The sequence below is a fragment of the Bacillus sp. FSL W7-1360 genome, from assembly GCF_038592975.1.
Classification (GTDB): Bacteria; Bacillota; Bacilli; order Bacillales; family Bacillaceae_D; genus Shouchella; species Shouchella lonarensis.
This window is the reverse complement of the sequence record NZ_CP151950.1, coordinates 1,553,516-1,611,186: the sequence shown is the minus strand read 5'-3', so window position 1 is coordinate 1,611,186 and position 57,671 is coordinate 1,553,516. Positions and strand designations below refer to the sequence as shown.

Annotated in this window: 56 protein-coding genes and 5 pseudogenes (2 of these 61 running past the window's edge); 48 read left to right on the top strand and 13 right to left on the bottom strand. The window is 42.0% G+C overall.

Annotation, left to right across the window (positions count from 1 at the left end; all coding sequences use genetic code 11):
- The 3 genes from citZ to mdh all read left to right on the top strand — a co-directional run.
- Positions 1–424, top strand: partial view of a citrate synthase gene (gene citZ, locus NSQ26_RS08230; protein ID WP_090774511.1) — the end only. 683 nt of this gene lie to the left of the window's left edge; the window shows 424 of its 1,107 coding nt (coding positions 684–1,107); its start codon lies beyond the left edge, outside the window; the stop codon is at positions 422–424.
- Positions 425–447: 23 nt separating this feature from the next.
- The gene (icd, locus tag NSQ26_RS08225) at positions 448–1,746 is read left to right on the top strand and encodes an NADP-dependent isocitrate dehydrogenase (protein ID WP_499720019.1); all 1,299 of its coding nucleotides are present in this window, start codon (positions 448–450) and stop codon (positions 1,744–1,746) included.
- An 87-nt stretch (positions 1,747–1,833) separates the two neighbouring features.
- Positions 1,834–2,778: a malate dehydrogenase gene (mdh, locus tag NSQ26_RS08220; RefSeq protein WP_499717813.1), complete on the top strand. Its 945-nt coding sequence runs from the start codon at positions 1,834–1,836 to the stop codon at positions 2,776–2,778.
- 237 nt (positions 2,779–3,015) lie between these two features.
- Here the strand turns inward: mdh and NSQ26_RS08215 are convergent, their stop codons facing one another.
- On the bottom strand, positions 3,016–3,636 hold the full coding sequence (locus NSQ26_RS08215; RefSeq protein WP_499717812.1) for a YitT family protein: 621 nt from the start codon (positions 3,634–3,636) through the stop codon (positions 3,016–3,018).
- Positions 3,637–3,786: 150 nt separating this feature from the next.
- On the opposite strand from NSQ26_RS08215, the gene NSQ26_RS08210 reads away from it, so the two are divergent.
- From NSQ26_RS08210 to pnpS, 3 genes are all read left to right on the top strand, one after another.
- Positions 3,787–4,224, top strand: coding sequence for an Lrp/AsnC family transcriptional regulator (locus NSQ26_RS08210; protein WP_499717811.1), 438 nt, complete (start codon positions 3,787–3,789; stop codon positions 4,222–4,224).
- 406 nt (positions 4,225–4,630) lie between these two features.
- On the top strand, positions 4,631–5,353 hold the full coding sequence (locus NSQ26_RS08205) for a response regulator transcription factor (RefSeq protein WP_499717810.1): 723 nt from the start codon (positions 4,631–4,633) through the stop codon (positions 5,351–5,353).
- Positions 5,346–7,034 carry a two-component system histidine kinase PnpS gene (gene pnpS / locus NSQ26_RS08200; RefSeq protein ID WP_499717809.1) on the top strand — a complete coding sequence of 563 codons (1,689 nt, stop codon included), beginning with the start codon at positions 5,346–5,348 and terminating at the stop codon, positions 7,032–7,034. The genes NSQ26_RS08205 and pnpS overlap by 8 nt, the downstream gene beginning before the upstream one ends.
- A 166-nt stretch (positions 7,035–7,200) precedes the next feature.
- On the opposite strand, the gene NSQ26_RS08195 is transcribed toward pnpS, so the two are convergent.
- Both NSQ26_RS08195 and NSQ26_RS08190 read right to left on the bottom strand, forming a co-directional pair.
- Positions 7,201–7,293, bottom strand: coding sequence for a putative holin-like toxin (locus tag NSQ26_RS08195; RefSeq protein WP_245700978.1), 93 nt, complete (start codon positions 7,291–7,293; stop codon positions 7,201–7,203).
- Between the two features lie 69 nt (positions 7,294–7,362).
- Positions 7,363–8,724, bottom strand: coding sequence for an IS4 family transposase (locus NSQ26_RS08190; protein ID WP_499717808.1), 1,362 nt, complete (start codon positions 8,722–8,724; stop codon positions 7,363–7,365).
- A 282-nt stretch (positions 8,725–9,006) separates the two neighbouring features.
- Between NSQ26_RS08190 and polA the strand changes: the two genes are divergently transcribed.
- The 13 genes from polA (at position 9,007) to ltrA (ending at position 25,329) form a co-directional block, all read left to right on the top strand.
- The gene (gene polA, locus NSQ26_RS08185; RefSeq protein ID WP_499717807.1) at positions 9,007–11,637 is read left to right on the top strand and encodes a DNA polymerase I; all 2,631 of its coding nucleotides are present in this window, start codon (positions 9,007–9,009) and stop codon (positions 11,635–11,637) included.
- A 36-nt stretch (positions 11,638–11,673) separates the two neighbouring features.
- Positions 11,674–12,498: a DNA-formamidopyrimidine glycosylase gene (gene mutM / locus NSQ26_RS08180; protein WP_499717806.1), complete on the top strand. Its 825-nt coding sequence runs from the start codon at positions 11,674–11,676 to the stop codon at positions 12,496–12,498.
- A 60-nt stretch (positions 12,499–12,558) separates the two neighbouring features.
- Positions 12,559–13,140 carry a sporulation membrane protein YtaF gene (gene ytaF / locus NSQ26_RS08175; protein ID WP_245700981.1) on the top strand — a complete coding sequence of 194 codons (582 nt, stop codon included), beginning with the start codon at positions 12,559–12,561 and terminating at the stop codon, positions 13,138–13,140.
- Positions 13,141–13,168: 28 nt separating this feature from the next.
- Positions 13,169–13,768: a dephospho-CoA kinase gene (gene coaE / locus NSQ26_RS08170; RefSeq protein WP_499717805.1), complete on the top strand. Its 600-nt coding sequence runs from the start codon at positions 13,169–13,171 to the stop codon at positions 13,766–13,768.
- 120 nt (positions 13,769–13,888) lie between these two features.
- Positions 13,889–14,923 (top strand): glyceraldehyde-3-phosphate dehydrogenase, encoded by a 1,035-nt coding sequence (locus tag NSQ26_RS08165; protein ID WP_090774523.1) that lies wholly within the window; start codon positions 13,889–13,891, stop codon positions 14,921–14,923.
- Between the two features lie 312 nt (positions 14,924–15,235).
- A complete protein-coding gene (gene speD / locus NSQ26_RS08160; protein WP_367576273.1) occupies positions 15,236–15,622 on the top strand; it encodes an adenosylmethionine decarboxylase in 387 nt (128 codons plus the stop codon).
- A 204-nt stretch (positions 15,623–15,826) separates the two neighbouring features.
- Positions 15,827–16,291, top strand: a complete 465-nt coding sequence (gene nrdR / locus NSQ26_RS08155) for a transcriptional regulator NrdR (protein ID WP_090774524.1) — start codon at positions 15,827–15,829, stop codon at positions 16,289–16,291.
- 54 nt (positions 16,292–16,345) lie between these two features.
- A complete protein-coding gene (locus tag NSQ26_RS08150) occupies positions 16,346–17,764 on the top strand; it encodes a replication initiation and membrane attachment family protein (RefSeq protein ID WP_499717804.1) in 1,419 nt (472 codons plus the stop codon).
- The gene (gene dnaI / locus NSQ26_RS08145) at positions 17,751–18,683 is read left to right on the top strand and encodes a primosomal protein DnaI (RefSeq protein WP_090774526.1); all 933 of its coding nucleotides are present in this window, start codon (positions 17,751–17,753) and stop codon (positions 18,681–18,683) included. The genes NSQ26_RS08150 and dnaI overlap by 14 nt, the downstream gene beginning before the upstream one ends.
- A gap of 66 nt (positions 18,684–18,749) precedes the next feature.
- Positions 18,750–19,862, top strand: a complete 1,113-nt coding sequence (mqnC, locus tag NSQ26_RS08140; protein ID WP_499717803.1) for a cyclic dehypoxanthinyl futalosine synthase — start codon at positions 18,750–18,752, stop codon at positions 19,860–19,862.
- Between the two features lie 170 nt (positions 19,863–20,032).
- Positions 20,033–20,899 (top strand): putative sporulation protein YtxC, encoded by an 867-nt coding sequence (ytxC, locus tag NSQ26_RS08135; RefSeq protein WP_499717802.1) that lies wholly within the window; start codon positions 20,033–20,035, stop codon positions 20,897–20,899.
- A 301-nt stretch (positions 20,900–21,200) separates the two neighbouring features.
- On the top strand, positions 21,201–23,132 hold the full coding sequence (gene thrS / locus NSQ26_RS08130) for a threonine--tRNA ligase (protein WP_499717801.1): 1,932 nt from the start codon (positions 21,201–21,203) through the stop codon (positions 23,130–23,132).
- 892 nt (positions 23,133–24,024) lie between these two features.
- Positions 24,025–25,329, top strand: coding sequence for a group II intron reverse transcriptase/maturase (gene ltrA, locus NSQ26_RS08125; protein ID WP_499717800.1), 1,305 nt, complete (start codon positions 24,025–24,027; stop codon positions 25,327–25,329).
- 88 nt (positions 25,330–25,417) lie between these two features.
- Here ltrA and chrA read toward each other — a convergent pair whose 3' ends face one another.
- Positions 25,418–26,593, bottom strand: a complete 1,176-nt coding sequence (chrA, locus tag NSQ26_RS08120; RefSeq protein ID WP_499717799.1) for a chromate efflux transporter — start codon at positions 26,591–26,593, stop codon at positions 25,418–25,420.
- A 152-nt stretch (positions 26,594–26,745) separates the two neighbouring features.
- On the opposite strand from chrA, the gene NSQ26_RS08115 reads away from it, so the two are divergent.
- Positions 26,746–27,042 (top strand): hypothetical protein, encoded by a 297-nt coding sequence (locus tag NSQ26_RS08115; RefSeq protein WP_499717798.1) that lies wholly within the window; start codon positions 26,746–26,748, stop codon positions 27,040–27,042.
- Positions 27,043–27,299: 257 nt separating this feature from the next.
- The gene (locus tag NSQ26_RS08110) at positions 27,300–27,479 is read left to right on the top strand and encodes a hypothetical protein (RefSeq protein ID WP_499717797.1); all 180 of its coding nucleotides are present in this window, start codon (positions 27,300–27,302) and stop codon (positions 27,477–27,479) included.
- Positions 27,480–27,989: 510 nt separating this feature from the next.
- On the opposite strand, the gene NSQ26_RS08105 is transcribed toward NSQ26_RS08110, so the two are convergent.
- Positions 27,990–29,645: an IS1634 family transposase gene (locus tag NSQ26_RS08105; RefSeq protein ID WP_499717796.1), complete on the bottom strand. Its 1,656-nt coding sequence runs from the start codon at positions 29,643–29,645 to the stop codon at positions 27,990–27,992.
- Positions 29,646–30,242: 597 nt separating this feature from the next.
- Here NSQ26_RS08105 and NSQ26_RS08100 point away from each other — a divergent pair.
- Complete coding sequence (locus NSQ26_RS08100) at positions 30,243–30,623, top strand: ArpU family phage packaging/lysis transcriptional regulator (protein WP_499717795.1); 381 nt, start codon at positions 30,243–30,245, stop codon at positions 30,621–30,623.
- 412 nt (positions 30,624–31,035) lie between these two features.
- A pseudogene (locus NSQ26_RS08095) lies at positions 31,036–31,397 on the top strand (transposase); the annotation flags it as partial.
- On the opposite strand, the gene NSQ26_RS08090 reads toward NSQ26_RS08095, so the two are convergent.
- On the bottom strand, positions 31,321–31,569 hold the full coding sequence (locus NSQ26_RS08090) for a transposase (RefSeq protein ID WP_499717794.1): 249 nt from the start codon (positions 31,567–31,569) through the stop codon (positions 31,321–31,323). The pseudogene NSQ26_RS08095 and the gene NSQ26_RS08090 overlap by 77 nt on opposite strands.
- A gap of 67 nt (positions 31,570–31,636) precedes the next feature.
- Entirely contained in the window at positions 31,637–31,966 is a 330-nt protein-coding gene (locus tag NSQ26_RS08085) for a transposase (RefSeq protein ID WP_499717793.1), read from the bottom strand.
- Between the two features lie 390 nt (positions 31,967–32,356).
- On the opposite strand from NSQ26_RS08085, the gene NSQ26_RS08080 reads away from it, so the two are divergent.
- The 10 genes from NSQ26_RS08080 (at position 32,357) to NSQ26_RS08035 (ending at position 42,375) form a co-directional block, all read left to right on the top strand.
- Entirely contained in the window at positions 32,357–32,527 is a 171-nt protein-coding gene (locus NSQ26_RS08080) for a hypothetical protein (protein ID WP_499717792.1), read from the top strand.
- A gap of 213 nt (positions 32,528–32,740) precedes the next feature.
- On the top strand, positions 32,741–33,697 hold the full coding sequence (locus NSQ26_RS08075; RefSeq protein WP_499717791.1) for a hypothetical protein: 957 nt from the start codon (positions 32,741–32,743) through the stop codon (positions 33,695–33,697).
- On the top strand, positions 33,675–34,124 hold the full coding sequence (locus NSQ26_RS08070) for a hypothetical protein (protein ID WP_499717790.1): 450 nt from the start codon (positions 33,675–33,677) through the stop codon (positions 34,122–34,124). The genes NSQ26_RS08075 and NSQ26_RS08070 overlap by 23 nt, the downstream gene beginning before the upstream one ends.
- Complete coding sequence (locus NSQ26_RS08065; RefSeq protein WP_499717789.1) at positions 34,109–34,549, top strand: MauE/DoxX family redox-associated membrane protein; 441 nt, start codon at positions 34,109–34,111, stop codon at positions 34,547–34,549. Before NSQ26_RS08070 ends, NSQ26_RS08065 begins: the two co-directional genes overlap by 16 nt.
- A 19-nt stretch (positions 34,550–34,568) precedes the next feature.
- Positions 34,569–36,350: an ABC transporter ATP-binding protein gene (locus NSQ26_RS08060; protein ID WP_499720018.1), complete on the top strand. Its 1,782-nt coding sequence runs from the start codon at positions 34,569–34,571 to the stop codon at positions 36,348–36,350.
- The gene (locus NSQ26_RS08055) at positions 36,343–36,624 is read left to right on the top strand and encodes a PqqD family protein (protein WP_499717788.1); all 282 of its coding nucleotides are present in this window, start codon (positions 36,343–36,345) and stop codon (positions 36,622–36,624) included. Before NSQ26_RS08060 ends, NSQ26_RS08055 begins: the two co-directional genes overlap by 8 nt.
- Positions 36,621–37,013 (top strand): lasso peptide biosynthesis B2 protein, encoded by a 393-nt coding sequence (locus NSQ26_RS08050; protein WP_499717787.1) that lies wholly within the window; start codon positions 36,621–36,623, stop codon positions 37,011–37,013. The genes NSQ26_RS08055 and NSQ26_RS08050 overlap by 4 nt, the downstream gene beginning before the upstream one ends.
- 3 nt (positions 37,014–37,016) lie before the next feature.
- Positions 37,017–38,825 carry an asparagine synthetase B family protein gene (locus NSQ26_RS08045; protein ID WP_499717786.1) on the top strand — a complete coding sequence of 603 codons (1,809 nt, stop codon included), beginning with the start codon at positions 37,017–37,019 and terminating at the stop codon, positions 38,823–38,825.
- Between the two features lie 207 nt (positions 38,826–39,032).
- Positions 39,033–39,821, top strand: a complete 789-nt coding sequence (locus NSQ26_RS08040) for an ABC transporter ATP-binding protein (protein ID WP_499717785.1) — start codon at positions 39,033–39,035, stop codon at positions 39,819–39,821.
- A complete protein-coding gene (locus NSQ26_RS08035) occupies positions 39,805–42,375 on the top strand; it encodes an ABC transporter permease (RefSeq protein ID WP_499717784.1) in 2,571 nt (856 codons plus the stop codon). Before NSQ26_RS08040 ends, NSQ26_RS08035 begins: the two co-directional genes overlap by 17 nt.
- A gap of 55 nt (positions 42,376–42,430) precedes the next feature.
- Here NSQ26_RS08035 and NSQ26_RS08030 read toward each other — a convergent pair.
- Positions 42,431–42,579: pseudogene (locus NSQ26_RS08030) on the bottom strand (IS3 family transposase); the annotation flags it as partial.
- Between the two features lie 75 nt (positions 42,580–42,654).
- Here NSQ26_RS08030 and NSQ26_RS08025 point away from each other — a divergent pair.
- A complete protein-coding gene (locus NSQ26_RS08025) occupies positions 42,655–43,068 on the top strand; it encodes a transposase (protein WP_499717783.1) in 414 nt (137 codons plus the stop codon).
- Between the two features lie 705 nt (positions 43,069–43,773).
- Here NSQ26_RS08025 and NSQ26_RS08020 read toward each other — a convergent pair.
- Positions 43,774–44,921: pseudogene (locus NSQ26_RS08020) on the bottom strand (IS4 family transposase).
- Positions 44,922–45,013: 92 nt separating this feature from the next.
- On the opposite strand from NSQ26_RS08020, the pseudogene NSQ26_RS08015 reads away from it, so the two are divergent.
- The 6 genes and pseudogenes from NSQ26_RS08015 to NSQ26_RS07990 all read left to right on the top strand — a co-directional run.
- Positions 45,014–45,460, top strand: a pseudogene (locus tag NSQ26_RS08015) (IS1634 family transposase); the annotation flags it as partial.
- Between the two features lie 428 nt (positions 45,461–45,888).
- Positions 45,889–46,314 (top strand): transposase, encoded by a 426-nt coding sequence (locus NSQ26_RS08010; RefSeq protein WP_499717782.1) that lies wholly within the window; start codon positions 45,889–45,891, stop codon positions 46,312–46,314.
- A gap of 30 nt (positions 46,315–46,344) precedes the next feature.
- Positions 46,345–47,879, top strand: a pseudogene (istA, locus tag NSQ26_RS08005) (IS21 family transposase).
- Positions 47,876–48,634, top strand: coding sequence for an IS21-like element helper ATPase IstB (gene istB / locus NSQ26_RS08000; RefSeq protein ID WP_499717781.1), 759 nt, complete (start codon positions 47,876–47,878; stop codon positions 48,632–48,634). The pseudogene istA and the gene istB overlap by 4 nt, the downstream one beginning before the upstream one ends.
- Positions 48,635–49,079: 445 nt before the next feature.
- The gene (locus tag NSQ26_RS07995; protein ID WP_499717780.1) at positions 49,080–50,066 is read left to right on the top strand and encodes an IS1380 family transposase; all 987 of its coding nucleotides are present in this window, start codon (positions 49,080–49,082) and stop codon (positions 50,064–50,066) included.
- Between the two features lie 453 nt (positions 50,067–50,519).
- Positions 50,520–50,951 carry a transposase gene (locus NSQ26_RS07990; RefSeq protein WP_499717779.1) on the top strand — a complete coding sequence of 144 codons (432 nt, stop codon included), beginning with the start codon at positions 50,520–50,522 and terminating at the stop codon, positions 50,949–50,951.
- 59 nt (positions 50,952–51,010) lie between these two features.
- On the opposite strand, the gene NSQ26_RS07985 is transcribed toward NSQ26_RS07990, so the two are convergent.
- Positions 51,011–51,568 (bottom strand): phospholipase A2 family protein, encoded by a 558-nt coding sequence (locus tag NSQ26_RS07985; RefSeq protein WP_499717778.1) that lies wholly within the window; start codon positions 51,566–51,568, stop codon positions 51,011–51,013.
- 448 nt (positions 51,569–52,016) lie between these two features.
- Between NSQ26_RS07985 and NSQ26_RS07980 the strand changes: the two genes are divergently transcribed.
- The 8 genes from NSQ26_RS07980 (at position 52,017) to NSQ26_RS07945 (ending at position 56,924) form a co-directional block, all read left to right on the top strand.
- Positions 52,017–52,313 (top strand): hypothetical protein, encoded by a 297-nt coding sequence (locus tag NSQ26_RS07980; RefSeq protein WP_499717777.1) that lies wholly within the window; start codon positions 52,017–52,019, stop codon positions 52,311–52,313.
- A 148-nt stretch (positions 52,314–52,461) separates the two neighbouring features.
- Positions 52,462–52,632, top strand: coding sequence for a hypothetical protein (locus tag NSQ26_RS07975; RefSeq protein ID WP_499717776.1), 171 nt, complete (start codon positions 52,462–52,464; stop codon positions 52,630–52,632).
- Between the two features lie 284 nt (positions 52,633–52,916).
- Complete coding sequence (locus NSQ26_RS07970) at positions 52,917–53,348, top strand: DUF5391 family protein (protein WP_499717775.1); 432 nt, start codon at positions 52,917–52,919, stop codon at positions 53,346–53,348.
- Between the two features lie 37 nt (positions 53,349–53,385).
- Positions 53,386–53,805 (top strand): DUF5391 family protein, encoded by a 420-nt coding sequence (locus tag NSQ26_RS07965; protein ID WP_499717774.1) that lies wholly within the window; start codon positions 53,386–53,388, stop codon positions 53,803–53,805.
- Between the two features lie 329 nt (positions 53,806–54,134).
- Complete coding sequence (locus NSQ26_RS07960; protein WP_499717773.1) at positions 54,135–54,830, top strand: 4'-phosphopantetheinyl transferase family protein; 696 nt, start codon at positions 54,135–54,137, stop codon at positions 54,828–54,830.
- A 204-nt stretch (positions 54,831–55,034) separates the two neighbouring features.
- Positions 55,035–55,481 (top strand): hypothetical protein, encoded by a 447-nt coding sequence (locus NSQ26_RS07955; RefSeq protein WP_499717772.1) that lies wholly within the window; start codon positions 55,035–55,037, stop codon positions 55,479–55,481.
- A 298-nt stretch (positions 55,482–55,779) separates the two neighbouring features.
- Positions 55,780–56,601 carry a recombination regulator RecX gene (recX, locus tag NSQ26_RS07950; protein ID WP_499717771.1) on the top strand — a complete coding sequence of 274 codons (822 nt, stop codon included), beginning with the start codon at positions 55,780–55,782 and terminating at the stop codon, positions 56,599–56,601.
- Positions 56,601–56,924, top strand: coding sequence for a YfhH family protein (locus NSQ26_RS07945; protein ID WP_499717770.1), 324 nt, complete (start codon positions 56,601–56,603; stop codon positions 56,922–56,924). The genes recX and NSQ26_RS07945 overlap by 1 nt, the downstream gene beginning before the upstream one ends.
- A 44-nt stretch (positions 56,925–56,968) precedes the next feature.
- On the opposite strand, the gene NSQ26_RS07940 is transcribed toward NSQ26_RS07945, so the two are convergent.
- The 3 genes from NSQ26_RS07940 to NSQ26_RS07930 form a co-directional block, all read right to left on the bottom strand.
- Positions 56,969–57,127, bottom strand: coding sequence for a YpzG family protein (locus tag NSQ26_RS07940; RefSeq protein ID WP_499717769.1), 159 nt, complete (start codon positions 57,125–57,127; stop codon positions 56,969–56,971).
- A gap of 18 nt (positions 57,128–57,145) precedes the next feature.
- The gene (gene sspK, locus NSQ26_RS07935; protein ID WP_499717768.1) at positions 57,146–57,301 is read right to left on the bottom strand and encodes a small acid-soluble spore protein K; all 156 of its coding nucleotides are present in this window, start codon (positions 57,299–57,301) and stop codon (positions 57,146–57,148) included.
- A 71-nt stretch (positions 57,302–57,372) separates the two neighbouring features.
- A protein-coding gene (locus NSQ26_RS07930; RefSeq protein ID WP_499717767.1) for a metal-dependent hydrolase crosses the window boundary here: on the bottom strand, positions 57,373–57,671 show its 3' end. It continues 691 nt past the right edge of the window; 299 of the gene's 990 nt are visible here — the last part of the coding sequence; its start codon lies off the right edge, out of view; its stop codon occupies positions 57,373–57,375.

The window sequence follows — 57,671 nt, the reverse complement described above, 5'->3', positions numbered from 1 at the left end:
GCTCGTTGAAATTGATGAGCTAGAAAATGTAGAACCATATATTCGCGCAGCGCTCGATCGTAAAGAAAAAATTATGGGCTTTGGACACCGTGTATATAAAAATGGTGATCCACGTGCGAAGCATCTGCGTCAAATGTCAAAGGAACTCACAGATGTCATAAAAGAATCAAAATGGTACGAGATGTCATTAAAGATCGAGGAAATGGTTACGAAAGAAAAAGGACTATTGCCAAATGTTGATTTTTACTCGGCAACAGTCTACCATAGTTTAGGGATCAAACATGATTTGTTCACACCAATTTTTGCAATTAGCCGAACGTCTGGTTGGCTCGCACATATTTTAGAGCAGTATGAAAACAACCGTTTGATTCGTCCACGTGCAGAGTATATCGGTCCTGACAAGCGGTCTTTCCCGAAAAAGTAATTATTGGTATGAACGAATGTTAAATCGTATTTGTAACGGAGGAGGTTTTTTTCATGACAGCAGGAGAAAAGATTCAGACAAAAAATGGTGTTTTACAAGTGCCAAATGAGCCGATTGTTCCCTTTATCGAGGGAGATGGGACAGGTCCAGACATTTGGGCAGCAGCTTCACGTGTATTAGATGCAGCGGTAGAAAAAGCGTATAATGGTGAGCGTCAAATTCATTGGAAAGAAATTTTAGCGGGTGAAAAAGCGTATAATGCAACCGGAGAATGGTTGCCAGCGGAGACGCTTGAAGCAGTACGCGAATATTTGATCGCGATTAAAGGCCCTCTTACAACACCAATTGGTGGGGGAATTCGGTCGCTAAACGTTGCGCTCCGTCAAGAACTCGATTTATACACATGCTTGCGTCCAGTGCGTTATTTTACGGGCGTGCCATCGCCAGTAAAACGTCCAGAAGATACAAATATGGTCATTTTCCGCGAAAATACAGAGGACATTTACGCTGGGATTGAGTTTCAAGAAGGGTCCGCAGAAGTTCAGAAAGTGATTGACTTCTTAAAAACGGAGATGGGTATTCAAAAAATCCGTTTCCCAGAAACATCAGGAATCGGTATTAAACCTGTATCAAAAGAAGGAACAGAACGTATCGTCCGTTCAGCGATCCAATATGCGCTAGATGAAGGCCGTAAGAGTGTAACGCTTGTTCATAAAGGGAACATCATGAAATTTACAGAAGGTGCCTTTAAAAACTGGGGTTATGAGCTAGCTGAACGTGAATTTGGCGCGAAAGTATTCACGTGGGCACAATATGACAAGATTGCTGAGGAGCAAGGAAGAGAAGCTGCCGACCAAGCACAAAAAGAAGCAGAAGCAGCGGGCAAGATCATCGTAAAAGATGCAATTGCAGACATCTTCCTCCAGCAAATTTTGACGCGTCCAAAAGAGTTTGATGTTGTGGTGACGATGAACTTAAACGGCGACTATATTTCTGATGCACTTGCTGCGCAAGTAGGCGGTATCGGGATTGCACCAGGAGCAAATATTAACTACGATACAGGGCACGCAATTTTTGAAGCGACGCACGGCACAGCGCCGAAATATGCGGGCTTAGATAAAGTGAATCCTTCTTCTGTGTTGCTTTCTGGAGAGCTGCTCCTTCGCCATCTTGGTTGGACAGAAGCAGCAGAACTGATTATGGCTGCAATGGATAAAACGATTGAAAGCAAAGTTGTCACATATGATTTCGCTCGTTTAATGGATGGTGCAACCGAAGTATCATGTTCTGGGTTTGCAGACGAACTCATTAAAAATTTGTAGTCAAATTTTGATATAGAGAGTGGGCTTGGACTAGTCAGGCTCTCTCTTCTCTTATAAAAAATAGAAAACGTTATGGGAGTGTGTGAAATGGCCATTAAACGGAGAAAAGTGTCAGTAATTGGTGGCGGATTTACTGGAGCAACAACGGCGCTAATGATTGCCCAAAAGGAATTAGGCGATGTTGTTCTTGTAGATATCCCGCAGATGGAAGGCCCTACAAAAGGGAAAGCACTTGATATGCTTGAAGCAACACCTGTACATGGCGCGGATGCAAATGTGATTGGTACATCTGATTATGCAGATACGAAAGACTCTGATGTTGTCGTCATTACAGCTGGTATCGCCCGTAAACCAGGCATGAGCCGCGATGATTTAGTGGCAACAAATGCCGGGATTATGAAAGCCGTTACAAAAGAAGTTGTAAAGTATTCGCCAAATGCGTACATTATCGTGTTAACAAATCCAGCAGATGCAATGACATATACTGTGTATAAAGAATCAGGATTTCCGAAGAACCGTGTCATCGGTCAATCGGGTGTCCTTGATACCGCCCGTTTCCGCACATTTGTGGCTCAAGAATTAAACGTATCTGTAGAAGATATTACCGGCTTCGTACTTGGTGGTCACGGTGATGATATGGTGCCACTCATTCGTTATTCTGCTGCAGGTGGGGTACCGCTTACTTCTCTTGTCTCACCAAAGCGCTTAGATGCTATCGTAGACCGCACGCGTAAAGGTGGCGGCGAGGTCGTCGCTTACCTTGGAAATGGTAGTGCATACTACGCACCGGCTGCATCATTAACGCAAATGGTCGAAGCGATTTTAAAAGATAAAAAGCGGATCATCCCAACAATTGCTTACTTAGAAGGTGAATATGGATTTGATGATATTTATCTTGGTGTCCCTACAATCCTTGGTGGCGACGGGATTGAAAAAGTGATTGAACTAGATTTAACAGAAGAAGAGCAAGCACAGTTAAACCAATCAGCAGAATCAGTCCGGAATGTAATGGCGGCATTGCCAAAAGAATAGTAGAAAGCACACCGATTTGTTAAGGAGTCGATCCGAGTGCGAATCGGTGTTGTTATTTTTTAGCTATTTTGATGGTTGCTTTTACAACTGGGATAAACGTAGATGAAAAGACCGCAAGTGATCATAATCACTCACGGTGCTAGCTAGAGGACAGCCTCATAAGGAAAAGAAGTAACTCCTCGAAAAGAGGGGGTTACTTCTTTTTTGTTGCTTAAAGAAAGAGAGATTGTCACATCATTATGAATGGCTTTCTCTTACCCGTAACAGAGGGGAATGGGTATCGGTTATCACCTCTTTCTTAATAAAGTAGCTGCGGAAGTAACTAATCACTTTCGATGTAATGACAATCGACAAAATGGAACCGAGCACCGGGATCAACCCAATGGTAAAAAGGCTTAATAAAGCAACGGCCAAATCAAAAAGAAAGTTCGTTTTGCCTGGATCAATCCCGTATCGTTTTTGCAAAAACAATGCGACAATATTTGCGCCACCGAGAGAAGCTTGTTGCGAAAATAAAAGCGACAGTCCGCAACCGATGAGCGCACCGCCAACAATCGCTCCTGTCAGTAACGGAACAGAGAAAGCAGGTAGCCATAGATCAATGGCGATAATGCCGCTCAATACCGATACAGACAACATGGTGACTACGGTAAAAGAAACGCCCATTTTTACAAACGAAAAAATGTAGAAAGGGATATTAATAAGGAAAAATAATAAAGCGAGTGGTAGCGGTGTAATATGGGTTAAATTTAAAGAAAGTCCAGCGATGCCACCAGTAACTAGTCCGGCATGGCGCAATAACAAAAGTCCACTCGCAGCTAATAAACAGCCAATAAAAATAAAGATACTTTTTTTCAATGTAATCGTCTCACCTATTCTTTTAATCATATTTTCATTATATAAGAATCACCCGGGTTTTTATATATCAACTAGCAGGATGATCGAATATATGATTTAATAAATGAAGGTATTTCTAATAAGGTATCTTCATTTTGAAGGAGTGATACAATGGATAAAATGGATCGTGAAATTTTGCGTTTGCTACAAGAAGATGGAAGAATGACAGTGAGTGATTTATCAAAAGCCTTGTCACTTAGCCGACCGAGCATGTCGGAGCGATTGCATCGGTTACGAGAGAGGGGTGTGATCGAAAAATTCTCTGCTCGAGTGTCATTAGACAAGATCGGAAAAGCGATGCTTGTGGTCATTCAAGTAGGCGGCTTGAAAGTGTCTCTACAGGCGTTCGAAGAGGTGATTCAGACTGAGGAAGCAGTAATTGAATGTCATCGGGTAACGGGAGAGGTAAGCTATTTCTTGAAAGCAGCTGTAGCGAATGTGCATGAGTTAAGAGAACTAATTGATCGACTTGTTCCTTTTGGGACGATTAACACGTCAACCGTGCTTCATTCTCCAGTGCATGAGCGAATGCTTTTGCCGGAAGTGTAAAAGAGAGGAAAGGAAAATGGGCAGGGCAATCGCATTAGAACTTTCTAAATGTCGCCCCTATGGGGCGATAAACAAAAAAATAGAGAGAGGAAGTTTACTCCCAGCTTAAAAAGAATTTTTCTCCAACACACAACTAGAAGAAAAGAAGCGATGGAAGCGACTATCAAAGCATAGCAAACGTTCGGGGAAGAGATGGGCGGTGTTTTTATCTAGATTTTACGATAGGCAATAAATGTGCAAAGAGGAGAGGATCATTTGAAGCATAGCTCAAAGGGTCCTCTCTTTATATTACGATAAAAAAATAGTTTTCAAAATGCGTTCATGATCATAGTGAAAACGATAAACAAACGTGTATAATAGAGAGAGCTACGCATGACATAAAACGGATCGGGAGTGTGAGACAAGCATGGCAAAGCGCATTTTGGTCGTTGATGATGAACCGTCGATTGTCACACTATTAACATATAACCTAGAACAAGCTGGTTATAAAGTTGTCTCAGAGAATGATGGTCTCGCAGGATTTGAGCGAGCGAAAAGTGAGACGTTTGATATGATGGTGCTTGACTTAATGCTGCCGAATATGGATGGGATTGATGTTTGCAAGCAATTGCGGCAGGAAAAAGTCTTTACACCCATTTTAATGTTGACGGCGAAGGATGAGGATTTTGATAAAGTGCTAGGGTTAGAGCTTGGCGCAGATGATTATATGACAAAACCTTTTTCTCCGCGTGAGGTCGTTGCCAGGGTGCGCGCGATTTTACGGCGCGTAGATCATGAGCAAGCAGGAGAACGTAGCGAAGAGGAAGATGAGAAGAAGCACTTTGCAATCGGTCAATTAATGATTTATCCAGACCATTATGAGGTGTATCAAAGAGATAAAAGGCTCACGTTCACACCGAAAGAGTTTGAATTGCTCACCTTTTTAGCTTCAAATAAAGGACGGGTACTCACACGCGATCAATTGTTAAATGCGGTGTGGGATTATGAATTTGTTGGCGATACGCGTATCGTTGATGTACATATTAGTCATTTGCGGGAAAAGATTGAGCGTGATTCGAAAAAACCGGTGTACATTAAAACGATCCGCGGGTTAGGTTATAAATTAGAGGAACCACGCACGGATGAATAAACTGCGTAATCGTTTAATTTGGGCATTGATGCCAGTCATTGTTGTCGTGTTGCTCGCACTTGGATTATTGCTCGGTTATTGGCTGAATGACCGCTATACGGAGTTGCTATCAGAGCGAATTGAACAGGAAGCGACGCTTGCAGCCCATATGATTACGGAGGTGGGATTCCCAACCGCAGCGGATGCAGGTGAAGTGGCACGTGAACTGGGTGAGGTGTTAAGTGCGCGTGTGCGATTGTTCACCGCTGATGACGATGTAATAGCAGACTCATGGGAAGGAGAGCAACCTCCACTTGAAGCAGAAATGCGGTACGGGGTCTCATCCATTTATGAAGGGGAGCAACGCGTAGGTTATGTGCAAGTTGGGGTATTGTCATCATCGTTGTCAGCGCTGAACCAGGCTGGCTGGTGGGCCATTGGGGGGAGCTTCTTTTTTGCGATTGTCATTATGACGATGTTAATTATTAAAATTACCCGGCAGATGGTTCAGCCGATTGAAGACGCAACGAAGGCGGCCATTCGCTTAGCAGAAGGTGATTACAAAATTCGTACGTACGAAGTCGGTAATCACGAGCTTGGACTGCTAGGTCGTTCAATTAATGTGCTTGCCTACAATTTGCAACAACTATCACGGCGGCACCAAGCACAACAAGAACAAATGGCGACACTCATTGATCACATGGGGAGCGCCCTGTTATTTATGGATGTCCGTGGTGATATCGTCATGCTAAATCAAACGGCAGAACACGTTTTTGATGTGCGCAGTAGTGACTGGCTCGGACAACCTTATCATAAAGTGGTAGATAGCGAGTCGCTTGTGCAATTTATTCAATCGATTTATTCAAGTGAGGAAAAAAGCAGGGAACAAATTGAATGGACAAAACATTTTTACACACGCACATACGACGTATATGGTGCACCGGTGTTGACGAAATCTGCGCGTTTGCGAGGAGTAACAATTGTCCTTCATGATGTGACAGAACAAAAGAAATTAGAACAAGTGCGCAAAGACTTTGTGGCAAATGTGTCGCATGAATTAAAAACACCAGTAACGTCTATTAAGGGATTTGCGGAGACGTTGCTAGATGGTGCGCTACAAGAGGCTCAGTTGGCGGAACAATTTACCGAGATTATTTGGAAGGAAAGTGACCGTTTACAAACACTAATTGCAGATTTACTTGAGTTATCGCATATCGAGCATGCGCATTTTGCGTTAAAACTTACGCCAGTTGTGTTAGCAGACATTGTTGATGAGGTGAAGACGCTACTTTTAGCAAAAGCAGAAGAAAAAGACATTCACCTATCCGTCGTAACGGACGGGGATACGACGATCGAAGCGGACCCGCAACGCGTGAAACAAATTTTGCTAAACTTAACAAGCAATGCGATTGCGTATACACAACCAGGTGGACAAGTGACCATGACGATACAAGAAAAAGAGGATCATGTATTGTTGCAAGTAGCAGATACCGGGATTGGCATTGCAGCAGAAAATCTCGCACGCGTATTCGAGCGCTTTTATCGTGTTGATCGCGATCGGAGTCGTCATTCTGGTGGAACGGGTCTTGGCTTAGCGATTGTGAAACATTTGGCTGAAGCGCATCAGGCGAAGATTGCCGTTGAAAGTATGTTAGGGAAAGGTTCGACATTTACGGTGACATTTTTGAAAAAGCACCGGTAGCACAGCTTGTTTTCACTTGTCAGTCAGTGTATAATGAGTGTGTAAGGGCATATACTAAAAAGACCAGTCGACGTTTGCCGTCAACTGGCATGTGTTGCATATCCGTAGAGCTGGCGCCAAAGGTTGTATGAATAAGCCTCAAGAGCCGTGAACTCATGTAGAGGGCTTATTCGTCTTTTTCTTTATCGACGAACGACAACATCCGGATGACTAGCATCGCAAACAAAATCATTAGCGACAGCGTCTCGTATGCTGACATGCGCATCACCTCCTTTCAAAGGAGATGGCGCCAGCCCTCATGTGGGTATGCAACTTGTTATATTATAACTCAACTTTCGCACCTCAAATCCGGCATGTAAGCCTTGATATAAGTGGGTAACCCAGCAATCCAATGTGAGAGTTGACTTTTGATCAATCGCTGCGCGCGCTTACCGATCTTATCAAGAGCGTCATGAAAAAGCTCGAGTAACTGTTGCAACGCAACAGCCCAATCAAGCGCCTGCATCTCATCACAGAGATCATAAAATACACCACCCAGTGTCCGATTGTCATTGTGGCAACGATTCTGCCAAGATAACACGATATATCTAGTAAAAACAATGGTTGTGTGGCTAATAAGAGAGTCGTACGAACGCCCTTGAAACTCCTTTTGCAAACGTAGGAGCGACTTCGTCGTCTTGAAGAATACTTCTATATCCCAACGGATCCCGTAAGTCTGGATAATTTCCTGTTCAGAAAGGCTGTGGTCTGTACTCAAAATAGCCAGCCATTCGCGCTTGTTATTTCGATTGCGCACAAAAACAACTTTAACAGCGACACCGTTTGCCATCGTTGTTGTAATGACGCGTAAAACGCCCTTCTTCTCTGGAAGTGGCGTTGCACGGTGATAAAGCTCCTTCAAGGATAGCATTTTACCGTTTACTTGATAACGCTGTTGTGAATTCTTCACCATACCGATGACATCAATTCCTTGATCTACAATTGCTTTGATCAATGGCTGTTGAGTAAACCACGAGTCCATTAAAACATAGGAAGCCTGAATTCCTTTCGATAATGACCGTGCAATCATGCCAGGGAGTTGTTCAGGGGCAGATTGAAGAGCTTCTTTCCGTCGATTATAACCAGCACTACGTTTATCAATATCTTTGTTGATGCCATTGATGATAGATTTTTTTGAACTCAGTAGTGAAAAATCAATAGGTATAAAAGTGTTCCCATCGGACCAACCGAGTGTAAGCATACGAAATCCTTTATAAAAGCGATTTTTAGTGGAAGAATGATCAAAACAACGGGCAAGCAGTTCGACCCTTTTACTGCGATTGCGGTCATATGAAGAATCGTCCACAATCAAGACCTTGGGACGATCATTTGATGTCAATGCGCTGACTTTTTGAATGACAGCTGTACTGAGCGATAAAAGAAACTTTCTCCAAGCAAACTTTGGATAGTTTAAAAAGCGATATATAGCGTCTTTTCCAGGAAAATCTTCACGCTTCTTTGAAGTGAAAAGCGCAAACCAATTTTTTTGGTGGAAAATGAGCGCGAATACAAGGCGAAATAAAACATTACAGCTAAACCCAAAGTTCTTCCGAATACCTGATTGACGCAAATGCTTTGTCATTTCTAGCTCCGATAATACAACATTAATTTCATTTGGGAGTTGCTCATTTACATGCCTTTCAGTTATCATAGAGAAAGCACCTCTTCTTTTTGGTATTGGGTTTAGTCAACTCTATTATACCTAAAAGAAGTGGTGCTTTTCATGTTTCAAGTACTGATGTCAAGGTGCATATTTCATAGGCCGGCAGGCCTTGGTATAACTGAAACTCAAAGCATTTTTTGTCTGCGAAAGTTGAGTTATAACATAAAGATCGCGCAATTGCGGTCTTTTTTTTGCTTTGGCACAAACTTCTTCCATTCTTTTTTCTGAGTGAACTATGGTACAATAGGAAAGTAGAAAGAGGTGGAAGTCGTGAAAAAAATCGTATTAGTCGATGGGAACAGTATTGCCTATCGCGCCTTTTTTGCTTTGCCATTATTAAATAACCAAAAGGGTGAGTATACAAACGCTGTATATGGCTTTACAACGATGCTTTTAAAAGTGTTAGAGATGGAAAACCCAACGCATATGCTTGTGGCGTTTGATGCAGGAAAAGAGACGTTTCGTCACCAAACGTACGCGGCGTATAAAGGAACACGACAAAAGACACCTTCAGAATTGTCAGGACAAATCCCGCTTATTCATGATATATTAAAAGCATTCTCTATCCCCCGCTACGAAGCCAAGTCTTACGAAGCGGATGACATTATTGGGACGGTTGCCCGTCGTGCTGCTAAAGAGGACTATAAAGTTGTTGTCGTTACTGGCGATAAAGATTTATTACAACTCGTTGATCAGAACATAGAAGTTGTTTTAACGAAAAAAGGAATGAGCGAAGTCGATCGTTATGACGAGGCAGCGATTCATGAACGATACGGACTCACACCAACACAAATTATTGATTTAAAAGGACTAATGGGCGATTCATCCGATAATATTCCAGGTGTACCTGGTGTGGGTGAAAAGACAGCTTTAAAATTACTTGCGCAGTTTGAAGATGTCGAAACGGTGCTCGCCTCGATTGATCAAGTATCAGGAAAGAAATTGAAAGAGAGATTGACAGAAAACCAGGAGCAAGCCCGTTTAAGTAAAAAACTCGCAACAATTTGCACCGATATGCCGCTAGAAGAAACATTGGACGCTTTTACGTATACGGGTTACGACGAGGAGCAGGTAAGAGCGGTATTCCGTGAACTCTCTTTCCACTCGCTATTAGAGCGAATTGGACAAGGTGAAGCGCCTGAAGAAAGTTCCGACTTTGCACCGCTACCTTATGAAGTCGTAAAGAAACCGGAAGAGAAACACTTTGCCAGTCCGTCTGCGCTCGTGGTCGAAATGTTTGCGGAACATGAGCTGCAAGGCGACCTCATTGGAATGGGCGTGGCAAATGAAAATGGCCGCTTTTTCTTTCCGGTAGATGTTGCGCTCTCATCCTCGTTGTTTCAAGATTTCATTACATCGGCAACGGTGGAAAAATGGTTGTTTTCGGCTAAGCAGTCGATTGTGGCCCTTGAAAAAAGAGGATTATCTCTGCAAGGGGTGACATTTGATTTACAAATGGCTTCTTACTTACTCGATCCATCTGTTAGCGCCGAGGAAGTTGGCGATGTCGCTCACCGAAAAGAGATGAAGGTCGTTCGCTCAGATGAAGCTGTTTATGGAAAAGGAGCAAAACGCCACATCCCTGATGAAGACGAGCTTTCAGAACATGTGTGTCGCAAAGCAAGTGCGCTGTATGAGTTGAAGCCACTACTTGCAAACGAACTGGCTGAAAACAAGCAGGACGAATTATTTTATGAGTTGGAAATGCCGCTTTCACTAGTGCTTGCAAAAATGGAGTGTACAGGAATTAAAGTCGACATTGCGCAGTTAAAAGCAATGGGTAAAGATTTATCAGCGCGGATTGCTGTGCTTGAAAGGGAGATTCACGCCGAAGCAGGTGTTTCATTTAACATCAACTCTCCAAAACAAATGGGCACAATTTTATTTGAAACACTCGCCTTACCGCCAGTGAAGAAAACAAAAACGGGCTACTCAACGAGTGCGGATGTATTAGAAAAGTTACGTGATGCGCATCCGATCATTGAATTAATTTTGCATTACCGTCAACTTGTGAAATTACATTCAACATACATTGAAGGTTTACTTAAAGTAGTCGATGCAACGACGCATAAAGTGCATACGCGCTTTAATCAAGCATTGACGCAAACAGGGCGGTTGTCATCGGCAGATCCAAATTTGCAAAACATCCCGATTCGTTTAGAAGAAGGAAGAAAGATCCGTAAAGCTTTTATAGCTTCGAAACCAGGATGGAAAATTGTCGCTGCAGACTATTCACAAATTGAATTGCGTGTCCTTGCCCACATATGTGGGGATGAAAACATGAAGCGCGCCTTTCTTGAAGATATGGATATCCATACAAAAACAGCAATGGATGTATTTGGTGTGTCAGAGCAAGATGTCACTTCAGCAATGCGCCGGACAGCAAAGGCAGTAAACTTTGGAATTGTTTATGGCATCAGTGACTATGGTTTGTCGCAAAACTTGGGGATCTCTCGGAAAGAGGCCAAAGATTTTATTGACCGTTACTTGGTCAGTTACCCTAAAGTAAAAGAATACATGGAAGATGTCGTTACCAAAGCACGGAAAAAAGGTTACGTTGAAACATTGCTTGCAAGAAGACGTTACTTGCCGGAGTTAAATAGCCGCAACTTTAATCAACGGAGTTTTGCGGAAAGAACTGCACTCAATACGCCAATTCAAGGGACAGCTGCCGATATTATTAAGATGTCGATGGTTCAGATGGATAAACGCTTGCAAACCTCCCCACTAGCCGCAACCTTGCTTTTACAAGTACACGATGAGCTGATTTTTGAAGTAGCTGAAGACGATGTAGCGTCGTTAAAAGCACTTGTACTAGAAGTGATGGAGCATGCATTGCCGCTAGACGTACCGTTGAAGGTAGATGTATCCAGCGGTGCCTCATGGTATGATGCGAAGTAGGTCATGAATATGAATGGGAATTAAGGAGTAAAGAAGATGCCAGAGTTACCAGAAGTAGAAACGGTTCGTCGGACATTGACCGACCTAGTCGTTGGCAAATGTATTGCAACGGTCGATGTTTATTGGCCGAAAATGATTAAAGCGCCTGATGATGTACGTGCATTTACAGTGCAGCTTAGCGGGCAGACGATTGAAGCAATCCGGCGGCGAGGAAAGTTTTTATTGTTTGATTTAACGGATGATGTGTTGTTGTCACACTTGCGGATGGAAGGGCGCTACCGGCTCGCTCTTGATGGTGAAGAGCGGACAAAGCATACACACGTCGTATTGACGTTTACGGATGGTAGTGCACTTCACTATGCGGATGTACGAAAATTTGGGACGATGCACTTACGAAAGAAAGGAACAGAAGAAAGTTTGCCACCATTAGCCGACCTAGGGGTGGAGCCATTTTCACCTTCATTTACTGCGGTGCTATTACAAAACGCATATATAAAAACGAACAGAGCGATTAAAACAGCGTTGCTGGATCAAAAGACGGTCGTTGGATTAGGCAATATTTATGTGGATGAAGCATTGCATCGCGCGCGCATCCATCCTGAGAGGCAGGCGTCGTCTTTGACAGCAACAGAATTTAATGTGTTGCATAAACACATTGTCGCAACGCTCACAGAAGCAGTAGAAGCCGGTGGGAGTTCAATCAAGTCATACGTAAATGGTCAAGGAGAGATGGGCTTCTTTCAACAGCAGCTTGCTGTATATGGGCGCAAAGGTGAACCTTGTCATACGTGTGCGACCCCACTTACGAAGACAGTGGTCGGTGGACGCGGCACACACTTTTGTACGCATTGCCAACAGTAACGTTGACAACACCCTCCCCGTATACTATGGGCAACGACCAAATAGGTAGGAGGGTTTCCCTTGATACCACTTATGATGCTCGCAGTTGCAGTGAGCTTGGATAGTTTTGGGGTTGGGTTAACGTACGGGCTACGGCGGATTAAAATTCCTCTCGTGTCATTGTTTTTCATCGGTTTATGTTCGGCTGTGTCTGTATTATTGGCAATGGCCATGGGCAGTGGGGTTGCGGTGTGGCTCTCTCCTCATGTCGCAGAAATGCTCGGTGCACTCATTTTGATTGGGCTTGGCGTATGGGCGCTCGTACAAACGTATCGTCCGAAGTGTGAGACGGAATCTGTAGACTTAAATGCCATTTTAAAAGACCCAGCGCGAGCTGATATGGATCGTTCGGGTACGGTCATTGGAAAGGAAGCTTTTTTACTCGGGTTTGCTCTTGCCCTTGATGCGTTTGCTGCTGGCGTGGGCGCAGCGCTTATCGGTTTTTCTCCGCTCGGTTTAGCAGGAAGTGTCGCAGTGATGGGGGCGTTATTTGTCTTTTTAGGTATGAAGTGCGGCTACCTCTCTTCCAAAGTGGTTTGGCTACAACGATTATCTTTCGTACCCGGTATCATGCTCATTTTGTTAGGAATTGCCCGGCTATAGCTTGAGTAAGAGGAGTGGAATTTGGTTTATGAGAATTGGATTGACTGGTGGGATTGCGAGTGGAAAATCGTTGGTTTCACGCATGCTTGTGGAACTAGGAATACCAGTTGTTGATGCGGATGTTGTTGCGCGGCAAGTCGTTGTTCCTGGTGAACCCGCGTATAAAAAAATTGTGGATGCATTTGGTGCCGATATTTTACAGGCAGACGAGAAAATTGATCGCAAAAAGCTTGGCGAAATTATCTTTTCAAATAAATTGCAACGGGAAACATTAAACAAAATTGTTCACCCAATTGTGAGGGAGACGATGCAAAAAGAGGCACAGCAATATGAGCAAGAAGGTCATTCAATTGTTGTGCTCGATATCCCGCTACTATATGAGAATAAACTTTTTTACTTAGTAGATACAGTCTGGCTTGTGTTTGTATCTGAACAAACACAGCTAGCACGCTTAATGAAACGAGATGGGCTCACCGAAGTGGCGGCACGCGCGCGTATGACTGCGCAATGTCCGTTGGCGCAAAAGCGTGAACGAGCAAATGTCGTGATTGACAATGAAGGACCAAGAGAAAAAACCTATGCGCAAGTCGAGCAAGCATTGGCGACGATCCGAAAAAAAACGGATTAGCGCCCTTTTTTTGTTCACTTCTAAAATGATGCACACTAAATAGGTTATTTGTGTTATACTATTAAAGAAGAACAACATAAAATGAAGGTACAATGATTACACGGTAAAGGAGTTTTGTTGATGAAAGCTACAGTGGCGATAAATGGGTTCGGTCGGATTGGTCGTATGGTATTTCGCAGAGCGATTTTAGAGGGGAAGACAAAAATCGTCGCCATCAATGCATCTTATCCTGCTGAAACACTGGCGCATATGATCAAATATGATTCAATTCACGGACCTTTCGTAGGCGATGTGCAGGCGGAGGAAGGCGCGCTGTACGTAAATGGACAAAAGATACAGTTGCTTGCTGAACGTGACCCACGCAAGCTCCCGTGGCGAGCGCTTGGTGTAGACATTGTCATTGAAGCGACAGGAAAATTTAAAACGCGTGAGACTGCAAGTTACCATTTAGAATCAGGTGCGAAAAAAGTGATTATAACAGCACCAGCAAAAGGTGAGGATGCCACAATTGTAATGGGTGTAAACGAAAGCGATTACAACCCACAAACAGACGCAATCTTGTCGAATGCATCGTGTACAACCAATTGCTTGGCACCAGTTGCGAAAGTACTTGAGCAGACGTTTGGTATTGAAAGTGGTATGATGACGACTGTGCATGCCTATACAAACGATCAAAAAAATATTGATAATCCACATAAAGATTTACGCCGCGCACGTGCCTGCGGACAATCAATCATTCCAACTTCTACAGGTGCCGCAAAAGCGATATCAAAAGTGTTACCACAACTAGAAGGAAAACTAACAGGGATGGCATTGCGTGTACCAACGCCGAATGTGTCACTTGTCGATCTTGTTGTGACGCTCAAGAAATCAGTGACAGTAGCGGACGTGAATCGGGCATTCGTGCAAGCGTCATCACGTGAGCTTGCTGGTATTCTTGGTTATACGGATGAACCGCTCGTTTCCATTGATTTCAATGGAGAAGCACAATCAGCCGTGATTGATGGGGCTTCAACGGCTGTAATTAATGACCGTCAAGTAAAAGTGCTTGCCTGGTATGATAATGAATGGGGCTATTCTTGTCGTGTCGTTGATTTAATGCATTATGTTGCAGCACAGATGCAACCGACAAGTGAAGTTCACTCTGCGTCTTAAGTCATAAAAATTAACGTGACCGCTTTCGTCTCTCCTTAATAAAGAGAATGAGAGCGGTAATCGTTTATGTGAGCATATACGTTTTTAAATTAAATAAAATCCTTCAATTAACTATTGTCATGGCGAAAGAAAACAAGTATACTGAATTCCGGTGAGTTTGTTCGGAACATGTGGATTCTCTTGAATCCATATCATCGGAATAAGCTTCCTATTATTTTAAAGCGGTTGTCGTTAAGTAAGTGCGCATGTTTGAGAACGCTTTAATTGCATGTGACCACGTGGCGATTAACCGCGAAAGTGAGGGGAAGAACAGTGGATACAATGGGTCGCCATGTCATTGCTGAACTTTGGGGTTGTAACACGGAGCAATTAAACGATCGACCAGGCTTGGAGCGGATCTTTGTTTCTGCTGCGTTGAAAGCGGGAGCGGAAGTGCGGGAGGTTGCGTTTCATGCATTTGCACCACAAGGTGTCAGTGGTGTCGTTATCATTTCTGAATCGCATTTAACGATTCATAGTTTTCCAGAGCATGGCTATGCAAGTATTGATGTATATACGTGCGGGACAGTCATTGATCCACATGTCGCAGTTGCCTATATTGCGGAATCGCTTGGGGTGACATCACAAGAAGTATTGGAGATTCCGCGCGGCAGAGGTCTTTCAGAGGCAGACGTAGGACGTGTAGGGCTAGGTGTCTAGCTTTGAAAACTTCATAAGCCCTCCCTCCCTCTATCTTGCAAATGCTGGAGGGCTTATAATGTTGACCAACGATACACAATCATATGCCTCACAATCTTTCATACCCACCCTTGCCAAGAGGGTGTTTTTTTATTATGATGAAAAGAGAAGTTTTTCGTCTTTCAATACGAGAAAATTGATATGTTATAGCATGGAGATGATGAGATGCGCTGCCCGAAATGTCAATACAACGGCACACGTGTGCTCGATTCCCGCCCAAGTGATGAAGGGCGTTCTATCCGCCGTCGTCGTGAATGCGAGCAATGTACAGAACGGTTTACAACTTTTGAAATTGTAGAAGAACCGCCCCTTGTTGTTGTAAAAAAAGACGGTATGCGTGAAGCATTTAGCAAAGAGAAAATGTTGCGTGGGTTAATCCGTGCATGTGAGAAACGCCCTGTACCGTTAGAAGCATTAGAAGAAGTGGTCACAGATGTTGAAAGAGCACTTCGCAACGAAGGAAAAAACGAAATTCAAAGCGATGTGATTGGCGAGCATGTTATGGAGAGACTCGCTCATATTGATGATGTGGCTTATGTACGTTTCGCATCAGTGTATCGGCAATTTAAAGACATCAATGTATTTATAAAAGAATTGACTGAGTTAATGAACAAAAGTGAGAGGAGCTAAAAGCGCGCTTACGGTGCTTGAAGCTCTTTTTTACACGAAGGAGGTGAGTCTCTTGTGTCCTATCATTGGAAAGAACTGTTGCCGGTTGATCATTTTATCGTAAGGCTTTCTAACTATGAAACAACGATTGACCAGCAAGTGTTGACACTATTGTATCAACCATTAATTGGAGCGGACGCCGTCGGTCTATATCATGGGCTGCGTGCTCAGTTGTCTGTTGGCGCGTGGATGTCAGAACGAATGACACATCATCAACTAGCCTTGTCACTAGCGCTCGATTTACCTTCCTTGCTTCAAGCACGGAAAAAGCTAGAAGGGATCGATTTATTGCGGACATTTCACAAGAAATCAACGGATGGAGATACATTTATTTATGTACTGCACCCACCACAAAGACCGAATCAGTTTTTTTCTGATGATGTCCTAAGTGTCTTTTTATATAATCGGCTTGGCAAAACGCAATTTCGCTCGTTACGAGATCGTTTTACATTGCCAACTTTGCAAGAAGATGAGTACGAAGAAGTTACAAGGGCATTTTCTGATGTATTCACTTCTTTAAGGCATTCAGAAATGCAACCGAAACTACAATCTGATGCGGAAAATGTGTTGCAACTTCCAGAAGGTGAGGCATTTGCAGGGGATGAAGGAACGAACCTGAAATTACAGGGATTTGATTTGGCACTCATGAAGCAATCGCTCTCTAGTTTTGTTGTCCCCGATCAAGTGCTAACAGGGGAAATTGAAACGTTGATAAAGAAGCTTGCCTTTGTTTACCAAGTCACACCGCTTGTCATGGCTGATTTGGTTGGTCGGGCAATGCATCATGATACCCTTCATGCGAGTGATTTACGTAAAACGGTCCAAGACTGGTATCGCCTTGAACATGGAGACAAGCCGCCTGCGCTCGCGGAAAAAGCACAACCTCTCAATCAGCGTACGATACATGGCGAACCAGAAACAGAGGAAGAGAAGGTAATGCAATTTTATGAGCAGACCCCGCCGCTGACGTTGCTAGAAGAACGGCAAGAAGGGGCAAGGGTTTCACCAGCAGATGCGCGTTTAATTGAAGAGCTACTTGTTGATTACAAGTTATATCCAGGGGTGACAAATGTGCTTATTGATTTTGTCCTCTACCAATATGATATGAAGTTGTCAAGAAATCTGCTATTAAAAATTGCTGCCGAATGGGCACGTCATAAATTGAAAACAGTTCCCGAAGCGATGGCACTTGTGAAAGCAGAGAAACAAAAGCAAAAGCAGGCGCAACAGAAGCCACGCGGAAAAACGCGACGACATGTACGTGAAGATAAACTGCCACAATGGTTACTAGAAAAAGAGCAAGTGGCTTTAGAGAAGTCTTCGTCATTAGAAGAAGACAACACGTTGACAGAGCGCAACGAAGAATTAGCCGTATTGATGGCTGCAAGGAAACGTCGAAAGCAAGAAGGAGGGCAAGGTCATGGAGTCAATTAAACATGCGCTCTCAAGCTGGGATCGTGACGGGACACTGGCAAAGCGTTTAGAAGAACAACAACAGCGCTTATTGCAACATAAAGGCATTCAATCGTTTTTGAAACAACACCCCGATGTGACGCGATCTATGATTGAACGTGGGTTAAGCAAATTATATGAATATGAAAAAGAACAAGCGCATTGTGATGCATGTCCTGGGTTAGAAGCGTGCCCGAATATGATGACAGGTTACACGCCACATCTTTATGTTGAACGTGGTCACATCGCGCTTTCTTATACGCAATGTCCACTTAAAGGCGCCCAAGTTGAGGCACAAGCGCAGCAGGCACTCATCCAGTCGTTGTACATTCCAAAAGATGTGCTAAAAGCAACATTTGATAACATTGACCAAGATGGTGCAAGACAGCAAGCGCTCACAGCAGCGTTACGTTTTGTCACTGAGGCACAGCCAGGGAAAAACGGACGTGGGCTTTATTTATGTGGTCCCTTTGGCGTAGGAAAAACGTATTTACTAGGCGCGATTGCGAATGATTTAAAGGATAAACACATCAAAACATGTTTGATTTATACCCCTGACTTTTTCCGGGAAATGAAGCAAGCAATCGGCGATGGGAGTGTGCAAGAAAAGCTAGAGAACATTCGGAAGGTGCCTGTATTAATGTTTGATGATATTGGTGCTGAAACGACAACAGCATGGACACGTGACGAAGTGCTTGGACCCATTTTGCAATATCGCATGTCCGAAAACTTACCGACACTATTTACATCAAACTACAACTACAATGAGCTTGAAGAAGCGCTTTCTTACTCAGACAAAGGTGGTATTGAACGCTTAAAGGCGAAGCGTTTAATGGAACGGATCAAGCATTTCACGACGTTTGTTGAAGTGCGAGGGAGGAACCGACGCACTTCGTTGTAGCACTGGATGTTTTTTGATGGCTATGTTACGATTGAAGGAAAATGGAGTGTATTTGGAGGTTTCATCATGACAATAGCGCACATTTTAGCGCGCGCTGTAAACGGAGATCGTATCTCCATGGCTGACGCTGTAAAATTATATGAGAGTAACGACATCGATGCGCTTGGACAAGCAGCCGATGCGATTATGAAAAAGTGGCACCGAGATCCAATCACAACGTTTGTAATTGGAAGAAATGTAAACTACACAAACTTCTGTGACACGTATTGTTCGTTTTGTGCGTTTTATCGCCCGCCGGGTCATAAAGATGGTTACGTGCTTGATAACGAGCTCATTTACAAAAAGATTGCTGAAACCGTCGCAGTGGGCGGAACGGAAATCTTGATGCAAGGTGGAACTAACCCGAACTTAAAGCTTGATTACTATACAAATTTACTCACTGGCATTAAAGAACGATTCCCAAGCATTTGGATGCACTCTTTCTCTCCGGCAGAAATTTGGAAAATTGCTGAGGTCATGAATATGACTGTTGAAGACGTTTTACGTGCACTACATGAAGCGGGTCTTGATAGCATGCCTGGTGGTGGTGCAGAGATTTTAACTGAGGAAACGCGCTTGCGGGTCAGTCGCTTAAAAGTCACAGCAGATGAATGGTTAGAGGCGATGAAAGCAACGAAGAAAGTTGGGATGTTTGGGACAGCGACAATGGTTATCGGTTTTGGTGAATCATTTGAAGAACGCGCGCTACACTTGCAGCGAATTCGAGATGCACAAGATGAGACTGGCTGCTTCACTGCTTTTATTTCTTGGTTGTTGCAGCCAGAGAATACCGGCTTAAAGCGATTGAAGAAGCTTTCATCAGAAGATTACTTGAAAAATGTTGCGATTTCCCGGATTTTCCTCGATAATATTGAGAACTTCCAATCGTCCTGGGTGACAATGGGTCCAGAAATCGGGAAAAAGTCACTTCACTTTGGCTGCAACGACTTTGGCAGCACGATGATGGAAGAGAATGTTGTTTCCGCAGCGAATACAACACATAAAGTGAACACGAATCTAACATTGCAACTCATTCGAGAAGCTGGCAAAGTCCCAGCTCAGCGCAATACAAAGTATGAGACATTACGTGTTTTTGACGGTGATACGAAAGCAGAAAAAGATTTTGTCATGCAAAATTAACGACGACCTCAAGGATCAAAATCTCCTTGAGGTTTTTTCTTGTCATTTGGCATGTTTCAGTCATCATGACATAGATTGAAAGTAGGGTGAACTTGTCTTATTCCGGAACATGGGGGTTTATTTTAATTTCAGTTCAATTAAGATGTGTCAAATGTTAGGGGGAGTCGTGTTTGATTGCTATTCATTTTGAGGAGCACGCGACTTGTTCACGTCTGTTACACAAACTAAGGACATACATCAATCGTTATGCAGCATATGGTTTGGGAGCGACGGTAACAAAGTGTGCAGATCGTAATATCATTGAAGTAGAATATGGACGTGATGAATTTTATTTTTTCGAATCATTTCAGCCACTGCTCGTGTCTATTTTAATTGAAGAGGTAATTGAAACAAAAGAAGACGAGTGGTTAATGGATATTGCTGAAACGGTGTTTTGCTTTACCGATGCTGAGGAGAAAAGACAGATTGCCGCAATCGCGCATGCGATTTTGCATGGAGAACGCACAGATATTCCAATCATTCATGCTCATTCAAGGAGAAGGAACTACTTATATGAAGCATTTTCAACATATATAGACCCACACACTTCCTTTTATTACGAAGCTTTTTTAACTTTTCGATTGAAGAAGTATGGGGATGTGCTAGTTGACATTGTCGGGAAAGCGATTGATGAATATTTGCTTGAACAAGAGTATCAAGCAATGATAGAAGGGTGCCGTCAATATTTAAAGCAGACAACACCAAAAAGAAAGCTCATTTACGTTGTACATGATCGGCAAACGAATCTTTATAATGAGCATTGGGAGCGGTTGACGAACGGCGCAGTACCTGCTGATTTGGAAAAAATATTTACGTTTGAAAAAGATGTGGATGAGGACAAAAGGCTGATTAGCCCACTTGTGAGTAGGGTGCCTGCCCATGTGCACATCTTTTCTGACGAGCCGGACCATGCCATAGTACTAACGATTCAAGCCATCTTTCAAGAGCGACTAACGATTACCCCACTTACAACATGTGTGGAAAAAGTAAAAAAATAAGCTTGCAATGAAGTGTGTATGTTTTGTATAATGGTTGTGAAAAGTAAAAGTGATGATGAGGACACCGCAATTTTTGGTCGTTGTTTTAAAGAGAAAGGAGTCGCCGGCTGAGAGCTCCTAAACAGCAGAGAATTGTGACCACCTCTGAACTGCACAACGGAACCGATAGTATGTTGTGCCGGCCCGCAACCGTTATTTGTATGTAGAGTTTTCATTAGGGTGGAACCACGAGACCACACTCGTCCCTTCGCATGCGGAGGAATGGGTGTTTTTTATTTTTTTCTAAAAGGAAAGGAAGATGATGATGGCAGAAATACAAGTGAAATTTCCAGATGGCACAATGAAAGCATTTCCGGATGGCACAACAACAGAAGCCGTTGCTGCTTCAATCAGTCCAGGTTTAAAGAAAAAAGCATTGGCAGGAAAATTTAATGGTGAGTTGCTTGACTTGCGTACACCGATTCCGGGGGACGGAGAGATTGAGATTATTACACCTGACGCGGAAGAAGGGCTTGAAGTCATCCGCCATAGTGCCGCACATTTGCTTGCGCAAGCAGTAAAACGGCTTTTTCCTGACGCGAAATTTGGTGTCGGTCCGGTCATTGAAAATGGCTTTTACTATGATATTGATACAAGTGAGTCTATTACAGCAGAGGATTTACCACGAATTGAAAAGGAAATGAAAAAAATTATTAGTGAGAATGTCGAGGTTATCCGTAAAGAGGTCAGCCGGGCCGAGGCGATTGCTTATTTTCAAGAAATTGGCGATCCGTATAAGCTAGAACTCATTGAAGCAATTCCAGAAGGAGAAACAGTGACACTGTATGAGCAAGGAGACTTTACCGATCTTTGCCGAGGCGTTCACGTCCCGTCAACAAATAAAATTAAAGTGTTTAAACTCCTTTCCACGGCCGGCGCATATTGGCGTGGAGATGCGAAAAATAAGATGTTACAACGTATTTATGGGACCGCATTTTTTACGAAAGAAGCGTTAGCTGAACATTTACGTTTACTAGAAGAAGCAAAAGAGCGCGATCACCGCAAACTCGGTAAGGAACTTGGGATCTTTGCGCTGTCGCAAAAAGTTGGACAAGGCTTGCCGCTCTGGCTACCAAAAGGCGCGACAATTCGCCGGACAATTGAACGCTATATTGTCGACAAAGAAGAACGGCTTGGTTACCAACATGTATATACGCCAATTCTTGGTTCATCCGAGCTGTACAAAACATCGGGTCATTGGGACCACTATCAAGATGACATGTTCCCACCGATGGAGATGGATAATGAAACGCTCGTGTTGCGCCCGATGAACTGCCCTCACCATATGATGGTGTATAAGCAAGAAATGCGTAGTTACCGTGAATTACCATTACGAATTGCAGAACTTGGAATGATGCATCGCTATGAAATGTCGGGTGCACTTTCCGGCTTACAACGCGTGCGAGGCATGACATTAAATGATGCGCATCTTTTTTGTCGACCAGATCAAATTAAGGAAGAATTTGTTCGTGCTGTGCGCTTGATTCAAGAAGTATACAAAGATTTTGGTCTAGAAAACTATGCTTTCCGCTTATCTTATCGTGACCCAGAAGATAAGGAAAAGTATTTTGATGACGATGCGATGTGGGAAAAAGCGCAAAGTATGTTAAAAGAAGCGATGGATTCTTTAGATACATCATATGTTGAAGCGATCGGGGAGGCAGCGTTTTACGGTCCGAAGCTCGATGTCCAAGTAAAAACTGCGTTAGGAAAAGAAGAGACTCTGGCCACTGTGCAGCTCGATTTCCTTTTACCGGAACGCTTTGATTTAACCTATGTTGGTGAAGACGGAAAGCCTCATCGTCCGGTTGTCATTCACCGTGGCGTCGTTTCAACGATGGAGCGATTTGTTGCTTTCTTATTGGAAGAATATAAAGGCGCGCTTCCAACATGGTTATCGCCTGTCCAAGTACAAATCATTCCGGTTGCAAATGAGGTGCACTTGTCTTACGCAAAACACGTACAAGAAACACTTCAAGCAGCAGGGATGCGGGTCGAAATTGATGCACGTGATGAGAAACTAGGTTATAAAATTCGTGAAGCGCAGATGCAAAAGATCCCGTACATGCTGGTGCTTGGTGACAACGAAGTCGAAGCGGGTGCGGTGAATATTCGGAAATACGGGGAGAAAGCATCGAATAGTAAATCACTGTCTGACTTCACTGCAGAGTTGGTTATGGAAACGAAGAAGTGAGGGGTTGTTGTAGTAAGAAGTTAGTCGATAGGAATATCGACTAACAATGTTGAATTGACGTCGAAGGGGAAATAAGGAATAAACTGGGGAATTAATTCTCTTCATTTGGACGACAACAAATGGGTGATGTGTTTCATACGCTTTTTATATTGCATCACCTCCTTTCATGGCGTGACACCAGTTCATAGGTTTATTTAACTTATGGATAACAATATAAACTCAACAAAAAAGAATGCGCATTCGTATTCTTTTTTGTTTGTACATTTTTTTATCACAAATCGACTTTATTTTTGTCCTGATTGACAAAAGTAGACATTGTTCGTGCCTTAAATTCAGATGTAAACTGTCTTCTTGGACGTTTCTCCATCCATGATCATCTCCTTAACCGGTAGGTTTTGGGAGAGAGCGAGACCGGCGCGCTTTGACATGGAGCCTCTGCGGGCATGTGTTCCCCGCCAAGAGCCAAGCTAAGAGAAGAGGCTTGGCTACACCAAACAAGGTTAACATGCCCGCCACTCCATGTAAAATCGCTTTGTTTGGTGATCCTTAGTCTTTTGCTGGTTATCCTTTGAGATCGGATTCCTATCCCACTCCCCCCTCATCATTCTTGTCCAGTTAAGTGTAACCTATCCAACATGGGAGGAAAGTGGTTAGACTTACCCGGGGAGATCTTACAAGGGTCTCTTGAGAAGAGACAATCACGTCAGTGATGGTGTGATGAATTGTAAGAAGTCAGCAGAAGCCATAGTAGCTCTACGGAGTGAAGGGCGGAACAATGATAATCTTGGAAACGGTGGAGGTGTGAGACATCTACAACTACAGACAACATCTAAAAGATGGATGCCTGCCCGATAATAGGATGGAATCTGAAGGTAAGGCAGGATCGTATAGGATGTTTTGCGGTGAAGCTGAAGGAAAAGATGGTGTGAGCGAACTGGTGATGGAAATCATCGACACTGATAATCTGAACCGCGCGTACAAAAATGTAAAAGCGAACAAAGGCGCAGCTGGAGTCGATGGTATGACAGTGGAAGAACTATTCGTGTATCTCCTGAAACACAAACGGACACTGGTGAAACAAATCAAAGAGGGAACGTACAAGCCACAACCGGTAAAACGAGTAGAGATACCAAAACCGGATGGTACGAAACGTAAACTTGGCATACCAACAGTGTGCGATCGACTTGTGCAACAGGCAATCTTACAGGTCATCAATAAATGGATTGACCCTAAGTTCTCAGACAATAGCTTTGGATTTAGACCAAATCGAAGTGCTCACGACGCGATGAAAAGAGCGAAGGAATACTTCGAAGAAGGCTACCGGTTTGTGGTCGATATTGATATGAAACAATATTTCGATACAGTGAACCATGACAAGCTGATGTACCACGTAGAAGAGCACATACAAGATAAAACTGTATTAAAGCTCATTCGTAAATTCCTAAGAAGCGGCGTCTCAATAAATGGCAACATTGAACCAACAGAAATTGGGACTCCGCAAGGAGGCAACCTCTCGCCACTACTCAGCAATATCTATCTAGATCAGCTGGATAAAGAGCTTGAGAAACGAGGGCATAAATTCGTCCGCTATGCGGACGACAGCAATATTTACGTGAAGAGCCGGAAAGCCGGCGAACGCGTCATGAAAAGTGTGACCACCTTCCTTGAGAAGAACCTAAAGTTGACTGTTAATCGGGAGAAAAGCGAAGTGGGACGACCAACCAAACGAAAATTTCTAGGCGTGTGCATACACGTCAGAAAAGGTGAGGTAGGTTTTCGTCCGCACCCAAAGTCCCTCAGGAACTTCAAACAAAAACTGAGACAAGCCACGATTAGGAAACGTAATGGCAACATCCGGGATGTCATCAAGGAAATTAACACGATTACAGTTGGATGGATCAATTATTTCGGCATTACCTATATGAAAGGTCACATTGAAAGTATATTTCAATGGCTGAGACGAAGGATCAGACAAATCATATGGAAACGCTGGAAGAAAGTTCGTACGAGGTACAAAAGTCTCATGAAGCTTGGAGTTCCAAAGTCAAAAGCATGGGAATGGGCAAATACACGAAAAGGCTACTGGCGAATCGCCAGTAGCTTCATCTTACACAGGTCCATCACGAACGCGATTCTTGACAAAGTAGGTTTGAAGGATTTAAATCAACTGTATGAGAAAACACACTCAAGTCATTGAACCGCCGTATACGGATCCGTACGTACGGTGGTGTGAGAGGTCGGGAGCGAAGCTCCCTCCTACTCGATCATGACAAAACAGCACCTACTCACATCCACGCTAACCCCATTCCTCCAGCAATACCAAGCCCAACAATCACCCACGCAGGCCATTTCCAGTAAACAAGCAAGCCAAAGAGTATCGCTGCAAACACAAAGTCACGCGTTTGTAAAATGGTGCTCGTCCAAATTGGGTTGTACAAAGCAGCAATCAAGATCCCGACAACAGCTGCATTGACACCGAGTAGAGCACCTTTTATTTTTGGGTGTTTCCGCAATACTGTCCAAAAAGGTAGTACACCTAAGATAAGTAAAAACGCAGGTAAGAAAATCGCTAACGTCGCAAGCAATCCGCCTGCCCAGCCGTTCATCACAGCACCTAAATAAGCTGCAAATGTAAACAACGGCCCTGGTACAGCTTGGGTCGCGCCATACCCGGAGAGGAATGTTGCTTCGTCGATGGCGCCAGTTGGGACGAATGATTGTTCCAGTAGCGGCAAGACGACATGGCCGCCACCAAATACAAGCGCGCCGGCGCGATAAAAGCGTTCAAAGAAAGCAATCACTTCGAGTGAAGTGAGCTGATGTAATAAAGGCAATCCAAATAATAAGCCGAAAAACACCGACAAACAAACCGTACCAAAACGACGAGAAATCGGGAACTTGAGTGATGACGCTTCGGTAGTAATTTTTGATGTGAAAAAGAGTGCCCCGTATATGCCAGCAATGGCCATCAATACAATTTGCGTAACAGGTGTCATCCACAATAATGTCACCGCAAGCGCAATGAGCGCCACTGCTTTTCGATGCAAATCAGGCGTCAATTTTTCTGCCATCCCAATTACTGCATGTGCAACAACTACCACCGCAACAATCTTTAACCCATGAATAAACGCTGCTTCCTGTAAATTGAACGTCTTTGTCGCCGAAGCAAATAAGAGTAGGACAATTACAGATGGAAATGTAAACCCAAGGAACGAAATGATTCCCCCAAGCAGCCCACCGCGCAATACACCAATCCCAATCCCCACTTGACTGCTCGCTGGTCCAGGAAGGAACTGACAGAGAGCAACAAGCTCTGCGTAGCTTTGTTCATTAAGCCATTTACGTTTCCGTACATACTCTGCATGAAAATAAGCAAGATGAGCAACTGGACCGCCAAAAGAAGTGAATCCAAGTCGTGTAGCAATGAAAAAGACCTCCAGCAATCGCTGCAAATAAGTCATGAAACCGCTCCTTCTCTACAAAGGTTATTCGTGTTTAGTATAGCATAGTGCGTACCCGCGTGATTTGAGGCGGAAAAATTAGGTGTTTATCGTTGACCGCTCGTCATCTTTTTCATATGATACAAAAGGATGAGCTTGAAGGGAGCCTGACGATGAACTTATATAAAACGCATATTATCCACCCTCATACGCACGTGCCACTCATCGTCTATTACAATGAAACGGAAGGCTTTATGAGTTTTGAGCGTGATGAAGCGATTTTAGAAGCGATGTATCACGTTGAGCGAGGCCTCGTATTAGACGATACATTCCAGGAAGGGTTACGCCGTGTGAATCATTTATGTGAAACGCAATACCCACTCGATACATTGAAAGAAGCGAAGAAATTTTTACGGAAGATCGGGATCGACGAACGAGACGTTTATTTTGAACCAGTGTATGTGCATTAAAAATTGATGTGGGTGTGCCCCTACCTCTCTGTGGATATAAGCGAGAGGTGGGGGTTTTGTGTGCAGGTGATTAGGAATAGCTATATTAACGAGAGTGAAATTTAGGGGTTTATGAAGAAAAACAACGGCAATGTGAAAAAAATAAGAATTTGTGAAGGATACTGCGTGTAAATGGCGAATAATGAATGTAAGAATAAAGAATAAGTAATGTATAGTTTCGATTATTTAAATTTAAAAATAAATGGGAGGGACGATCAATGTATGTTGCACTGAGTAAGGAAGAAAGAAAAGAAGTTGTTAGTAATTTACAGAAATATCAATGGTGTGTGCACTCTTTAAAAGAAGAAGATATGCCACAGGTAGATGCCTCTTTTAAGTTAGTATGGCCAGAACATGTGAATAAAGAACAGTGGGATCAAGGCACTAGCGTTGCATAAAACCGCAAACTGCAAACCGCAAACCGCAAACCGCAATTATACTTATTAAAAAGAATAAAAAGATATTTTTATTTTGAGCTGAAAAGAAAAAAAGACAACCCTGAACAAAAGGTGGCACTGACCATTTGGCGAAATTATTTAATTAAGGAAATATAATAACAACGACAAACCTTACGTCATGGTTCCGAAACAGTTCAAGCACAACTTTTGTTTTGAATTCTGCGGTATATGATATTATTTTTGTCATAAATCCACCTTAACATGGATTTCGTGTCTGGAATACTGGGTCCAATATATCTCTCTGCTGGATGAAGCGGAGGGGTGGGGGTTTTTTTAGTGCGATGAAGAAAAAAATAAATTTTAAGGAGGAAACCCGAATCTCACATTTCGCACCTCTCCGAGGTGGAATAACCAAGAATTAAATTCCTCTTTTTACCTATAGATTTAACGCTACCCGAAAAGCCATGGATAAGATGCATTTTTTTCCATGGCTCATTCATATGGAATTGATTACAGGTAAATCGATTCATCCATGCCCAGTGCGGTTAATACCCTTTGTTGTTCATACGTAAGCGGTCGCGAAAAACTCCTTTGTTTTGTGTTGTCTGGTAGCGTAAAGGCAACCACTTGAACGTATTTAAATAGCTGAAAAATCGCCTCTCCTGTAGGCTTTGTTAGCGTTCGACCACCGGCTCCTTTCATTGGATGCGCTGTGGTAATATGTTGCCGGATACGTCGTTGGAAGACTCGATAAATGACAAGGGCGAGAAGAAATAAGTAACCAAGTACTTGAACACGCTCTGGTTTATGGACGTAGACATCATCGATATAAAAAGGGTTTTTGAGAAAACGAAAGTTCATTTCTACGTTGATCTGCCCTTTGTAAAGCTCAAGCAAACGCTTTGGACAAGCAGGTTCTCCTTGCCATTCGTTCGGCACTGTTGTAACGAGCACAAAACGTGAAGCTTTTCTTCTTGCGTGTGCAAAAGCTGCTTCATCAAACGTCGTTTCTACTTCAAGAATGTAGTGCGTTTGGACTTCGGGTTCTACACCTTTTTTAGGGCGTCCGCGCTTCCGCTTTGTTACCTCGATGGCGCGGATGGTGGGTTGAACCGTATGAAAACAGAGACCTGCTTCCTTTTCCCACTCGCTAAAGGCTTTCATTGCATCCTCTTCGCAATGAAACGGTGATTTTGTCCAGCTTTGTTGTTGCTTCTCGATCATCGCGTGTTCTTGTTCTCGTTTTTTGGTTAGTGTCTTTTCTTTTTTCTTGTCTAATGCGCTGGATTCGGCAACGATGAGTCGCACGTCGTGTCCCTCATATGTATCAGCGCATTCAAATAAGCGGTACGTCGCACCTTTTTTGCTTGAAACAAAGGAGATTTCCTCGGACCATGGTGTGTCTGTCTCATCTGCTTTCTCAAGTGCAGCTTTCACGATTTTTAAATGATTCGGCCCTCGGGTAAGGATCGCTGCGCCCGCAGCTTTCGCTTGTTTTAACGTTTTTGCGCTCATTGCAGCTGAGTCCGCTACATAAATGAACCCATCCAGATCGACTTGTGAGAATTGATCATGGAGTTGGTCTAACACTTGAGGATTCCAGCTTTTATCAGATTCATTTCCGTCATGAACATCCGCATAAATAGGGATGCCATCTTCATTAGCGACAACACCAAATTGAATTTGCTTATAACCGGGTTTATCTCGACTGTATCCTTCTGTGATGTTCAGTGTTCGGCTTGGGCGATCGTATGCGCCGTACAAGGACAGGCTTGTTGTATCGCCGTGAAATACGCTCAAGGGGATCTCCTCGTGTTTGTATACATCCAGCAAAATCGATGATAAAAGTTGGTGAATGCCTGCATCATGTAAGCGATCTAAATGTCTTCCTAATGCGTCATCATTAAAAAAGCTAGGAGCGACTTTTTCATGTAACAGTTTATGGAGATCGATCTCTTTTGCCCATTCTTCTACATGTACCAAGGCTTGACGGCCACTAAGAATATCGAGCAATAATAGATGAACAGCATCTCCTGGCGACACCTGACATTGGTCGTTGGCATTGACAAAGTTCGTGATTTTACTTGGGAGTTTCAATTGTTTTATGAGCTCGCTAATCATATTCAAATACGTGGCTTGGTAAACTGCATCAATCTGTATGTTCATGTCCATCCCTCATCTGGCTATGTATTTCGGGTAGCTTTATACCTGCTTATACATCATTCGACATTGGATGAAAAAATCCTTCCTAGGGTGATAGGAAGGATGCGAAATGTGAGCCGAATACAAATGTCGTATTAAAAAGATATGGGGAACTTTTTGTAGGAATAAGATGGTATTTTAGTAAATATATAGGTTTTATGACTTCAATTATGCTGTAATTTAGCATAACTGAATGGAAATATGAGAAAAAAACAAGGTTGATGCAGGATGTTGTGAACAAGTGACGAATATCAAAAAAGAACAGGCGATGTACGATGATATCAATGAATGGGGGAATTAGCGTGTGTGGTGATTGAATATGGAAGCAACAAAAGAAGTAGTCAAAGAGATGTTGTTGAGTAGGTCTGCTTATTATCTCGATCTTTGCATTCTCCTAGTGCCCTCTTAAAAAAGTGCAGACAAGTTGTACGTAAGGATCTGTCATTTTTAAGCAAATAATTTTTTGGGATTGACAGAATAAGTGACGAATAGCATAATGTAAGGATAATAAAACACTATGTAATTGTAAGTCTTTAAAATTTTTAAATGGGAGGAATAAGAATGTATGTTGATTTGAATTGGGAAGTGAGAAAAGAGGTTGTTGATAACTTACAGAAATATCAATGGTGTGTACACTCTTTAAAAGAGGAAGATATGCCACGAGTTGAGCCTTCTTTTAAACTAGTGTGGCCAGCACATGTGAGCAAAGTGAAGCGGGACGAAGGGGATCCTTATATCCAGCATGTTGATCGTATTGTCACAGCGGTGAATAGACTTTTTGAATTAGAGCGTGAATTGGTTGTTAAGCGTTATTTATTAGAAGAAGAGCTAGATGATCGTAGTGTTTATGAGGAAATGATTCTAAGTAGGTCTGCTTATTATGAGTTTAAAAAGAAAGCGCTTTCTAAACTAGCTTTTGCGTTCAGGATATGTGTACAGTAACTACTATATAATTTGGATACTAGTATAAGATTTTATACAGATAATTGTTGGACTGTTAATACCCCACATTCAGCACCCTTCTGGTGAAGAGCACCCCATTTTCATGAGGTGCTCTTTTAAAATCTTTCATGAGCACTAAGAACTAATGGATAGGTTACACTTAACTGGACAAGAATGATGAGGGGGGAACGGGATAGAAATCCGATCTCAAAGGATAACGAGCAAAAGACTAAGGATCACCAAACAAAGCGATTTTACATGGAGTGGCGGGCATGTTAACCTTGTTTGGTGTAGCCAAGCCTCTTCTCTTAGCTTGGCTCTTGGCGGGGAACACATGCCCGCAGAGGCTCCATGTCAAAGCGCGCCGGTCTCGCTCTCTCCCAAAACCTACCGGTTAAGGAGATGATCATGGATGGAGAAACGTCCAAGAAGACAGTTTACATCTGAATTTAAGGAACAAATGGTCCAACTATATCACAATGGGAAACCAAGAGCAGAAATTGCTCGAGACTATGAACTGACACCCTCTTCCCTAGATAAATGGATAAAACAAAGCAAGACATCAGGTTCATTCAAAGAAAAGGATAATCGCAGCGCTGAAGAAATCGAGCTGATTGAGTAGAAAAATAAGCACCTTGAAATGGAAAACGACATTTTAAAGCAAGCCGCGCTGATATTAGGACGCAAGTAGATGTGATCAAGCAAAACCGTCACAAATACTCAGTATCAGCAATGTGTCGCGTCCTACAACTCCCAAGAAGCACATACTACTATGTGGATGGGTTACACTTAACTGGACAATAATGATGACCCTCTCTGTTAGCATAGTAGTCGTACACCTGTGCGGGTTCCCTGGCGTAATACGAGTGCTTTTCTTCTTGACGGCACTTTCATTGTTACTCGGCGATATTCCTGCCCACGATGCAAGATGTTTCGATGCTTTCACACAGTCATCTTGAAACGGGCACTCCGCACAACCTTAATACTCATAAACCCATTCCGTCAGCCGATTTTCATTCTCTTCGTGCCGAATTTTCACCACTTCCAATCATTTCCTGCGGGGCAAGTGTATGTATTTGTCGCTGCATTATAGACGAAATTCGTTTTGTCGTACTGTTTTGTGGATGATTTTTTTCTTTCGTTGCCGCTATGTATGAGTCAGTTTGATGTTTTTCGGCGCACTCAATATTTGACGCACTGAAATAACCCGCATCTGCGGTTACTTTTTCTGGGCTTTGTCCCATATTGTCTTCTACAGACTGAAGAACGCCATCAAATTGTTTTTGATCGCTACGACTGTTGCTCATTTTTGTGCCTACTATAAAGTGGTGATCTTCATCCACAGCATTTGCGGGTTATACCCTTGAATGACCCTTGATTTTTCGTGTTCATAATGCGTGATTCTGCGTCTGTAAAATTGATTTGATCTTTATCCGCCGTTTTAAGGGTGGCCGTATGGTGGTAATGTCTCTCTTCACGGATTTTTAGTAGACGTTTAAGAAACTTTGTGTGGATAATTAGTGGACTTTTGTGGTTGCTGGTGAGAGGGAGGTGAAGTAGACTAATATTAAACCTAGATTAGTTCAGTGCTTATTTCTAACGCGAACATAAGGTTGGTATATAACAGTAATATCTGCGGATTTAGATTGTTAATGTAAGCGTTTAATAGTAGTGAGATCACTGATAGAATAATAATCTAGTGTTAAAATGATGCAGAAAGGAGGTGTGAAATAATGATCAAGCAGAGATATTCAGCACCAACGATAGTTGAATTCGGAAATGCTTCTGATATCGTGAAAGGATGTGGAGGCTGGGGTTGTGAGGTCTGGCTTCGAAACTGGTCTTACCGTATGCAAGGTGGAAGATGTGTCGATGTATACAAAGGAGAATCTGGAGAGTGCTAATTTAGTTGTTTATTTGTGAAGCTGAACAGCAACAGGATACCGCTGTTTCCAAAATTAATATGTGGTGAGCAGCTCTGTTGTTGTTCGGTTTTTAATAGAAAATGCCCCGTCTACTTTTCAGGATGAAAATAGGTTACTTTGCGCAGCGTGTGTTGATTGTTTGAAAGTGAGTTATTTGGATGGTTAGAATAAGTCTTTAAAGGAGGGGTTGTGTTGTTTGACTACCAGTTTTATGGGTTAACTATTTCTAGCAGTGTTCCACTACCTGTTGGTGATACAAAAAGTAATAAAAGCAGTACGGTATCAGATATAGTGTTTGAAGTAGACATCAATAACATATTGAATTCAACGTATAGGGAATTTGATGACTATGTCACAATTAACGACGATGGTAGGCATATATATACCAACTTTTTAACAGGTAATTATGAAATTTCTTCAAATAGGTCATATGTTACCTGTAAACGTTTTGTGTATTGTGATTCACTGGAAGATATAGCTGCATGCTTTGTGGGTATTGTTCTACCTTATATCTTACAATTGAAAGGGTTAATTCCTCTACATGCCAGCGGTGTTGTGGCAGGAGAAGATGTTTGGGGATTTATGGCTGGTCCGGGCGCTGGTAAGTCTACCATTCAGACGGTGCTAATTAAAAGAGGATTAAAATTCTTTACAGATGATGTTCTTCCTCTCTCTATTAGTAATAGTGTTATGGCTTATCCTGGCTATGCTGCTTTAAAAATAGACAAAAGTTCAATTATACAGTCCGAATTATCTTTTGACAATATTACTAAACTAGTTGATGGCGCTACCAAATATATATGTTCTTTAAGTAAGGATGAAATCCGTAGTAAACGCAGTAATCTTAAAGGGTTATTTGTTTTAAAACCATACGTTGAACAAGACAAGGGAGTATGTATGGTTAAGTTACAGGGGCAGGAGAAGTTAGTCAGTATTATGGCAAATACATTTACTTTAGGAATTGTAAATGCAAGTACTATGGTTAGTAATATGAATAAGTTTTCCACCGATATTTTTCAAAACGTTACTGTGTATTCTATGGAATATCCAAGAGGTTTAGTACACTTGAACGATGTATGTGACCGAATATTAGAAGTAATAAATTACACAAAGTGTGGTGATGGCAGTGTGGCAAGAGTTTATCGATAGATTAAGCAATATAAATATAATGCCCTTTGTTTTAGTTTTTTTGACAGTATTTGCTACACTAGTATTTAAATATAATAGGTACCAGAAAGTAATCGTTCAACTTGAGAGTTACGAAAACATAAAGGTTAGGATTAATAAAGGTGATAAGTTTTTCTTATTTATTATTGACTCTTTCAAATGTACCTCATGTATGAAGATTTTCTCGCCAGTAAAACAAATAGTAGAGGAAGCGGGAGGCACCTTTATAGCGCTGGACTCAAGAACAAAGCAAAATTTTGTTTCTCATTCAGGTGTGCCAACCCTCATCTTCTTTGACAATGGAAAAAAGCTAAAGCAGTTAGAAATATCTAATCAAACACTAAAACACGATTTAGTACCGTATAAAAACTTTGTTGAGGAAGTGAGAATGGAATGGAAGAATTCCTAGTTTATGTTCTGCACTATTTCATTCGGGTGTTAAGCATTCTTTGCGGCATAATTTATTTCAGAAGTTCGATTGGAAAGTTGAAGGATATATATGCTTTTAAAGTAGTAATTCAAGATTATAAGATATTTCCTAAATCAACGGTTCCGTTGATAACAGCAATGATTCCTGCTGTGGAAATTGGGACAGCTGTAGGGCTATTTCTTGGGGGATCTAATATATTTTCGGTGGCATTGGTAGGAGTAATAATGCAAGTTTGTTTTGCTATATTGATGTTAATAAAGCTCAATCAAGTTCAGCCTAATGGTTGTGGTTGTTTCGGATTACATTCAGCTGAAAAAATTACGATGAGACATGTAGGTAGAAACATAGCGATGCTTACTATGTTTTTTATTCTTGTTGTCTTTCCAGAAACGTATTTAATATGAGGGGATATGTATGTTGAGTATGTTGAAAAAATTGAAGCCTAACCAGGAAAATATAAATGCTGTTAAATGGCTTGTCAACAGTATAAAAAAGGAGCGGCGAACAGCTTTAATAGTTCTTGTGTGTATAGGTATTACGAGTGTAATAGGACCGTTGTCTCCCCTAATTTTAAAAGAAATTATCGATCACGGATTGCAGGGGACAAGTAGATTTTCTTTACACTTACTTCTAATTTTTTATGCCTTGTTACCACTATTATTTGGGATTTTCAATTTGCTATTGCGGTATTTTTCTACTTCCTTATCAGAAAGGACAAGTAATATTATTCAGCTTCAGATGTATAATCGTGTAATGGATAAATCTATGAATTTTTTCATCGAGAATAAAAGCGGTCAGGTTATGCAACGCATTTTACAAGAGCCTGGAGAAGTGAATCAGCATTTGAACACCATTACAATACAATTTGCATCTAAAATTTTTTTGCTAGGAACCACAGTATTTACGATGATGATGCTTGATCCTAACCTGACATTGGTGGCTTTATTGTTTGTACCTTTGGTATTATTGCCACCACCCTTTTTCTCACGTTGGACAGTCCCTATAAATGTTAAGGCGTTGAACTACAGAGCTGATTCCCTATCTAAAACTCAAGAAACCATGAATGCAAACGGGGTTTTCTTAATAAAAACACAGGGTACTCAAGATGTAGAGAGAGAGAGCTTTAAGAAGATAATAAAGTCAATATCCAAGTACAACATATTTAATGCTACTTTTATGGAAGGAATTGGAATTTTAACCAATTTCCTGGCAGTTCTTGCCCCTGTAGCTGTTTTTTGGGTAGCAAGTAGCAAAGTAATGCAAGGAGAAGTTAGTATAGGGACTATTGTGGCGTTTTCAACATATTTAGTTCTACTATCAGACATAGCTCAATCTTTGTCCGGAGTTTGGACTAGAATCCCTATTTTTTTAGAGTCTTTGAAAAGGCTATTGGAGTTCAGAAATAATGAGGACGAAATTGTATACGGAGAAAAAACGTATGAGAACTCCCATGCGAAAGGAGAAATTACTTTTAAAAAAGTTTCATTTTCGTATACGGAAGAGCATCCGGTTTTACATGATATATCATTTAGCATAGCTCCAGGGAAGAAGATAGCTCTCGTTGGGGAAAGTGGTGGTGGTAAGACGACTGTAGCCAATCTTTTGAGCAGACTCATTGAACCCGATTCTGGAGAAATATTTATCGATGCGATTAAAGTTAATGATTTTGATAGAAAAACATTAGCAAGCATTATTGGTTATGTGCCCCAAGAGCCATTCTTATTTCACATGTCAGTTCGAGATAATATCTCTTACGGTTGTAGGAATGTTTCAGAAGAAGACATTATTAGTGCCGCGAAAAAAGCTTGCATTCATGATTCTATAATGGAGATGGAGAATCAATATGATACTATCGTCGGTGAGAAAGGGTTTAGGTTATCAACAGGTCAGAAACAACGTATGGCAATAGCTCGCATCTTTTTGAAAGATAGCAGAATCGTTATTTTAGATGAGATAACGTCTTCATTAGATGCTTTATCAGAGAAAGTTGTTAAAGACGCTATTTTTAATTTGATGGTTGATCGAACAGCATTAATAATAGCACATCGTTTTTCGACAATTATTGATTGCGATGAAATCCTAGTGTTGGAACATGGAAAATTGGCAGAGCACGGTAATTTTAGCTCGCTAATGTCTAATGATGGTACGTTTAAGGAGCTTTATTTGTGTCAAACTCAAGGAACTAGGGGTGGAAATGGTGAGTAAATACAAAAAGAATGAAAATGTGAATTTTACACAAGTTGACGGAGAAGCGGTTTTATTAGATGTGAGAAGTGGAAAGTTTTTTGGTTTAGATAAAATGGGTGTAGATGTTTGGCAATTGATCGATGAGAATAAAAGTTTCAATCAATTAGTAGAATCAATAGTTAGAGATTATGAGATCAGCTTAGAAAATGAAAAGAAAGTGGGAGCGGACATAACCTCTTTTTTAAAGGAATTAGAAAGTAGTTCTTTAATTTTGAAGGTGGATGAAAAATGATAAGTTATATTCGGGTAATTTATGAAACATTGGTGGTGAGCTATATCCTTAGGAAATATTCGTTTGGTTATGTAGCTGATTTATATAGTTCTAAGTATGGCAATATGAGTTCCATTAATACTCTAGAAAAGCATAAACATAACTGTGACACTATGTTGAAAGTAGTGGATAAGGTATGTTTTTGGTTTTTTGGAAATGCCCAATGCCTACACCGTTCACTAATAGGATTCAAATTGGCGCGTAAGAAGGGAATAAAAGTTCAGATGGTCATAGGTGTAAAAAAATTCCCTTTTAGTTCCCATGCTTGGTTGGAGTATAATAATAGTGTAATTAATGATGGTCAATCTGTGAGAGAGAATTATAGGGAAGTTTTGAGAATAGGGGGATAGCATATGAGTGGGATTTCGGGGGTTTATCTAAAAGAAGCGGTTATTCCGGATAGATTATCAGTTTTAAAAATGCTAGATATTAATTCATCGAGAGGGAAAGATTATGTTCAAATACATGTTGAACCACATATTGGGTTAGGATTTACTGCTCTTAATTTAACACCTGAGTCGAAAGCTGAACAGCAACCATTCTCACATGAGGGAATTACGGTTGTTGCTGATGTTAGATTAGATCGTCGGGAACGGTTAATTAACAAATTAAACAAACTAGGGGTACGTGCTTCGATTTCCGAGTCAGATGTTAGTTTTATTTGGAAATCTTATAAGGCATGGGGGATTGAATTTCCGAAACATATCGTTGGAGAATTTTCATTTGTCATATGGGATTCAAAGCTGAATCGTTTATTTTGCGGTAGAGACTATCTAGGTTTCAGGCCCTTTTTCTACAAATTTAATGGTGCACAATTCGAATTCTCTAGTATGCTTGAAGGGTTGTTGAAGACAAAAAATAACCCAGTTAAGTGGAATAGGGACTATTTCGTTGAATATATTAGAGATCAAGGGTTTGTTAGATCGGAAAAAACCCCATATAAAGGGATTTTCAGATTACCGGCAGCACACACGCTTATTTTTCAGGGAGATAAACTAAGTGTAAGTAAATACTGGGATATCGATGAAGTTAAAGATATCAAGTATACTAATCATGGAGATTACATCGAAGAATTTCGGCATTTATTTTTCGAATCTGTAAGAGACTGTATGCGATCTAATTCACCTGTTTCAGTTTCTATGAGCGGAGGGCTCGATTCAACTAGTATTTTTTCTTCCGGATGCATTTTAAATCAAAGTGTAGCCGTTGACAATTTCTTTCCAGTTTCTCTGGTCTTTGATAAATATCCAGCAGATGATGAAAGAGAGTATATTAGATTAATCAACGAAAAGTACCAAATCCCTTCCCGTGAGGTTGTAGCAGATAATCTTTGGAGTTTTAAAAATTTCCCCAAAGACTCTCCTATTACAGCTGAACCATCTGTAAATGCCTCTACCTTCTGTGTGCAAGAAAGTGTATACTTGAAAGCGAAGGAACATGGAGCGAAAGTTGTACTAACGGGAGCAGGAGGGGATGAGGTTCTTTCAGGTAGCAATTTAGTCATTGCAGATTATATATGGAACCTCAAATGGGGTAGAGCTATGAAGAACGTTAAAAAATTGTCTCATGTTAGAGATGAACCATTCTTCACAAACCTTTTGAAATATGGAGTAAATCCACTGTTAGGCGGGACAAATACAAATACAAGTACATGGCTAGCAAAAGATATTCAGCAAGCTATTATTGATAAGAGAATAAGACGTGGTAAATTAGCTAGGGATAAGCAGGAATCTCAGATTATAACTAATATTACCCCGTACATTGATCAATATATAGCAGCACCAATGGGTATGGAAGCGAGACATCCGTTTCTTGATAAGGAACTAGTGGAATTTTTAATTGCGATTCCAATGGAGCAAAAAGTAGAAGGATCAATTAAAAAATTGATTTTAAAAAATGCAATGCAAGATATTTTACCCGAGCCTATTAGGAATCGTATAGACAAGACAGCGCACTACTCTGTGATTTACTCGGGTTTGCAAAAGGAGTGGTCTGAAATGACTAGAGCTTATGATAAAGGTTACTTGGCTGACCTTGGTATATTAGACCATGAAGATTTCAAGAAAGACATTAATCGGTGGCGGCAAGGGGATACAAGGGATATTGATCATCTGTGGACTGTTGCTACATTAGAATTATGGTTTTATCGATTAGATAAATAAGGTAACTTGGTTAGTTTGTATGCTGCTCCATCACTAACATTCATAGGGGGTAGGTTTAACAATGGATAAATTTATGAATGAGAACGATGAGTGTGATGATATTTGGGGTTCTTTTTTCAAGGATTATTCAAAGAGGTATGAATTGACTTATAGTAATTCACGGTTCATAATGTTAGCAGGGCTCTAAGGGAAAGGGGATATGGTTATATGAACATGATTCAGGTTCACAAAGTTTCTAAATCGTACGATCTAGGGGGCAACAAACTGAGTGTGTTGAAAGACATCAATTTAGAAGTGAAGCGAGGGGAATTTGTTAGCATCATGGGCCCGAGTGGATCAGGGAAGACAACCCTTTTGCAGTTGCTAGGGGGATTAGATACATCTACTGAGGGTAGTATTCGAATTGATGATCAGGAGTTGTCTGGTTTAAAAGAAAAAAATCTAGCTTTCTTTCGTCGAAAAAAGGTTGGGTTTATCTTTCAGCAGTTTAACTTGATTCCTGTTTTTAATGCAGAGGAAAATATAGCGTTACCGTTGATGTTAGATCATGTTCCTCAGAAAAAGGCGGTTTGCCAGGCAACTAAACTATTGCAGCTCGTTGGTCTGGAAGGGAAGGAGCAACATCTTCCAGCACAGTTATCTGGGGGACAACAACAAAGGGTTGCGATCGCTCGTGCTTTTGCTAATGAACCTGCGGTGATTTTGGCAGATGAACCTACAGGAGCACTCGACTCTGAGAACAGTAAAAACATTATCTATGCTTTAAGAAATGCATGTGATGAGTTGGGTCAGGCAGCTGTGGTGGTTACTCATGATCCGTTTGTCGCCGCACATGCAGACAAAGTGATTTTTTTGTTTGATGGAGAAGTGGCTTATGAGCATATAGAGCAAAAAGATTGGAAATCACGGGATGTTGGTCAGCAAGTTATGCAGATTCAATCGATTATGAATCGGCATTTTGCTGCAGGAGGGCAAAGTAATGAGCTGGACGATTAAGTATGCGATCAAATCGATTCGTCAAAACTTACTACGCACTTTCTTGATTGCATTAGGAGCTGCGTTAGGAGTTATGTTGGTAACGATGTTGTTGTTGGGAAATGATGCTGTAGAGGAAACCACTCACCAACAAGTTACAAGCCGCTATGGCGATTATGACTTGCAATTTGGTTATCATAAAAACAACCAGTATCTAAACGATCAGCAATTGCATCAGATAGAAGGTTTAGATGTGGCTGGAGATGTATCGAAAGTATTGATTCCCTATCCTCAAGCTAATCAACCTGAATTGGATGGGAAACCATCTTATTGGGGTGTGGAACCTGACTCACCCGATATGGCGTCTTTTGAGATCTCCAGCGGGCGATATCCAAAATCAGGTGCGGAGATGGCGATTACAGAATCTTATGCTGACAAGGAAAATATTGCGATTGACGATTCGATTCGTATGCCATTTCCTCCTTTTGGTGAGAAAAATGTAAAGGTGGTCGGCATCTTACAACCACCCGCCAGCGCTGCTATGGGCCACAGCGCCTATTTTCCTCTGGAATGGTTGCAAAATGAATTAAACTTACAAGATCAATTTAATCTAGTTCAAGTGAAATTATTTGATAGCAGCACGAAAGGGCTTATCGCTCATAATATTCATCAATCGATGGAAGAGGTAAAGATTGATCAACGTTCTTATATGGATAAAGAGTTTGGGCGTTTAAATGCCATGAAACCGTTGATTTTTAGTCTTGGTGGAATAGCGTTACTGGTGGTAGGTCTGTTAATCATGGGAAGTTTCTTTTTGTCGGTTCGTGCCCGTTATAAACAGTGGGCGGTACTACGAGCATTGGGAACTCGTTCGCGTCAAATCATGAGTGTAGTGTTAGTGGAGGCTTTCCTAGTGGGGGTTATTGGGTCACTTTTAGGGGTTGTACTCGGGATGGTAACACATCAAGTATCGATCCATTTTATCAGTGATTGGATGAACGTGGAAAGTACAAATCAAGGAATGTACACGATCTCTTGGAAATTGGTTCCCCTCATTTTCTTATTAGGGGTTTCTATGTCGATCTTAGGATCTATCATTCCAGCATTTATTATAAGAAAGATTCCTCCCGTACAAGCGCTCCGAACAGGAGTTTCTGTAAATCAACGAAAGGAAAAAACTGGGCGTATAGTAGGAATGTTCCTAACTGTTTTCGGGTTGATAATGGGGATGGGGGGATCACAGATTGAGAAAGTAGCAAATTTTAACCCTGGAATGATCGGGGCTACTTTGTTTGCTTTAGGACTGTTATTTGTTATTCCCAGTATGATCTGTTGGATCGTTCCGATAATGGATAGACTGTTTCGTCTCCTATTTCCGACTGAATCTTTTGTTAGCAGCCGAAATGTGATTCGTTATCGCTATAAAGCGAGTGTTTCTGTGGCAATTCTCGTCTTTGGTTTCATTTTGGCCGTTGCAGGAAATATTTATATGAACTCTATGGACGAAGGAATAAAGACAGGACTCCAAAAGAGCTTGCCTTCTGATTTAGTCATGCGTGTCCCAACTGAATCAAGGGAGATCGATTCCTTACCGTTTCAGTGGTTAGAGAAAATTAAAATGATAGATGGTGTCCAAGAAAGTTTAGCGGTCACTTCTGACTACGACTCCAAACTAGTCAATTATGACTTTACCAAAGCAGATCAAGAGTGGCTTCGGTATACTGAGAATCTCGGTGGTTCGCCCGAACAATTTGAGGTGGTTGGAACAGATCTCTCTATATTTGGGGAAATTTTCAATATTGAGGTGGTTACTGGAAGCCCACTATCTGCTTCCTTGAAAGATGGAAAGGGAGTCATCACAAAAGAGGTGTCTGACAGTCTCGGATTAAAAGTGAATGACACGGTTGTGATTCAATCTAAGAATAAGCCGGCTATGCCGGTGAAAGTAGTTTCAATTGTGAATCAAGATATGTTGCTAAAAAATAATTACATCCTCGTAGATGAAACATGGGCGAAAAAGCACTTTGCGATGAAAGGATATGAGTCGATCCAACTAAATACGGATTCTGAGGCCTCATTTGATAAAATTGAGAAACAAGTCAAATCGATCACTAAAGGGAATGACAATGTAGAAGTGATCAACAGTCATGATTTGTTGAAAGAACAACAACAATTAATTTCTCAGATGTTGGGGTTGATCTATATATTAGTAGGGATTGTTGTGATAATTTCAGGGATTGGACTGGTGAATGCGATCGTAGCTAGTTTACATGAGCGCCGTGCTGAAATCACCATGATTCGCGCTTTAGGAGCTAGCCCGGGGCAAATGATGAAAATCATATGGTTAGAAGGGGCATTCCTTGGTTTTATCGCAGGAGTGATCGGTAGTATTGGAGGTCTCCTGTTCAGTTATATGGTGATACCCAATCTTGATCTGACAATACAGTACATCCCGTATATGCAACTGCTTTTTCTTGTCTTCGTAGGTGCCGGTTTAGGAACGATCGCGTCATGTGTCGCTTCTGTGCAGCTTAGACATTTCCAAGTAAGTGATACTTTAAAAGAGTTAAGTTAGAATTCTACAGTGGACCCAGGATTTCGTGTCTGAGATCCTGGGTCCACTGTAGAAAATTGAAGATCGCCGCTGTTTCCGGATAGACGTCCCATTTTCGTTCATATAGTTGATTACATCAAGTTTATACTGAACCGGGTAATTTGTATAGCTCTTTGTAAACGCTTATTCACCGTGATATTGGTATTTCCTTACCCAGTATCGAAGCTGCCTGTTATCCATATCCACTTTTTCTGCGAGTGTTTTATTATACTGGATCCAGGATTTCAGACACGAAATTGGATGTATCTGGTTGCGATTATCGATTGGTATTCCCGCTATATCATCAGCTGGGAGCTTGATCAAGTGCTCGAGATGCCCTTTGTGCTGGAAGTAACAAAACGCGTTTTAGCCAAGACAACGCCCGAAATCATGAATAGTGATCAAGGCAGCCATTTCACCAGCCCACAGTTCACACAAATGCTTCTAGACCAGCAGATACAGATTAGCATGGACGGCAAGGGGCGCGCCTTGGATAATGTCATTATTGAACGATTTTGGCGCAATATCAAGTACGAGAAAATTTATTTGAATGAGTATGAATCTCCTCGATCTGTACGGCAGGGAGTACGAGAATATTGCCAGTACTACAATGAGGAGAGACCTCACCAGTCCCTGGGTGACGTGCCGCCAGAAAGATTATACTACCAAGAGTGACTGCATGTTCCTTTTGGAGAGGGGAAAGTGCGATCCTGTCGCGACTTGACATCGAGCCTCCTGCGGGCATGTTTCCTCCGCCAAGCGCCAAGCTATGGTGAAGTATTGGCTATACCAATTAGGCTAACAATGCCCGCCTCTCAATGTAAAGTCGCTTGAGTTGATTTTTATGAGATTTATGGGCGTTCCATACAAGCATCTGCCATTTCCCTGCCGGAATGAGAATTGATTCTCCCACGGCTATGCACGTTCAGTGGTGTTTCCACTCTTGGACGAACAACCTTATGAATTCAAAAATCGTGTCTTGACAATGGGGTCCATTTTATATATCCTTCATTCCCATTTAAATATTGATTGACTGCTTTCATTTTGTCATCACTTGTAAACTTAACCAATGAAAAAGCACCTCCAAATTTTAGACTTTGTCTAAGATTTGGGGTGCAGTTCCGTTTCCATACGGTTCAACCAAGCATCCGTCTACTGAGGTAACAAAGAAAAAACGCGGACGCCCGAAAAAAGGGGTAGAACCACTAGCGTTGCATAAAACTGCAAGTAGCAATTAAACTTACTAAATAGAATAAAAAGATATTTATTTTTTAAGCTGTAACGAAAAAAAGACAACCCTGAACAAAAGGTGGCGCTGTCCATTTGGTGATATTATGCAATTAACGAATTTGAGCAATATCAACAACGACAAAACTTACGTCATGGTTCTGACGACCGTCCTGCCTGTCCCTTTGTTAATGCCTGTGTCAATGTCGTCGCACATTGCCACAACGTCGCTTTTAACAAGTTACGAATTCGTTTTAGGCTCGCTTCACTGTTCGTTTTAAGCTGCAGAATCACATGCAAACACAAGCAATCAGTACACAGTAAATCTGATTTTGTACAGCTTCTTCAGTTTTTCCGTAGAAATGTTTAATCGTGACATTTTGCTTGATCCATTTGAAAAAAAGCTCGATCTTCCAGCGTGAGCGGTACATTTGACTAATCTCTTCGGCACTTACGTCAAAACGATTTGTGATGAGACGGAGGTCATTTCCTTGGGTATCCTGGACTTCAATCAACCGAAACTGATGTTTTGTTTTTGCTTTCTCGTGACCGACATACACCACTTTGTCACTTTGAACATCGGTTTCTTTCGCCAGAGGCAACGACTTAATTTCATGAATAACAGTATTCTTTTTCACCTTTGAAACAAACGTGTAACTGTCATCTGTCATTTGATCAAACATTTTGAAGTCCATGTACCCGCGATCAAACACATACGTTGCTTCATGGTCGTCTATCAGGACCTCCAATTGTCCGCGATCGTGGTCTTTTGCCGGGGTCATCGTCATTTTGTCAGGATAAACTTGGCCATTTTCCATGAACACGAGCCGTAAGTGCAGCTTCACACCAGATTTCGTTTTAGTGAATGTCGCCCACTTGAAGTCCTTTGCGTTCAGTGTGATGGTACTAGAATCAATGAGTTTCAAGGATTCACAGTGTCCTTTTTGGCGATGAAACCCTCGGATTTGCGCGACCAGGTCTGCGAATATCGTAGCCAATATTTCAGGATCTAGTTCACGATTCTTTCGAGACAATTGCGCAGCACTAATTGATTCAAGGCCGACTTTCTTTTGAAGGTCCTCGCTACAAAAGGCATCACTGATGGAGCGAAGTCCGTCAAATTTGTGCAATAGCGCATACAACATTGTTCGAATAAACTTCTCGGTCGTTAACTTTTTTGTGTAGTAATCTATCTTGTTTCCTTGTACCGGCTCATCTATCCCCATCTGGGAGAAGATTTTTTTCATATTAATCGGTGCAATCCATTTACCAAATGATGAAAGTGGTTTATAATTGTCCATGTTGTATCCTTTGTAGTTGGATTTGGACAGGAGACCACCTGTACTTCCAATTATAAAGGTTTTTTGTTTGATGTACAATATAAACTTATCATTTTGTACTCGTCACAACAGTACCAAACGAGTGGCAAGGAGAACCAGCTTGTCCTAAGCGTTTGCTTGAGCTTTACAAAGAGCAGATCAACATAGAGATGAACTTCCGTTTTCTCAAAAACCCTTTTTATATCGATGGTGTCTATGTCCATAAACCCGAGCGTGTTCAAGTACTGGACTACTTATTTCTTCTTGCGCTTGTCATTTATCGTGTCTTTCAACGACGCATTCGTCAACATATTACCACAGCGCGTCCAATGAAAGGAGCCGGTGGCCGAACGTTGAAAAACCTACAGAAGAAGCGATTTTTCAGCTATTTAAATACGTCCCAAGTGGTCGTCTTGACGTTACCAGACAATACAAAACGAAAGAATTTTTCGCGACCGCTTACCTATGAACAACAATGGGTGTTAAACGCGCTGGGCATGGACGAATCAATTTACCTATAAACAATTTGATACAGGACGGCCATGGAAAAAAATGTATTTATTCCATGGCTTTTCGAGCATAGTTAAACAAGATGGTAAAAAAAGGGATTTAATTTTTGGCTATTGTACCTCTTAACCCACATTCAGTACCCCTTGACCGCATAATAAATCATTTTAAAATCTCTATACATCAAGGGTTTGATGATTTTTACATCCTGTGTAAAAGATCCGAAATCCCTTAGAAACAGTTCATAACCTATGATTTGAGCTAAAAACCTACATTATTCATAGTTACCGCCCCAACAGGATTCAACCCACTGCCACATAAGTGTTTTTTAGCGCATAGATTTTCACCCAGTGGGTGAAAATCTATGCGCTAAAAAGTATACAAAAAGGGATTCCTCTGGTATGTTTAAGTTGCCACAAAAACCCACTAGGAGGAATCCCTTATGACAATCTTAACCGAAACCAGAACAACATTCAATCCTAAATTAAAAATCAGCGTATCCGATGAACACATCACGTCCGATGCAGGTATCCTTCTATATAAAGAGGCCGCACATCACCTTGAATACTTCACTCATTTACACGAAACTGTACACATTCCGGATCACCGCATGGATCCCGATCATACACATGAATCTGTGATGGAACAACTGATTTTCCAAGCCTTTGGCGGTTATCACACAGAATCTGCCGCAAAACAACTTGTTCATGATCCAGCCATGACGCAAGTGTTAGAAAAAGAAGCATTGGCAAGCCAATCGACCCTCACAAGAATGTATCAAGCCATCACACATGTATATGTTACTCTAAAAGTGAACCACAATCGCACTTTAAAAGTGAACCACCTCGGGAAAAATAATCCTACATGAAAATGTAGGGAGGACACAGGAGTGGTCACATTGGAAAGCAAGCAAGAGATCATCAAAATGCATATGGAGGGATTAAGTGAAAGAGAAATCACACGGCGAGTCAAGAAATCAAGAAACACGGTTCGAAAGTACATCAGTCAGTTCAAACAAAGCAAACAAGAAGACGTTCGAGACTTACCAATTCCAGAAGAAGTCTTAAGCACGCCAACGTACAAAAAACGCCGCAGCCCTAAACGAGTGCTGACAGAAAAAATAGCCCAGACGATCAGGGGTTACATCCAGGAAAACGAGTGGAAATGCGCGCACCGCATGCATAAACAACAAATGAAAGTCGTTGATATGCATGAATTGTTGCTCGAAGCGGGACATCAGATTGGCTATTCCACAGTCCGACAGTTTGTGAATAAAGAAATCACCAAGTCAAAAGAAGTGTTCATACGTAAGCACTGCAAACCCGGTGCTGAGATTGAATTTGATTGGGGAGAAGTGAAGCTTATGATCAATGGGGAACTAAAAAAGTACGCAATGGCTGTCTTCACCCTCGCCTACAGCAATTACCGCTACGCCCGATTGTACGAATCGGAGACGCAAATATGCGTCATGGACAGCCATGTGCGAATGATTGAGGAGATCCGCTTCATCCCGTCTGTCTTTACGTATGACAACATGAGAACCGTTGTGAAATCCTTTATTGGACAAGATCGCGCCATCACAGACAAGATGCAAGGCTTGGCCAATTACTATGGTTTTCACATCCGCTTATGCGCGCCGGGAAAAGGGAATGAGAAAGGGCATGTAGAACGGAGTGTTGAGTTCATTCGCCGAAAAGCCTTTTCCTCTGCATATACGTTCCTCACATTAGAAGAAGCGGGACGCCATTTAACGGCAACGTTGCAAAAATTAAATCAGCGCCAACATCATGAACATGGACAAGCGCATGAAACATTATGCGAGGAAGAAGCCAATGCCGCCAAGCCAGCCCCAACGCTCTTTGACATATCAGAATTAGGTGAATATCGCGTCGATAAATATAGCACGATCACGATTCGCAAAAACCACTACTCTGTTCCAGAAGGACATGTTGGCACATACATCAAAGCCAAAGTCGGCGCAGAAGACATTCGGCTGTTTGCGAACGGCGCATGTATAGCCAAACACAAACGAAACTGGGGATTGCATCAATGGGAAATGGACATCTATCACTATGTAAACACGCTGAAACAAAAACAAGGCGCCTTGCCACAGAGTGAATGTCTCAGGCAGGCACCACACAAAATCAAAAAGCTCTATAGCGATCATTATACAGGAAGAGAAAAAGAATTTCTAGTGCTTTTGACCCACGCACAAACGCAACACAATCTTGACCGTATCCTGGACGCTGTCAAGCAACTAGAAAAGATCTCACTTGCACTGAAAAGATTCTCTTCCTGTGTGGACAAACACAATTTGAAACCATATTGCCACAGGCATCTGATCATGATGAAACACTCATCCAAGCCCAAGAAAATATCGCAGCCTACGCAAACATCTTTAACCAGAACGAACAAAGGAGCCACATTTCATGAAGGACAAACAAACATTACTCGACCTATGCAAGGAACTACGACTACCAAGCATCGGCAAGATGGTACAAGAAGAAAGCTTCAACCATCAAGAACAAGCATTTGAGGCCCTTTCCCAAGCGCTTACACAAGAGAAAGCAGACCGCGCAGTGCGCGCCAAACAAGCACGCATACGCACAGCAAATTTCCCACAAAAGAAACTGCTAGAAGAACTGACAGAATCCGCCTTACCCGATCAAGCAAGGCAAAAGCTCAATTTTATTAAGTCAGGTCAGAATGTGATTCTAACAGGGTCGCCTGGAACAGGAAAAACGCATATTGCGACAGGGCTTGGGATTGAAGCATGTTTAGCGGGGTACAAAGTATTTTTCGCTACTGTCCCCTCTTTTATCAATCAGCTAAAAGAGCACCGTTCTGAGCGCACACTTCGTTCTTTCGAATTGAAATTCGAAAAATATGACCTCGTCATTATCGATGAACTCGGGTACATTTCTTTTGACAAAGAAGGCGCGGAACTATTGTTTACACACCTCTCTCTACGCGCCGGTAGAAAATCGACGATCATCACGAGCAATTTACCGTTTGTCAAATGGCAAGAAGTCTTTCATGACCCAGTGCTAACCGCCGCCTTGACTGATCGCCTCACCCATAAGTCTCACGTTGTGAATATGGTTGGTTCCTCGTACCGGATGTTAGAAACGCGTGACTGGATGCAAGAGAATCAGCAACAAGTGGTTCAGAATAACGCCGCCTTATAAAACAATTGTTGTAAATAAACCAAATTACATCGTAAGCGAAGAGATACAAAGACAAGCCTGTGTCCGCACCTCGTTAGGCTCCATCAGGCGAGTTGACGGGTGTGGGCGGGGTGCGCTGGCGGCAGCGCGATCTTGACTGACGTCTCTGATGACAAAAGCAGCTGTCCCTTCGCTCGAAAGCACTGGCAGTTTTGCGTGTTACACTGGTCATCCGCTCGAGACGCGTTTCAGTGTGTCATCAGGCGCTGTCGCTCGGTCGGTCCATTTGTAAGAACACGCAAAATGGCTTTGTGCAAGGGAAAAGGGTAGGGGTTTTTTGAGTGGGTTTCTCAAAAAAACACAACCCGGCCCTTGCACAAAGCCAAGCCCCTTTGCGGTCGTGAGCTGGGTCAAAAATTTACTGAAGGTGGTTCACTTTTAAATTGCGAAATGGTTCACTTTTAAGTTGCGAAATACAATCACACCTGAAAACATTGAGGAGATGGGCGAATTCCTGCTCCAATCAAGCCTCAATGTCATGAAAGACCGAAATCAAGAACAAATGACGATTGACCTTGATTCTACATACTTTGAAACATACGGAAATCAAGAAAATCGCGGCTTCAGCGGTCATTACAAAATAATGGGCTACCATCCATTACTTGCTTTTGATGGAGAAACAGGCCTTTGTCTTGGTGCGATAAACCGTTCCGGAGAAAAATACACGTCAAACGGCGCACCCGCCATGTGTGCACATATCATTGATCAAGCAAAAAAAGCCCTCCCGGATTTGCGCATGCTTGTACGTGGAGACAGCGGTTTTGCCATTCCTGAATTGTATGATGTCTGTGAAGAAAAGGGTGTAGACTATGTCATTCGCTTAAAATCCAACAGCACCTTACACGATAAAGCAGAAGCGCTTCGTCCAACTCCTGACCAAAGTAAAAGTCACGAAGTGCGCTATAAAGAGTGTGTCTACAAAGCCCGGTCTTGGCCCTATGCTCGCCGTGTGATCATTCGTTATGAGCGCGTTCCCAGCGAATTGCTTTTCAAGCATACGTTCCTCGTGACAAATATCAAAGCTGAACCGACAGACGTGTTCTCTTTATATAAGCAACGCGGTGAAATGGAACTCTTTATCAAAGAAGCAAAGAACGATTTCGGTTGTAAATATATGCGGAGCCATTATTTCATCTCAAACTGCGCACGTATGATGATTTCACTTATCGCTTATAACTTACATGTCTCAGTAAAAGTGTTACTCGCTCCTCCATCCGTCAAACCTTACCGAATGGGGACCTTTCGTTCGCTCTTTCTCAAGGTTGGCGCAAAGCTCACAAAATCTGGACGTTATCTTCATCTGAAGCTATCTGCGTCTTTCGTCCACCAAAAAGCCTTTTTTGAAATGCTCAGAAACATCCAATCATGGCGCCACCGCCACCGAGTGGCTTAATGTGCCATTAAGTAAATATTTTATCATATTGTTCATATATCAAGGGAGGAGTCTGACCTTTTTTAGGTGCTCCAAGTGATAGATCTAATCACAAAGTTAACATCCGCTTGCCTTATTCAGTTTTTGAACGATTACCGGGCTTTTTAATTTAGCTTAATGCTAATTGAGGGGGACTAGTAGGGCTATCTCATGATCCTTGCGTTGTGCAGGTGACTCTATGAATAATGTAGGAAAAAGTTACCATTTCATTTTGCTTTACAAATTCACCTATGACAAGAAAACGTTGATTCACCAAAGGTTTTAAAATAAATTAATTTTAAATGGGAGGGTGCTGAATGTGGGTCTTAAGGGTGCGAAATGTGAGTATTAACAAGCGACTTCTTGTCGCACTACAAAAAGAGATCCCTCTGGTATGTTTAAGTTGAGACAAAAACCAACCAGGAGGAATCCATTTTGACAATTTTAACCGAAATGAGAACAACATTCAATCCTAATTTAAAAATCAGCGTATCCGTTGAACACATTACATCCGATGCAGGTATACTTTTATATAAAGAGGCGGCAAATCAATTGGATTACTTCCCCCATTTACATGATGCTGTACATATCCCAGATGATTGCATTGATCCAGATCATACACATGAATCTGTGATGGAACAACTCATTTTCCAAGCCTTTGGTGGGTATCACACGGAATCTGCTATGAAACAGCTTGTTTGTGACCCTGCCATGACGCAAGTATTCAACAAAGAGGCATTAGCAAGTCAATCAACGCTCACCAGGTTTTATCAAGCCATCACGATAGAAAATATCGAGGAAATGGATGCATTCCTTCTCTACTCTCTTGCTTCCCGGAGGAATCGCCTATTTATTTCCAAATGTTAGTTGCTTAATGCCGAGAGGCTATTTAGGGATGCACGGAAAAAATACAAGGATCGAGACAATTAGCTAAAATCTGCGTGCGGGGTGCATGGGGCCACAGAAAAGTAAAATTTTACTGCATAAGCGGTGGCTTTTTCTAAAAAACCCATTTTACTCGCATAACGATCAATATGATCAATCAGTGCTTCATCACAAGTACAATCTAAATACCCTTTTTTATCATAGCATAGATCATGCTGCATACACCCTTGATCTAATAAATTTTGTGGTTCACCACCACCGTAACCAGGGCCACACCAATTCCCCCAGATTGGTAATGAAATTTTCAACGCGCTCACTTTCGTTTCATCTTTCGTTCCGTATGCATTATTTAATTTATTTAATGTCTCGCCCACGAGCAGAGGCTCTTCTCCCAAATCGTCTGCTAATGCACGTTCACGATCAAAAAAGACCTCATCATCTGTCACAGTCACATATGGTCGTAATGTCTCTTCTACCTGTTCGTACGCGAGAGACTGCTTGTTTTTTCCGTACGCAATGGCTGGTGAAAAATGCCCCAAGATCACGCTCACCATAAGTATCGCAGTTAATATGAGCTTTATAGATACATAATATTTCAATCTTAATTTCCCCTCTCCATTAAATTTATGAAACCTTCTCAAAAACTATCTTTACTTTATATCAACAATCATAAAGTCAAATTAGACTGTTTATATTTAAAAGAAAGCAACTAAGAATACTAAGTTCTAGCAATATAAATCTTTCTGAAGTAAATACAGATGCACCTATTTCTTATAACAACATGAATGACTATACTTTGATCGATAGACTTTCTGGTCGCTGATTCATTTTTTCACCCCCATTTCTTATTCTTATTCTATCTCACAACCATTCCTCGAAACAACACCAAAAGTCCAACAATTATCTCTATAAAGTTTTATACTCCTACATTATTCATAGCTTCCGTCAAAATAAGTTCCGCCAGCGATTGAGAAACAAGAAAACTCACAAAACCTTAGAGAGGCGCTCAAAACATATGGATATGATTTAAAAGAAGGAATGTTTTTCGTGAAAAGTCCGCTAGCGAGAGGTCTTTTCCTTGGTGTTATTCTGGTTAACTTCGCATTTGCAGCAATGTTACCGGTATTGCCAGCATTCTCATCTTCCTTAGGAGGACTAGAAATATATGGAACATTGATGGCAGTGATTGGTTTAGGCGCCGTCGTTGGCGCTGCTATGGCATTATGTTCAAATTGGAACAACATCCGCTTGGCTTCGTGTACATTGTTTGTTTTGCTGGATGCGGGCTGGCTTGGATATTGGCTGCTTTGGCGCCGGTTGCGTGGTTGTCCGTGTTGTTTTTAGGTGTGGCGGCTGTGTTTGCAGGGATGACGAATGTGGTTATCTTTGCGTTTTTACAAGCGCTAGTCCCTGCTCGAATGTTAGGGCGGGTAATGGCTTTTGTCATGAGTGCGAGTGAACTTGCCTCACGTTTGGAGCGTTAGCCGGGGGGATGATGGGAACGCATATTGGGAGTGAGCAAGTCATTCTCTTTTCAGGTGTGCTTACGCTTATCGTTGTTGTGTGCTGGTTACTTGATCCGGTGACGCGTAATATTCCGGCTACAGTGAACATAAGCGAAGAGATGTTTATGGAAAAGTCAGTGGGGAAGAGGAGCAGTTAACATTTTGTATGTTCACTAGACTCGATGGCAGTGTTTGCATTATATTGGCTTTTCTTCCCACGTGCGCTGGTTAGCCGTGATTGATAATGTTTTATTAGAACCAGCTGAAGTAGGCTCTGCGTCATGAAAAGGCTTGTGGGTGTGATGGCAGGCTGATTCTAAATGCAAATGTATTGTCGTCGCTCTTGGAGCTTTGCTATAATTGAAGGAAATGTCGGAAAGGGGGGACAATTTTTTTGAGAACGCTTATGATAATGAGAGAGAATCAAAGTAGGAGGTAAAAAATGAACCATAAAAAGCGTGCAGTAACACTAACAACGATCATATCTGCGTTATTTTGTTGTGGCATCATTGTCGCAGCATCACTTTCCCCAATGTCTGATATAGGTCCTGCAGCAAATCAATTTGGTGACGTTGGTATGTGGATCGCTATCGGGATAATGCTTATACCCTATGTCATTTGTTTAGTGCCGTATATGTTAGGTGTTGATGCAATGAAGTATGTGATGGCTGTTTGTAATGTGATTGGATTGCTGATGGCATTGACGATGGTGGCAACGGTGCCCGTGATTCAAGGGGTGACAACAACCAACATCATCACAGCAGGTACAATCGGGGAGATTGTCGCTGCCATTGGTCTTATGGTCACAAATATTATTTGGTTTGTAGTAGCTTTCAGGAGCGAATCAAAAAAGAGGGCTGCTTATCAATCATGACAGCGGTTTCTAAATAAAATGGGGGGAGGAGAAAAAAGTGAATTCAAAACGAACGATCATAACGACAACAGTAATTTCAGGGCTATTTATGTGTGCGGTGCTCATTTCGATCTCTCTTTCTCCGGATGCAGTTTTAGGACCAAATGGTCAAAGGTTCGGCAGCCCGGGTATGTTACTTTTACTTGGAAAGGTGATCCTTCTTTATGCCGTTTCGCTTGTGCCTTACATGCTGGGGCTAAAAGCGATGAAGTATGTGATGGCAATTTTTAATGTGCTTGGTCTGTTTATGACGCTGATCGTAGTGGCTGCTCTGCCTATTGTTCAGTTCTTTTCGGCGAGTAATATTGTGACGCCGGCAACGATTAGTTTGATCGTCTTTACAATCGCTTTTGTCGTAACGAACATAATTTGGTTTACCATTGCTTTTCAGAAGCAACATCGAAATGTTGCAGTATAATAAAACATGTATGTAGCAAAGGGCGCTCGTTTGGCGCCCGTATTTGTTTCATCTTTAACTGTTTTTTAAGGGTTATAGACCCCCACCTCAACGCGGTAGCGTAGGTGGGAACTTTTAATCAGGTGGCGTCTCGACGCCACCTGATTTCTCGATGTTTCAGCTTGCTGAAACAAGTTCGCTTGTTCGTGCTATTTTGTATATAATCAGTTGAAAAAGGTGAGCAGAATATGAACATAGGATGTCACGATTATCACTGGACTCATCCCCCCTTTTCGTGAGAGAATTGCGGCAGATAAAAAATTTAGAGACATGATAAGGGAGACATATTTATGAGCACACTCGTATTAGCAGCTGTTCATATTGATGAGGAGAAGCAATGGGGTCATTATGAACCATGGTTAAAAAAAGTGTCGCCAGAACGGCAAGCGCGCATCTTGCGGATGCGTCGACCGGCGGACCGTATTCGCTCGTTAGTTAGTGAGTTGCTCGCACGAAAATACATATCGGAAGCGCGGCATATCGCGTTTGCTGAGATAGAATTTTTATCAAATGAATATGGAAAGCCACTTGTTTCAGAAGCATTATCCTTGTCATTTAATCTTTCGCACTCGGGAAATTGGGTTTTATTTGCGCTTGATGAGACAACTGTTGGGGTGGACGTAGAACAGATCCATTCAATAGAAGAGCTGAGTTTGGCAAAACGTTTTTTTGATCCAGCAGAAGCAGCGCAATTAAGCGAGCTCTCTGAAAAACAACGTCAAGAGCGTTTCTTTCAGTTGTGGTCCTTAAAAGAAAGCTATATTAAATGGAAAGGGACGGGTCTTGGTACGCCACTTCACTCATTTCGTTTCATGAAAGAAAAGGGAGAATGGTCGTTTTCGAATGATCACGGCGATGAGTGCTTTTTTCATTCGATACGGTTGGATGACAGTCATTATATGGCAGTGTGTACATCGAAGCGCTACGATGCGGTACCACAAGTGACAGTGTGCGAAGCAGAGGACTTTTTAACATCACTTTCGTAGTAAATGAAATTAAAGAGGAGTGAAAAAGATATCTGCAAGTTTACTATAGAAAATGACGGATAAGCAGGATTTTTGATGTTTTTGGCGAATAGATAGGGTATGGGAGAAGCTTGCTTACGGTTGATTGGCAAATGATGGAGAGTGATGCGCTTCTTGAATGAAGTGTTGTACAATAAAGAAGGTGAGAAGGGGGGAAAACTTTTCATGAAACAAGAAATTAATTTAGAAATGGTGTTGCAAGCAGTGATGGAGTTGTCGGATCAGGTGGCAACACAATCCAAACAGGTGATGTTGTTGACGGAGAGAGTGGATGAGAATGGTAAACAAATCACCGCATTGACGGAGAGAGTGGATGAGAATGGTAAACAAATCACCGCATTGACGGAGAGAGTGGATGAGAATGGTAAGCAAATCGCCTCATTGACCGAGAAGACAGATGCGAACAATGAGCAAATTGTCTCATTAACCGAGAAAGTAGAAGACATGAACCAAACATTTACAGCTCGCTTCATGGATATGGAAGACCGGTTTGATCGCATGGAGGAGAAAATTGATCATGTGGATACGAAAATGATGTTCACACGCGATGAGATCTTGCAGACGAAAGCGGATCTTCTTATTGTGAAAAGGAAGTGTGGTCTTCTCGCGTAGTAAAAGACCCTGTCGAGAGGCAATCATTTCTAAAAAAGGAGCGTATCAGCCGTGAGACAAAAGGGCGTCCGGCTTTACAAGTAAGTATTACAGGGTGATAAACAGCAAGTTATGATCAATATTTCCATAAAGTATACGATAGTTCATGTTATTTAATGATGTAGGATCCATATCCAAGCGATAGCGTATGATGCGTTAGCGCTTATTTTATTTTCCTGCAAGACAATTTCTTTTGCCTCTATAGATGATACACGTTAAAATAAGAATAGATAGCGTTGGATCTAAGGGAGGCAATGTAATGGCAATCATTGCGAAAATTACCGCGCAACAAAAACGACGCGGGCGCTATAATATTTTTTTACAAGAAGGATCAATAGAGCGTTATGCATTCAGCGTTACAGAAGACGTTTTAATTAAGTATGATTTAAAAAAAGGTCGTGAATTAGATGAAGACCATATGCGGGCAGTACTTTCAGCGGAGGCTTACAAGCAAGCAGAACGATTAGCATTACGCTACTTATCATACCGAATGCGCTCAGAAAAAGAGTTATGTACATATTTACAGCAAAAAGCTTGTGAAGCGACACATATTGAAGAGGTCGTTACCCGTTTTAAGCAAGAGAAGTGGCTCGATGATGTGGCGTTTGCGAAGGCGTTTGTCCAGACGAAGATAAACACAACATTAATCGGACCAAATAAATTGCGGCACGCATTAATGGAAAAAGGTGTTGCTGAAAGTGCCCAAGAAGTGGCGTTAGCCATCTATGATCGGACGCAGCAGAAGCAATGTGTGTCGGCGTGGCTAGAGAAGCAATTGGTGCAAGCAGCGAATGTGCGCGAGTCAAAGCAGATGCGCAAGCAAAAATGGACAAATCGCTTGCTTGCAAAAGGATTCACTTTTGAGCTAGTGCAAACGGTTTTAGAAGAAGTAACAAGTGAGGACGAGGCAAATGATTGGGCGTCTCTTTGTTATCAAGCAGAGAAAGTGACACGGACATATGCACGTCGTTTTGACGGTTTTACGCTACAGCAAAAAGTGAAACAAGCGTTGTACAGAAAAGGGTTTTCATTCAGTGAGATAGACCGATATATAGATGAAGAATGGCAGGAGAGAGGATAATGGATAAGCGTTTTAGTGAGATGGATGAACATGAGTTAAAGTTAGAGATTGCGATGTTGAATGAAAAGGCGAGAAAAGCAGAGCAGTTAGGTCACGCCAATGAGTACGCGGTGTATGAGCGTCGAAAAGCGATTGCAGAATCATATTTGCTTGACCCTGCAGCCTTTGAGTCGGGGTGTGCGTACGCCATGACAGATGGGACGTCTATTTTTGAAGTATCATATATGAATGGACGTTTTGCATGGGGATACCGTTCTGGAGAGCGAGAACTCGTCGGTGTGCCTATTTCGTTATTGGCTTATAAAGTGACACCAGAAAATTAAAGCCACCGCCACAGCGCCGGTGCATGTGGCGGTCACTCATCATGCTAGTTACGTTTGCGCATTTCTGTCCCGAGCACGATATTGTGTAGGCTTTGTTGAGTCTCCCCATTTACTTGGTGGAAAGCACGCTTTGGGTTCGCGCGCGGTGACATGAACGGATCGCGATACAAATTGTTTTGCGTCTGGAAGTTCCCTTTTCCCACAAGTCATTCCTCCCTCAATTAAGGTGTCTTAAAATGGTTGGACGAATGTGCTCGTTCTTGGTGATGTGTGTTGATTGAGCCATCAGCACGTTTGGTTGGATGCCGATGGGTTTGCTCAGCTTTTAACCGAGAAAACGAGATATGGTTAGGAAATCCTTTTGCTTTGTTTCGCATCTAGGAACCTCCCTGTCTTACCGGCTTGTCTATAGTATCGTCAAGCGTGGCTTGTTTGATCGGAGGGAATCCTACCCATCTTCGGGAGAAAAATTAAGTTTTTTTTGCAACGTTTTTTCTTTGTAGATCCATCCTGTATAGGAGGTTGTTACTTGTAGCGAGTCATCAAGGTGTACGATGGCTATGAACGGATAGTGTCCTTTGCTACGGTAGCGCAAGTCAATAAAGCGTACTTCATAACCGCCTTGATTCGTGTGGGAAATTTCCCATCGATACGTTGGTGAGAAAGATAAGAAAGCGGCCAAGTTTTTATCGGTGCGGGCAGCGTTCATAATTGGATCGTCTGGGATTGGATCAAAGGTATAACTTT

What these genes read in the sequence shown, in the direction of transcription:
- mdh (WP_499717813.1), top strand. Translation starts at nt 1,834, where the DNA reads ATGGCCATTAAACGGAGAAAAGTGTCAGTAATTGGTGGCGGATTTACT.
- NSQ26_RS08210 (WP_499717811.1), top strand. Translation starts at nt 3,787, where the DNA reads ATGGATAAAATGGATCGTGAAATTTTGCGTTTGCTACAAGAAGATGGA.
- NSQ26_RS08205 (WP_499717810.1), top strand. Translation starts at nt 4,631, where the DNA reads ATGGCAAAGCGCATTTTGGTCGTTGATGATGAACCGTCGATTGTCACA.
- pnpS (WP_499717809.1), top strand. Translation starts at nt 5,346, where the DNA reads ATGAATAAACTGCGTAATCGTTTAATTTGGGCATTGATGCCAGTCATT.
- NSQ26_RS08195 (WP_245700978.1), bottom strand. Translation starts at nt 7,293, where the DNA reads ATGTCAGCATACGAGACGCTGTCGCTAATGATTTTGTTTGCGATGCTA.
- NSQ26_RS08190 (WP_499717808.1), bottom strand. Translation starts at nt 8,724, where the DNA reads ATGATAACTGAAAGGCATGTAAATGAGCAACTCCCAAATGAAATTAAT.
- mutM (WP_499717806.1), top strand. Translation starts at nt 11,674, where the DNA reads ATGCCAGAGTTACCAGAAGTAGAAACGGTTCGTCGGACATTGACCGAC.
- coaE (WP_499717805.1), top strand. Translation starts at nt 13,169, where the DNA reads ATGAGAATTGGATTGACTGGTGGGATTGCGAGTGGAAAATCGTTGGTT.
- NSQ26_RS08165 (WP_090774523.1), top strand. Translation starts at nt 13,889, where the DNA reads ATGAAAGCTACAGTGGCGATAAATGGGTTCGGTCGGATTGGTCGTATG.
- nrdR (WP_090774524.1), top strand. Translation starts at nt 15,827, where the DNA reads ATGCGCTGCCCGAAATGTCAATACAACGGCACACGTGTGCTCGATTCC.
- dnaI (WP_090774526.1), top strand. Translation starts at nt 17,751, where the DNA reads ATGGAGTCAATTAAACATGCGCTCTCAAGCTGGGATCGTGACGGGACA.
- mqnC (WP_499717803.1), top strand. Translation starts at nt 18,750, where the DNA reads ATGACAATAGCGCACATTTTAGCGCGCGCTGTAAACGGAGATCGTATC.
- thrS (WP_499717801.1), top strand. Translation starts at nt 21,201, where the DNA reads ATGATGGCAGAAATACAAGTGAAATTTCCAGATGGCACAATGAAAGCA.
- ltrA (WP_499717800.1), top strand. Translation starts at nt 24,025, where the DNA reads ATGTTTTGCGGTGAAGCTGAAGGAAAAGATGGTGTGAGCGAACTGGTG.
- chrA (WP_499717799.1), bottom strand. Translation starts at nt 26,593, where the DNA reads ATGACTTATTTGCAGCGATTGCTGGAGGTCTTTTTCATTGCTACACGA.
- NSQ26_RS08115 (WP_499717798.1), top strand. Translation starts at nt 26,746, where the DNA reads ATGAACTTATATAAAACGCATATTATCCACCCTCATACGCACGTGCCA.
- NSQ26_RS08110 (WP_499717797.1), top strand. Translation starts at nt 27,300, where the DNA reads ATGTATGTTGCACTGAGTAAGGAAGAAAGAAAAGAAGTTGTTAGTAAT.
- NSQ26_RS08105 (WP_499717796.1), bottom strand. Translation starts at nt 29,645, where the DNA reads ATGAACATACAGATTGATGCAGTTTACCAAGCCACGTATTTGAATATG.
- NSQ26_RS08100 (WP_499717795.1), top strand. Translation starts at nt 30,243, where the DNA reads ATGTATGTTGATTTGAATTGGGAAGTGAGAAAAGAGGTTGTTGATAAC.
- NSQ26_RS08080 (WP_499717792.1), top strand. Translation starts at nt 32,357, where the DNA reads ATGATCAAGCAGAGATATTCAGCACCAACGATAGTTGAATTCGGAAAT.
- NSQ26_RS08065 (WP_499717789.1), top strand. Translation starts at nt 34,109, where the DNA reads ATGGAAGAATTCCTAGTTTATGTTCTGCACTATTTCATTCGGGTGTTA.
- NSQ26_RS08060 (WP_499720018.1), top strand. Translation starts at nt 34,569, where the DNA reads ATGTTGAAAAAATTGAAGCCTAACCAGGAAAATATAAATGCTGTTAAA.
- NSQ26_RS08050 (WP_499717787.1), top strand. Translation starts at nt 36,621, where the DNA reads ATGATAAGTTATATTCGGGTAATTTATGAAACATTGGTGGTGAGCTAT.
- NSQ26_RS08045 (WP_499717786.1), top strand. Translation starts at nt 37,017, where the DNA reads ATGAGTGGGATTTCGGGGGTTTATCTAAAAGAAGCGGTTATTCCGGAT.
- NSQ26_RS08040 (WP_499717785.1), top strand. Translation starts at nt 39,033, where the DNA reads ATGAACATGATTCAGGTTCACAAAGTTTCTAAATCGTACGATCTAGGG.
- NSQ26_RS08035 (WP_499717784.1), top strand. Translation starts at nt 39,805, where the DNA reads ATGAGCTGGACGATTAAGTATGCGATCAAATCGATTCGTCAAAACTTA.
- NSQ26_RS08025 (WP_499717783.1), top strand. Translation starts at nt 42,655, where the DNA reads ATGTATCTGGTTGCGATTATCGATTGGTATTCCCGCTATATCATCAGC.
- NSQ26_RS08010 (WP_499717782.1), top strand. Translation starts at nt 45,889, where the DNA reads ATGACAATCTTAACCGAAACCAGAACAACATTCAATCCTAAATTAAAA.
- istB (WP_499717781.1), top strand. Translation starts at nt 47,876, where the DNA reads ATGAAGGACAAACAAACATTACTCGACCTATGCAAGGAACTACGACTA.
- NSQ26_RS07975 (WP_499717776.1), top strand. Translation starts at nt 52,462, where the DNA reads ATGATGGGAACGCATATTGGGAGTGAGCAAGTCATTCTCTTTTCAGGT.
- NSQ26_RS07970 (WP_499717775.1), top strand. Translation starts at nt 52,917, where the DNA reads ATGAACCATAAAAAGCGTGCAGTAACACTAACAACGATCATATCTGCG.
- NSQ26_RS07960 (WP_499717773.1), top strand. Translation starts at nt 54,135, where the DNA reads ATGAGCACACTCGTATTAGCAGCTGTTCATATTGATGAGGAGAAGCAA.
- NSQ26_RS07955 (WP_499717772.1), top strand. Translation starts at nt 55,035, where the DNA reads ATGAAACAAGAAATTAATTTAGAAATGGTGTTGCAAGCAGTGATGGAG.
- recX (WP_499717771.1), top strand. Translation starts at nt 55,780, where the DNA reads ATGGCAATCATTGCGAAAATTACCGCGCAACAAAAACGACGCGGGCGC.
- NSQ26_RS07945 (WP_499717770.1), top strand. Translation starts at nt 56,601, where the DNA reads ATGGATAAGCGTTTTAGTGAGATGGATGAACATGAGTTAAAGTTAGAG.
- sspK (WP_499717768.1), bottom strand. Translation starts at nt 57,301, where the DNA reads ATGCGAAACAAAGCAAAAGGATTTCCTAACCATATCTCGTTTTCTCGG.